At 46.1% G+C, this 57,671-nt stretch carries 43 protein-coding genes, 2 tRNA genes and 1 pseudogene (1 of these 46 running past the window's edge); 16 read left to right on the plus strand and 30 right to left on the minus strand.

Annotated features, from left to right (window positions below; all coding sequences use genetic code 11):
• Positions 1 to 189: 189 nt before the first annotated feature.
• Positions 190 to 1,662 carry a leucyl aminopeptidase gene (locus RLO19_RS15385; protein WP_446357717.1) on the plus strand — a complete coding sequence of 491 codons (1,473 nt, stop codon included), beginning with the start codon at positions 190 to 192 and terminating at the stop codon, positions 1,660 to 1,662.
• Between the two features lie 385 nt (positions 1,663 to 2,047).
• Here RLO19_RS15385 and RLO19_RS15390 read toward each other — a convergent pair whose 3' ends face one another.
• From RLO19_RS15390 to RLO19_RS15405, 4 genes are all read right to left on the minus strand, one after another.
• Positions 2,048 to 2,269 (minus strand): DUF6464 family protein, encoded by a 222-nt coding sequence (locus tag RLO19_RS15390; protein WP_446357719.1) that lies wholly within the window; start codon positions 2,267 to 2,269, stop codon positions 2,048 to 2,050.
• Between the two features lie 418 nt (positions 2,270 to 2,687).
• Positions 2,688 to 5,894 (minus strand): glycoside hydrolase family 9 protein, encoded by a 3,207-nt coding sequence (locus RLO19_RS15395; RefSeq protein ID WP_446357720.1) that lies wholly within the window; start codon positions 5,892 to 5,894, stop codon positions 2,688 to 2,690.
• Positions 5,895 to 6,332: 438 nt separating this feature from the next.
• On the minus strand, positions 6,333 to 7,397 hold the full coding sequence (locus RLO19_RS15400; protein WP_446357722.1) for an LOG family protein: 1,065 nt from the start codon (positions 7,395 to 7,397) through the stop codon (positions 6,333 to 6,335).
• Positions 7,398 to 7,468: 71 nt separating this feature from the next.
• On the minus strand, positions 7,469 to 8,716 hold the full coding sequence (locus RLO19_RS15405; RefSeq protein WP_446357724.1) for an MFS transporter: 1,248 nt from the start codon (positions 8,714 to 8,716) through the stop codon (positions 7,469 to 7,471).
• Positions 8,717 to 9,305: 589 nt separating this feature from the next.
• Between RLO19_RS15405 and RLO19_RS15410 the strand changes: the two genes are divergently transcribed.
• On the plus strand, positions 9,306 to 10,307 hold the full coding sequence (locus tag RLO19_RS15410) for a hypothetical protein (protein WP_446357726.1): 1,002 nt from the start codon (positions 9,306 to 9,308) through the stop codon (positions 10,305 to 10,307).
• Between the two features lie 157 nt (positions 10,308 to 10,464).
• Positions 10,465 to 11,547 (plus strand): hypothetical protein, encoded by a 1,083-nt coding sequence (locus RLO19_RS15415; RefSeq protein WP_446357874.1) that lies wholly within the window; start codon positions 10,465 to 10,467, stop codon positions 11,545 to 11,547.
• 237 nt (positions 11,548 to 11,784) lie between these two features.
• On the opposite strand, the gene RLO19_RS15420 is transcribed toward RLO19_RS15415, so the two are convergent.
• The 5 genes and pseudogenes from RLO19_RS15420 to psaD form a co-directional block, all read right to left on the minus strand.
• Entirely contained in the window at positions 11,785 to 12,657 is an 873-nt protein-coding gene (locus RLO19_RS15420) for a fructosamine kinase family protein (RefSeq protein ID WP_446357876.1), read from the minus strand.
• 249 nt (positions 12,658 to 12,906) lie between these two features.
• Positions 12,907 to 13,293, minus strand: coding sequence for a hypothetical protein (locus RLO19_RS15425; RefSeq protein ID WP_446338227.1), 387 nt, complete (start codon positions 13,291 to 13,293; stop codon positions 12,907 to 12,909).
• A 595-nt stretch (positions 13,294 to 13,888) separates the two neighbouring features.
• On the minus strand, positions 13,889 to 15,436 hold the full coding sequence (trpE, locus tag RLO19_RS15430; protein ID WP_446357727.1) for an anthranilate synthase component I: 1,548 nt from the start codon (positions 15,434 to 15,436) through the stop codon (positions 13,889 to 13,891).
• Between the two features lie 126 nt (positions 15,437 to 15,562).
• Positions 15,563 to 16,899, minus strand: a pseudogene (locus RLO19_RS15435) (RNA-guided endonuclease InsQ/TnpB family protein).
• 334 nt (positions 16,900 to 17,233) lie between these two features.
• Positions 17,234 to 17,692, minus strand: a complete 459-nt coding sequence (psaD, locus tag RLO19_RS15440; RefSeq protein ID WP_446338225.1) for a photosystem I reaction center subunit II — start codon at positions 17,690 to 17,692, stop codon at positions 17,234 to 17,236.
• 139 nt (positions 17,693 to 17,831) lie between these two features.
• Between psaD and cobO the strand changes: the two genes are divergently transcribed.
• From cobO to RLO19_RS15455, 3 genes are all read left to right on the plus strand, one after another.
• Positions 17,832 to 18,512: a cob(I)yrinic acid a,c-diamide adenosyltransferase gene (gene cobO, locus RLO19_RS15445; protein ID WP_446357729.1), complete on the plus strand. Its 681-nt coding sequence runs from the start codon at positions 17,832 to 17,834 to the stop codon at positions 18,510 to 18,512.
• Between the two features lie 1,087 nt (positions 18,513 to 19,599).
• Complete coding sequence (locus RLO19_RS15450; RefSeq protein WP_446335096.1) at positions 19,600 to 19,860, plus strand: hypothetical protein; 261 nt, start codon at positions 19,600 to 19,602, stop codon at positions 19,858 to 19,860.
• Positions 19,861 to 20,001: 141 nt separating this feature from the next.
• Entirely contained in the window at positions 20,002 to 20,187 is a 186-nt protein-coding gene (locus tag RLO19_RS15455) for a hypothetical protein (RefSeq protein ID WP_446357731.1), read from the plus strand.
• A 205-nt stretch (positions 20,188 to 20,392) separates the two neighbouring features.
• Here the strand turns inward: RLO19_RS15455 and RLO19_RS15460 are convergent, their stop codons facing one another.
• The 4 genes from RLO19_RS15460 to ndhC are packed head-to-tail and all read right to left on the minus strand — an operon-like array spanning position 20,393 to position 22,205.
• Complete coding sequence (locus RLO19_RS15460; protein WP_446357733.1) at positions 20,393 to 20,542, minus strand: hypothetical protein; 150 nt, start codon at positions 20,540 to 20,542, stop codon at positions 20,393 to 20,395.
• A gap of 34 nt (positions 20,543 to 20,576) precedes the next feature.
• Entirely contained in the window at positions 20,577 to 21,110 is a 534-nt protein-coding gene (locus RLO19_RS15465; protein WP_446357735.1) for an NAD(P)H-quinone oxidoreductase subunit J, read from the minus strand.
• A complete protein-coding gene (locus RLO19_RS15470; RefSeq protein WP_446357878.1) occupies positions 21,103 to 21,846 on the minus strand; it encodes an NADH dehydrogenase subunit K in 744 nt (247 codons plus the stop codon). Before RLO19_RS15470 ends, RLO19_RS15465 begins: the two co-directional genes overlap by 8 nt.
• Positions 21,843 to 22,205 (minus strand): photosynthetic/respiratory NAD(P)H-quinone oxidoreductase subunit C, encoded by a 363-nt coding sequence (gene ndhC, locus RLO19_RS15475; RefSeq protein ID WP_446357737.1) that lies wholly within the window; start codon positions 22,203 to 22,205, stop codon positions 21,843 to 21,845. The genes RLO19_RS15470 and ndhC overlap by 4 nt, the downstream gene beginning before the upstream one ends.
• 332 nt (positions 22,206 to 22,537) lie before the next feature.
• Here ndhC and RLO19_RS15480 point away from each other — a divergent pair, with 332 nt between their 5' ends.
• Entirely contained in the window at positions 22,538 to 26,365 is a 3,828-nt protein-coding gene (locus RLO19_RS15480) for an N-6 DNA methylase (protein WP_446357739.1), read from the plus strand.
• Positions 26,366 to 26,458: 93 nt separating this feature from the next.
• Here the strand turns inward: RLO19_RS15480 and RLO19_RS15485 are convergent, their stop codons facing one another.
• Positions 26,459 to 30,514: an amino acid adenylation domain-containing protein gene (locus RLO19_RS15485; protein ID WP_446357741.1), complete on the minus strand. Its 4,056-nt coding sequence runs from the start codon at positions 30,512 to 30,514 to the stop codon at positions 26,459 to 26,461.
• Positions 30,515 to 31,458: 944 nt separating this feature from the next.
• Entirely contained in the window at positions 31,459 to 32,907 is a 1,449-nt protein-coding gene (locus RLO19_RS15490) for an amino acid permease (protein WP_446357743.1), read from the minus strand.
• Positions 32,908 to 34,227: 1,320 nt separating this feature from the next.
• Here RLO19_RS15490 and RLO19_RS15495 point away from each other — a divergent pair.
• Positions 34,228 to 34,698: a GNAT family N-acetyltransferase gene (locus tag RLO19_RS15495; protein WP_446357745.1), complete on the plus strand. Its 471-nt coding sequence runs from the start codon at positions 34,228 to 34,230 to the stop codon at positions 34,696 to 34,698.
• Here RLO19_RS15495 and RLO19_RS15500 read toward each other — a convergent pair.
• The 6 genes from RLO19_RS15500 to RLO19_RS15525 form a co-directional block, all read right to left on the minus strand.
• Entirely contained in the window at positions 34,643 to 35,647 is a 1,005-nt protein-coding gene (locus RLO19_RS15500; RefSeq protein ID WP_446357747.1) for a sensor histidine kinase, read from the minus strand. The two genes, RLO19_RS15495 and RLO19_RS15500, sit on opposite strands and share 56 nt — an antisense overlap.
• Before the next feature lie 146 nt (positions 35,648 to 35,793).
• The gene (locus RLO19_RS15505; RefSeq protein WP_446357749.1) at positions 35,794 to 36,411 is read right to left on the minus strand and encodes an L-threonylcarbamoyladenylate synthase; all 618 of its coding nucleotides are present in this window, start codon (positions 36,409 to 36,411) and stop codon (positions 35,794 to 35,796) included.
• Positions 36,412 to 36,542: 131 nt separating this feature from the next.
• On the minus strand, positions 36,543 to 37,472 hold the full coding sequence (prmC, locus tag RLO19_RS15510; RefSeq protein WP_446357751.1) for a peptide chain release factor N(5)-glutamine methyltransferase: 930 nt from the start codon (positions 37,470 to 37,472) through the stop codon (positions 36,543 to 36,545).
• Between the two features lie 37 nt (positions 37,473 to 37,509).
• Complete coding sequence (locus tag RLO19_RS15515; RefSeq protein WP_446357753.1) at positions 37,510 to 38,244, minus strand: Tic22 family protein; 735 nt, start codon at positions 38,242 to 38,244, stop codon at positions 37,510 to 37,512.
• 578 nt (positions 38,245 to 38,822) lie between these two features.
• Positions 38,823 to 38,896, minus strand: a tRNA-Pro gene (locus tag RLO19_RS15520).
• Between the two features lie 59 nt (positions 38,897 to 38,955).
• Positions 38,956 to 39,492 carry a GNAT family N-acetyltransferase gene (locus RLO19_RS15525; protein ID WP_446357755.1) on the minus strand — a complete coding sequence of 179 codons (537 nt, stop codon included), beginning with the start codon at positions 39,490 to 39,492 and terminating at the stop codon, positions 38,956 to 38,958.
• Positions 39,493 to 40,224: 732 nt separating this feature from the next.
• On the opposite strand from RLO19_RS15525, the gene RLO19_RS15530 reads away from it, so the two are divergent.
• The gene (locus RLO19_RS15530) at positions 40,225 to 40,950 is read left to right on the plus strand and encodes a hypothetical protein (protein WP_446335109.1); all 726 of its coding nucleotides are present in this window, start codon (positions 40,225 to 40,227) and stop codon (positions 40,948 to 40,950) included.
• Positions 40,951 to 41,044: 94 nt separating this feature from the next.
• On the plus strand, positions 41,045 to 42,007 hold the full coding sequence (locus RLO19_RS15535; RefSeq protein ID WP_446357757.1) for an alpha/beta fold hydrolase: 963 nt from the start codon (positions 41,045 to 41,047) through the stop codon (positions 42,005 to 42,007).
• Between the two features lie 182 nt (positions 42,008 to 42,189).
• On the opposite strand, the gene RLO19_RS15540 is transcribed toward RLO19_RS15535, so the two are convergent.
• A tRNA-Arg gene (locus tag RLO19_RS15540) sits at positions 42,190 to 42,262 on the minus strand.
• A gap of 670 nt (positions 42,263 to 42,932) precedes the next feature.
• Here RLO19_RS15540 and RLO19_RS15545 point away from each other — a divergent pair.
• A complete protein-coding gene (locus RLO19_RS15545; RefSeq protein WP_446357758.1) occupies positions 42,933 to 44,444 on the plus strand; it encodes a hydroxysqualene dehydroxylase in 1,512 nt (503 codons plus the stop codon).
• 154 nt (positions 44,445 to 44,598) lie between these two features.
• Here the strand turns inward: RLO19_RS15545 and RLO19_RS15550 are convergent, their stop codons facing one another.
• The 3 genes from RLO19_RS15550 to RLO19_RS15560 all read right to left on the minus strand — a co-directional run bounded on the left by RLO19_RS15550 (position 44,599) and on the right by RLO19_RS15560 (position 46,821).
• A complete protein-coding gene (locus tag RLO19_RS15550; RefSeq protein WP_446357760.1) occupies positions 44,599 to 45,630 on the minus strand; it encodes an N-acetylmuramoyl-L-alanine amidase in 1,032 nt (343 codons plus the stop codon).
• A 373-nt stretch (positions 45,631 to 46,003) separates the two neighbouring features.
• Positions 46,004 to 46,366 carry a hypothetical protein gene (locus tag RLO19_RS15555; protein WP_446357762.1) on the minus strand — a complete coding sequence of 121 codons (363 nt, stop codon included), beginning with the start codon at positions 46,364 to 46,366 and terminating at the stop codon, positions 46,004 to 46,006.
• The gene (locus tag RLO19_RS15560; RefSeq protein WP_446357764.1) at positions 46,363 to 46,821 is read right to left on the minus strand and encodes a hypothetical protein; all 459 of its coding nucleotides are present in this window, start codon (positions 46,819 to 46,821) and stop codon (positions 46,363 to 46,365) included. The genes RLO19_RS15555 and RLO19_RS15560 overlap by 4 nt, the downstream gene beginning before the upstream one ends.
• Before the next feature lie 114 nt (positions 46,822 to 46,935).
• Here RLO19_RS15560 and RLO19_RS15565 point away from each other — a divergent pair, with 114 nt between their 5' ends.
• The 3 genes from RLO19_RS15565 to RLO19_RS15575 all read left to right on the plus strand — a co-directional run bounded on the left by RLO19_RS15565 (position 46,936) and on the right by RLO19_RS15575 (position 47,737).
• Positions 46,936 to 47,187: a helix-turn-helix transcriptional regulator gene (locus RLO19_RS15565; RefSeq protein WP_446357766.1), complete on the plus strand. Its 252-nt coding sequence runs from the start codon at positions 46,936 to 46,938 to the stop codon at positions 47,185 to 47,187.
• 64 nt (positions 47,188 to 47,251) lie between these two features.
• A complete protein-coding gene (locus tag RLO19_RS15570; protein WP_446357768.1) occupies positions 47,252 to 47,509 on the plus strand; it encodes a helix-turn-helix transcriptional regulator in 258 nt (85 codons plus the stop codon).
• A gap of 90 nt (positions 47,510 to 47,599) precedes the next feature.
• On the plus strand, positions 47,600 to 47,737 hold the full coding sequence (locus RLO19_RS15575; protein ID WP_446357770.1) for a hypothetical protein: 138 nt from the start codon (positions 47,600 to 47,602) through the stop codon (positions 47,735 to 47,737).
• Here RLO19_RS15575 and RLO19_RS15580 read toward each other — a convergent pair.
• Positions 47,721 to 49,094 (minus strand): sensor histidine kinase, encoded by a 1,374-nt coding sequence (locus RLO19_RS15580; RefSeq protein ID WP_446357772.1) that lies wholly within the window; start codon positions 49,092 to 49,094, stop codon positions 47,721 to 47,723. The genes RLO19_RS15575 and RLO19_RS15580 overlap by 17 nt on opposite strands.
• 247 nt (positions 49,095 to 49,341) lie before the next feature.
• Here RLO19_RS15580 and RLO19_RS15585 point away from each other — a divergent pair, with 247 nt between their 5' ends.
• On the plus strand, positions 49,342 to 50,910 hold the full coding sequence (locus RLO19_RS15585) for an Ig-like domain-containing protein (protein ID WP_446357774.1): 1,569 nt from the start codon (positions 49,342 to 49,344) through the stop codon (positions 50,908 to 50,910).
• A 181-nt stretch (positions 50,911 to 51,091) separates the two neighbouring features.
• Here the strand turns inward: RLO19_RS15585 and RLO19_RS15590 are convergent, their stop codons facing one another.
• Together RLO19_RS15590 and RLO19_RS15595 are read right to left on the minus strand one after the other, a co-directional pair.
• A complete protein-coding gene (locus RLO19_RS15590; RefSeq protein WP_446357776.1) occupies positions 51,092 to 51,820 on the minus strand; it encodes a GUN4 N-terminal ARM-like repeat domain-containing protein in 729 nt (242 codons plus the stop codon).
• 208 nt (positions 51,821 to 52,028) lie between these two features.
• Entirely contained in the window at positions 52,029 to 52,742 is a 714-nt protein-coding gene (locus RLO19_RS15595) for a response regulator transcription factor (RefSeq protein ID WP_446357778.1), read from the minus strand.
• A gap of 885 nt (positions 52,743 to 53,627) precedes the next feature.
• Here RLO19_RS15595 and RLO19_RS15600 point away from each other — a divergent pair.
• Positions 53,628 to 55,049: an NADP-dependent isocitrate dehydrogenase gene (locus RLO19_RS15600; protein ID WP_446357780.1), complete on the plus strand. Its 1,422-nt coding sequence runs from the start codon at positions 53,628 to 53,630 to the stop codon at positions 55,047 to 55,049.
• A gap of 566 nt (positions 55,050 to 55,615) precedes the next feature.
• Here the strand turns inward: RLO19_RS15600 and RLO19_RS15605 are convergent.
• Positions 55,616 to 56,689 carry a hypothetical protein gene (locus RLO19_RS15605; RefSeq protein WP_446357782.1) on the minus strand — a complete coding sequence of 358 codons (1,074 nt, stop codon included), beginning with the start codon at positions 56,687 to 56,689 and terminating at the stop codon, positions 55,616 to 55,618.
• 237 nt (positions 56,690 to 56,926) lie between these two features.
• Positions 56,927 to 57,671, minus strand: the 3' portion of a protein-coding gene (locus RLO19_RS15610) for an LptF/LptG family permease (RefSeq protein ID WP_446357785.1). 422 nt of this gene lie beyond the right edge of the window; the window shows 745 of its 1,167 coding nt (coding positions 423–1,167); its start codon lies beyond the right edge, outside the window — the gene reads right to left on this strand; its stop codon occupies positions 56,927 to 56,929.

Here is a 57,671-nt window from a genome sequence, read left to right on the forward strand (position 1 = left end):
CCCTCTGGGGTTATCTAAGTTAGGCTCAATACTTGGTAGTTTTCTACGGGTATTTGGTTTAAGTATTGCCGCAAGGATAGATAGCTGTAAGGTGTGTCGCGGAACTAAGAATCCCCGTACTTATAGGACGGGGAGTGTCAAAAATGCAATACTGAAGATGAGGTAAAAGATAAGAGATAGAACGCAGGAATGGAAATTCGAGCAACGGATACACCACGGGTAGATTGGACTGGTGATGCCCTAGCACTGGGATTCTTTGAAGATGCTGTGGAGTTAACGGGCGACTTAGCCCAGCTTGATCAGAAACTCTCAGGTACGCTTAAGGAACTGATTGAGGAAAGCGAATTTAAGGGAAGCGTTGGCAATAGTGCTGTAACTCGTGTGGGTGCCGGTAGCTCAGTTCGCAAAGTTATTTTAGTTGGGCTGGGAAAATCTGATGCCCTAACGGTAGATAGTTTACGCCGAAGTTCGGCTGCGATCGCGCGGATGGCAAAGCAGCAAAAGAGCAAAACCCTGGGTATTAGTCTACCTGCGGCGAATAATGATGCCGCCCTCAGCGCTCAAGCAATAACGGAAGGGATTACTCTAGCACTGCATGTCGATAATCGCTTTAAGTCGGAACCTGAAGATAAGGGTGCGAAATTAGAACAGGTTGAATTACTCGGACTCGGTGATGTCCAAGATGCAATTAACCAAGCCAATGCGATTGGTGAAGGCGTAATCTTAGCACGAGAGTTAGTCGCCGCCCCTCCGAATTCTGTAACACCAATGACGTTGGCACAGACGGCACAGGATATTGCCTCCGCTTATGGCATGACGCTAGAAGTATTAGAGCGAGAAGAATGCGAAAAGTTGGGCATGGGCGCGTTTTTGGGCGTGGCGCAAGCCTCAGAAATGCCACCCAAGTTTATTCATCTCACCTACAAACCAGAAGGGACACCGCGTCGAAAAGTGGCGATTGTGGGCAAAGGATTAACCTTTGATTCTGGTGGCTTGAATCTGAAAGTCTCAGGTAGCGGTATTGAAACCATGAAAATGGATATGGGAGGGGCGGGTGCTACCTTTGGTGCAGCCAAAGCCATTGGTGAATTAAAGCCGGATGTCGAGGTTCACTTTATTAGTGCAGCGACGGAGAATATGATTAGTGGTCATGCGTTGCATCCTGGTGATATCCTTACGGCGTCCAATGGTAAAACCATTGAAGTGAATAATACCGATGCCGAAGGGCGGCTGACGCTGGCTGATGCTCTGGTGTTTGCCGAAAAGCTAGAGGTGGACGCGATCGTGGATTTAGCCACCCTCACCGGGGCTTGTGTTGTGGCTCTCGGCAATGATATTGGTGGACTTTGGACAACCGATGACACCCTCGCCACTCAACTCAAAACAGCATCGGAAAAAGCGGGCGAAAAATTCTGGCAGATGCCGATGGAAGAGAAATATTTTGAGGGAATGAAGTCACCGATTGCTGACATGAAAAACACCGGTCCTCGTGCTGGTGGTTCAATCACGGCGGCTCTATTTTTAAAGCAGTTTGTTAAACAGACCTCTTGGGCGCATTTAGATATTGCAGGTCCGGTGTGGGCAGATAAAGAAGACGGTTGCAATAATGCCGGGGCTACGGGTTTTCCAGTTCGCACACTGGTCAACTGGGTTTTGGCATAAGCTAAATTCGTAGTTTCACGAAGCGTGCTATAAACGATCGCCTCGCTGACTACAAACGTTTAACTGAGTTTGATGGATTCGTAGGGGCGCAATGCTTGCGCCCTGACTAAGGTGTGTGAGGAAATTTTTCAATCTTGTAGTGGCGTGGCACACCTAATTTGATAGATTAGATTTGGCTTGTAGTAAGGGCATTGGTCCCTATCTTTTGTTGGGTTTCGTTCCTCAACCCAACCTACAACCTATTCCACAATTGAATAAAGGGCGCACGTCTGTGCGCCCCTACAGGGCGAATGCATTAAATTATCGAAGCCAGAACGAATTTTATGTCTTGCTATTCGAGAAGGAATATGCTAAAGAGGGTAATAAATTTTTATCGGATGAGTCTCTAATCAAAAGTCACATCCGGTTCATAATCTCGACAGCGTTCGCAGGAACCAAGAGGGTTCACAGCACAAAGCAAAAACGCTGACTTAGCATAATATCGACAGGTATATTTTTTATCGACCGTTTTTGATAATTGCCTCATTCGTTGCTCGTGAAAATCAATCAAGCGTTTAATCTGAGCATGAGAGTTCAGACGCATGCGTTTAAATCCAATTGTTGTCATCGCTAACTTAACCCAATACAGTTTTGGGATTTATTTCCTTAATTTTCTGTAGACAATGGTATAATAACGCCTAATTGTGCCATAAAATATCTGCCCGATTGCACAGATACAAAGGGAAACCTTATGCATTCATTATATTTTGCACCTTGCCCTAGGGAATAGTTCAGTCCATTTTCAACAAGCTTTTGAGCAAACAATCGGAGAATGAACAAGGACAAAACCGTAGACACATCGATTAGGACTTTCCGAACAGTAGTAGAGACGTTGCCTGCAACGTCTCTACCATAAGATGTGTCCTAACCGCTATGGCGGTTGCTATACTTGAAACATCCTTTGTAGTAAAATACCCCCACTAATTGCTTCTCATCAAACCAAATTGGCAGCAGGATAATTTCTCAGCTATCCGGCTTTCCCTTCTCTAGGAAGCGACTACATCCGCAACGGTCAACGCATTCAACTTATCGAGGTTGAGTCCCGAAATAGTATCGAGCGTTTGTCCGCCTAATTCCCCATACATTCTAGCCAATGCCCCCGTTAAGCCAGCATTGTAGTCCATCGCCACTTCATTCCGAATGAAGTCCGTGCGCTCATCAACATAATCAAAATCATTGGCTGAAGCTGGACCCCCCACAAGCGCCCCGTAGAGAATGTGCTGATTATCGCGAGAATCGCTAATATTAGTCACTCCAGAAGCGGCACGGTGGTGAGGGTTGAGCGCATAGTCCTCACCAAAACCAACCATGTAACTAAAGTTTCTAGGATTATCGCCCAGAATGTAGTCAATTTGCCCCTCAGCAAAATCAGAGTATTTCCCGTTGGGGTCATTCACCGTATCCGCGTAGACGCCAGCCAAGAATGAGGTATTGGCGCTGTAGCGCAGGGAACCCCACTGACTCAGCCATGCGAGTCCACCGGAAGTATAGGTTGGGGTGCTACCGCCAGGAAGCCAGGAGTTTAACCAGCCTTCCACATCACCCTTATACTTAGTGTTTCCAGTTTCTTGAGCCAACAAGATAGCCGCACCATAAGATTTGTCATCCCAGGATTGCGTCCACCCCGGACCAATTCCCTGGTATAAACTTTCGGCTTTGTTGAGATAGGTTGTATCCGTACTACCCGCCGCTTCAGTTGCTTTGTGCAGCCAAGTAGCGCCCCAAACTAACTCGTCTTGGAAACCACTGAAGGAATTGTAAAATTGACCCGCATCGGGAATCGCGTCAGTATACGTGCCGCGATATTGGTCGGCAAAATCGTAGAGTTGTTTCGCGTTCTGGAGCAGTTTATCCGCGTAGGCTTTGTCTACATCTCGGAAGACAATCGAAGCCGCAGCCAGAGACGCCGCCGCTTCCCCGGCTAAATCAGACCCAGGATTGGAGCGGTCGATTTTATAGGCGGGTCGTTCCATGGTCATGTTTTCCGGAGCGCCCCAGAAAGCGTGGTCGATGTTACCGTCTCCCACTTGTCCGAAAAACTCTTTAGTGCCTTGGCTATCGGTGACGTGGGCTTTGAGGATGTAATCAGTACCCCACTTAATCGAGTCTAGAATTTCTTCAAATTGTCCACTTTGCTGATACGCCTCCTGGTATTCAATCGCGCCCCAACCCAGCATTGTTATTGAAGCGGCTCCTGGTAAGCCGAACTTAACATGGTCGCCCGCGTCGTAGTAACCGCCTGTGAGGTTACGCCCCACATCTGAGCCATCGTTTAAGGCAGAATCGCCGCGCCAAGGGATAGGATTGGTATCGGGTAGGTCGCCAGAGCGTTGAGCATAGTAGAAAAGGATGGACTTCTGAAGCGCCTCTCCATAGTTAAAAGCCCCTTGCTGAGGAGGGGGTTGGGATACATCATCGTTGGTAATAGTGCCTACCCCTTGAGCGTCCCCAATCGTGGCGTTAGTGGCTTGGGAGAGATTCACTTTAAAGGTTTCATTGCCCTCTACCGTTGTATCACCCAAGATGGGTACGGTAAACGTCTTACTGGTTTGTCCAGGAGTGAAACTCAATGTACCGGATTTAGCCGTATAGTCAGACCCAGCAATGGCTGTGTCATTCGCCGTGGCGTAATTCACACTGACGGTTTGAGTGCTAGCGGCGGAGAGTTTGACGGTAAAGGTGGCGTTTTGCGTGCCACTATCGCCTTCAGTGATGCTGACATCATTGATAGATAACTGTGACAGTACTGGGGCAGAATCATCATTATCGACAATTGTGCCGACACCTTGAGAATCCGCAATCGTCGCGTTGGTGGCTTGGGACAGGTTTACTTTAAACCTTTCATTCACCTCATCCAGGGTGTCTCCGATAATCGGTACAGTAAACGTCTTACTGGTTTGCCCAGGAGTGAAACTCAATGTACCGGATTTAGCCGTATAGTCAGACCCAGCAATGGCTGTGTCATTCGCCGTGGCGTAATTCACACTGACGGTTTGAGTGCTAGCGGCGGAGAGGTTGACGGTAAAGGTGGCATTTTTAGTGCCAGTATTGCCTTCGGTGATGCTGACATCATTAATCGAAAGAGTTGGCTGCGTGGGTGAACTGGTTCTGGGAACTAATTCAATGTAGTTAACATTGAACGAGTCGGAGAGCATATCCAGGCGCAATTGTTGGCTACCTGCGGAGAGGTTCACACCTTGAGCCGTCACATTCTGCCAAGATTGCCAGCCACCTGTTCCGCCAAAGCTTAGGGTTTTGCTTTGACCTTCAACCGAAACCTTTAAGCTGCGCGTACCTGACGACGCTGAGGCAACACGAGCAACAATATCGTAGGTTCCGGCTGTGGGAACGTTGACATCGTAGGTTAGCCATTCCCCTTGCTGAATCCAGCCCACATTGTAGCCGCCACCCACATCTTTGGTGGCTTGGATATCAACATTATCGGAACGATAGGCTCCCCCTGTATTACCAGCGCTTTTATCAAAGAAATTGATATAGTCTTCCGCTTGAATCCGGATGGAGGTATTAGCTGGGGGAGTGCTGGAGTCATCATTGCGAATCGTACCCACCCCTTGAGCATCAGCAATCGTCGCGTTGCTGGCATTGGAGAGGTTAAATCTGAAGGTTTCATTGCTCTCTACCCTCGTGTCCCCAGTTACAGGCACATTGATAATCTTAGAGGTTTCTCCAGCCGCAAACGTGATTATGCCAGATTTGGCGGTGTAGTCAGAACCCGCCGTCGCTGTGCCATTAGCGGTACTGTATTCAACCGTTACAGGTTTGTCACTCGCTTCGGACAGGTTCACCACAAACTCAGCCGAAACGGTACCGGTGTCACCTTCAGTAACGGTTACATCATTAACAGAGAGAGTCGGTATTGAAGGAGACGTGCCAATGGGTTTTTCATTCAGAATGTAGCCCGTTGGTTCAGCACTGTTACCATCAGCGTTGAAACCGATAGAAAGACTACCGTCAGCCGCCAGAGTGCCGTTATAGCTAAGGTTGCCGATTGTATAACGGTTGCCTTCTTTGCTAACAATTTCCGCATTCCAGATATTGGTAATTTCAAAGGGAGCTTCAAACTCCAAAGTCCAGCTATTTACTTGGCTGGAGCTATTGTTAGCAATTGAAAGATTCGCGGTAAAGCCACTTCCCCAGTTATTGGTAACATCAAAATCAACAGCAAAAGTCATTCTTTAACTCCTATTATTGAGCGCATTGATCGAAAACAAGACGGTTTCTTGTTCCTAGATCATTAATTTGCGGCTACAATCAGTATCGCTTTTGTATTCTTGTAGCGTTATCGGTAGGTACCACTAATGACTATTGTGGCAAGCTAAATATGAATTGTCATCAGGCTTTAATGAAGTTAATTTAAAGATTAATAGAGGAAAAATGAAATAAATATATTATGTTAAATAATAATAAATACAATTATTTATATAATGAAAAATATAATTTTCTTTGGGTGAATTTTTCTCCCTCCCCTTTTTCAAGAAGAAGGGGTGCAGGGGGTGCAGGGGGTGCAGGGGGTGCAGAGGGAGCGGGGGGAGATGTTAGCTGTTCAGTTATTTCTGCCTTCTCGCACTAATAAGTGCGTTGGAGCAAAACTCCCAACTTCTCCAATCCCTTTATTTACGCTCAGGATGAGTTGTTTCTGGGGATGCAGCCGCCATTTGACTAATCCTAGCTATTAGTTGATAGAGACGCCCAGAATCTTTGCGGTTAAAGTAAAAAATTAAGCGGGGCAGATTCGCCGTTTCATCGGGGAGTTCTGCGGGTAAAGCCTTGCTTTTTTCAATTTGACCATTGACTACAATGTCACTAAACTCAGCATTAAGCCGTTCAACATCAGCATCGGACAACTCCGATTTAAGACGCATCACGAACCGATTGCCGACATAACGACTAGAGTGATACACACTGTAAAACAGATGAATCGCCTCGTAAGCCACCTCCAGATTATCGGTAACTGTATAAAGGCTAGTATCTTCCGGGCTGATCAACTCTCGTTGAATTAAATGCTTGCGAATATAGGCATCCCAATCCTGCCAGTACGTACCGCCGGGACGATCAATCAAGACCAAGGGTACTGGTTCCAATCGCCCTGTCTGACATAGGGTTAAACATTCAAAGGCTTCATCCTGCGTACCAAAGCCACCGGGAAAAAGTGCGATCGCGTCACTTTCTTTAAGGAAAAATAGTTTGCGGGTAAAGAAATATTTAAACCGAATGAGTTTAGGATCTCCCTTAATAAAAGGATTCGTTTCCTCAAAGGGAAGCTGAATATTTAACCCAAAGGAATTTTTCGCGCCAGCGCCTAAATGCCCTGCCTCCATAATCCCACCCCCAGCGCCTGTCATGACCATAAAACCGTGCTTGGTTAAATAGCGGGCGAACTCGGATGCGAGTTTATATTCAGGTGTCTGGGGGTCAATCCGTGCTGAACCAAAAATTGTGACCTTGCGGACGTGACGATAGGGATAGAAAACTTGAAAAGCAGATTCCATATCCTCTAACGTCGCCGCGAGGATTTTCCAGTCCAGGCGCTCAATTTCCTCCTCAGTCAGTCGAATGACTACACCTAAGGCACGTTGAATCCATTTTTCATAAGTCGAATTTGGCAGTCGATCAATGAGTGCCGCTAAATCGCTCTTAAGTAACTGCGGATCATAGTCTGAACGAGATGGAGTCATTGCTACATTTGCGAATGGCTTTCTATTTTATCGACATTTAACTTATCTTTGTCAGTGAATGCAACTAGGACTTAGGACTCAACCTCCCGATAAACATAAATATCTCGCTCCCGCCCTAGAGCAAATCGGAGAGAATGAGAGAAGGTTTTGCTCGATTGAGTGGTAAAAATAATCAGGGCTAAGACAATCAAACCCGCCGCGCACAGAAAAATGCCGGGATAGCCCAGAGGTTGAGCTATGGTACCGCCAACTGGTCCTGCGATCGCAATCCCTAAATCAAACCCCGCAATACAAGCCGAGAACACGCGCCCACGTTCATGGGCACCGGAGCGATCGGAAATTAAGGCGATCATCAACGGTAATAACACACCAGCCCCTGACCCTTGAATCAGACCAATCAACAAAAAGGCTTGTGGCGTTTGCGCTTGAGAAAATAGGCTTAAGGCAACTCCATAACAAATCAGACTTCCCGTAATAAACACACCTCGCCCGTAATAATCAGACGCCCGACCCGCGATTAAACGCATCCCGAAACTCCCTATCGCCGTCGCCGTGAAAAACCAGCCCGCATTTAAATCGACATTCGTTGCTCGGATATACAACGCCGAAAAGGTACTTACCCCACCAAACGCCAACCCAGCCAACAGCAACACCAGGGCGGGAATCCGCAGACGGGGACTCGCTAATAACTGCCAAAATCCTTTGAAGGTCAGTTTAGCCGTTTTCTGTTGTGCTCCCTGGACTCGCTGAGGTTCCCTCACCTGAGTGGCGCAAACAAATCCGCATAAACCCAGCCCCCCGGAAAATAGAAAAAAAGCATTGTAACCGGCTTGAGCCTCAAGCAATCCCCCCAAGGCTGGACCTAATGCCATACCCAAGGGTGTTACCAGACTCATATAGCCAATTAACTCTCCCCGTTGACCCACGGGTGACAAATCAGTCACCAAAGCGATATAGCCCGTCGTAAACGCCGCTAAACTAACCCCATGAAAGACCCGGATGGCGATTAACCAAGCCATAGAATCCGCGAACAGATAACCTAAGGGTGCGATCGCCACCACAATCGTACCAATCAGCAACACCAGTTTACGGCTATGGTGATCAGCCAAATGTCCCAAACTTTGTCGAAACACCAATAACCCGATGGCAAAGCTGCCCATCACTATCCCGACTTGCTGTGTCGTTCCTCCCATATCTTCAATGTAAGGGGGCAATGCGGGTAGCATCGAAGCTAAGCTTGACCAAAACAGGAGACCCGCAGCAAATAGAGTGAGTAGATTCCGGCGTTGTTGCGCTTCCATGGTTATGAAGATTTTCATGCCTTCCTTGAGTATCCTGATTGAAACGTCGTTAAGAACCTCCCACGAACGCAACCGCATCCGTTCTAGATGGAAGAAACACATCTGGCGTTTGTCGGGGTGTTAGCGAAGCGGAGCTATCTTTTGACAAAAGACCCACAAGCCTCTGCTCATAAGCTTCACCCAATCCCCTTGAGCAAACGTCTTTCTTCGGAGTCATCTCTTTCTATTTAACATTCTTAACATTTGACGAAACCACCTTCCTCGCCCGATGGATTGGTTTGTCTGAATGGGTAACGGTAGAATCCCGCTTTCAGCTTGTCTGCTGTAACCCCTCAAAGAATTGATAGAGCAAAATTAACGCTTATCTGTTAAATTTCGGCAAATTCTCGATATACCTCTCATCTACGCTGTCTTAGCGCTGCTTGCTGGACTTGACAGTCGTAGAAGAATATGAGTATAGTATTTATAGTACAAATGTACTAAATTAGTCAACGCGAGTGAACAGCCATAGACGCGCCGATCACATCCACACCCAGTCCCTGGAGACTAAACTGGGGAACATGCGATCGCCGATTGATTTAAGTTATTCAGGATAAGGAGAACAATTGTGGTTGCAACCAAAGACAGTAAAGATCAAATTTTTAAAGCCTTTGAGCAAATCCTGAGCCAACGAAAAACCATTGACTCCAAAATTGCCACCAAAGAAGAAGAAGCCGAAAAACAGAAAAACCAACAGGTTCTAGAAGTCGCCTCAACTTACACCGTCGATAGTATTGTCAAAGGACTAGCGGATTTACAATTAGATTTTGGCACAATTATTAACGAACTCTCAGAAAAATTAACTACCGAATCCGCCAAACGTGACGAACTTAAGTTAGCCATTGAGGTAGAAACTCAGCAATTACAATACTTGCAGCAAATTCGCGTTGTCGCTGACGCCTTGCATATCCTGACTCAAGAACACCAGGAAAACCTGAAGCGACTAGAACAAACGACGACAGAACAGCGTCAGGCGATCGAGAAAGATAAAGCTGACAAACACAAATCATGGCAAAAAGAACAGGCAGAATTTGAGCAGAAGGTTCAGGAAGCAAATGAATCCTTAGCCAAAGAGCGACAACAGCAAGAATCTGACTATACCTACCAACTAGAACGTCAGCGCAAAATTGAAGCCGATGAGTATGAAACCTTAAAACGAAATCAAGAACGAGAACTGCGCGAAGCCAATCAAGAAAAGGAAAAACAATGGTCAGAACGGGAAAAGATTCTGCAAGAGCGTCAGCCTCTATTTAAAGAGTATCAACAAAAAGTAGATGGCTTCCCGAAAGACTTAGACGAGTCTGTAAAAACAGCCAGGGAAGAGGCGATTAAAGACGTTCACCAAGACGCCAAAGTCAAAGCGGAGTTACTGGAGAAAGAGTGGGAATCTACCAAGCAGAGTTATGAATTCAAGCTTCAATCTCTAGAAGAAACCATTCAAAAACAGACTGAAGAAATTAATCAACTCTATGCTCAGCTACAAGATAGCCTCAAGCAATCTCAGGCGTTAGCGATGAGAGCGTTTGATAGTTCAGCTAATGCTAATAATGCCGAAAAGATTAAAGGCTAATTAGGTTGGCATCATTCAACTTAATGGTGTGAATCGTCATTAATTATAGGTCATTTGTTAGGTTATGAAAGCGCAAATCATCTAACTTTTGACTTCTGCACGCACTGTAATTCCACCCAGCGACACTCGAACACGAATCAGAATATCCCAGGTAAAAATTATGGCAAGCAAACCCAATAGCAAAAATACCAAAGCTGAAATTCTCGAATCTTATGAAGAATTATGGAAAGAGCGGAAAGAATTAGAAAGCAAACTGAAACAGCTTCAGAAGGAGGTTAAAGATAACAGTGCGTCCTCAAATGATCAGCCCTCTGGAATCATTAGCAAAAAGCTATCCGCCGCTTCTGATAAAATGACGGCGACAATAAATAGCTTGGTTGAACTGCAATTGGGATTTGGGAGTGCTGTTAGTAAGTTATCCGAAAAACTCACCTCGGAAGCCGCGAATTTACAAGAACTACGACAAGCGGTTGCTGAAGAAAGTCAACAGCTTGAAGCCTTATATGATTTAGACGAAATTGAAGAAGATACCCTGGATGATTTAATTGAAACTTACGAGGAAAACTCCAAAGCATTTGAAGCAGAATTCAGTCAACAACGAGAAGCTTTAGAGCAAGAAATTCAAGATTTGCGGCAAGCTTGGCAAAAAGAGCAGGATGAGCATCAACAGGCAATTAAAGAACGGAATGAAGATCATGAAAGAAGTCGTCAACGGGAGGCTCAAGAGTACAAGTATGATTTAGAATTACGCCGCAATTTAGATCAAGACGCTTACGAACAGCAACAGAAAGTCCTGTATAAGGAACTGGAAGAAACCCATCAAGCGCAACAGCAGCAGTGGGAGGAGCGAGAAAGGGCGATCGCACAACAGGAGCAGAAGTTTGACGAGTTAAAATCTAAGGTAGATGCCTTTGACCAAGAAAAAGAAGCGGCGGTGAAGAAAGCCAGAGAACAAGGAAAGGCGATCGCGAATAATCAAGTAAAAGTTAAGGCAGATTTACAACAGTTAGAAATCGATGGACAAAAGCGCTTCTATGATCTACGGATTCAATCACTACAACAAACCATTGAAAGTCAGCAAGCCCGCATTCAAAACCTCTCCAAGCAACTAGATGGGGCTCTGAAACAGGTGCAAGATTTAGCGGTTAAGGCAATTGAAGGAACCTCAAATTCCAATTCTTATCAAGCGCTCAAAGAAATTGCCTTAGAACAAGCCAAAGGGCAAACGAAGACGAAATAAGACGTGCAGCGGCACTTATGGGAACAGTAGAGACGTTGCAGGTAACGTCTCTACTCGCGTTTATCAATGGATAATTAATAATTGATAATTGATAATTGATTAATTGGGTCTAAGACCTCTTCGTTTACGAATAAATTAAAAAATATTTTCCTTAAATTCAATCCTCTTCTTTTAAGGAGAGGTCATTATCCATTGTTCATTATCCATTGTCAATTTGTGAACTACCTTACCCAAATCTTAGCCGATAATTTGCTCAATCATCCGATTGGCTTGCGATCCATACCCACCGCCAAAGAGATTAAAGTGATTGAGAATATGGTACAAGTTATACAAGGTTTTGCGCTGCTTATACCCCGAATCTAACTGCCACACTTGGTTATACCCCCGATAGAACGCCGCAGGAAAGCCACCAAACAATTCTGTCATGGCAATATCCGCTTCGCGATCGCCTACATAAGTTGCCGGATCTAACACTAGAGGTTCCCCTGACTTGGTAACAGCGGCATTCCCCCCCCATAAATCCCCGTGAATCAGAGAAGGTTTTGGCTGATGATCCAACAATTGGGGAACTTTCGTCAATAATTTATCTTGCCCCGGGAAATGTCCCCCGCGACGCTGTGCTAGTTTGAATTGATATCCTAATCGATGTTCGGCAAAAAACTCTGCCCAATCGTCCATCCAATCGTTAATTTGTGGTGTTGAACCAATGGTGTTGTTTTGGTTCCAACCAAACCGCCCTTGTTTCCCTTGGGGAGGAGTCGCCTGATGCATCGCCGCTAGCTGGCGTCCCATTTCCACCCAGGATTCGTTATTCCCACTGCCAAATTCCAGCCACTCGAGGACAATGTATGCTGAATCTGCCGCGACACCCCACGCGATCGGTTGCGGAACTCTAATGGTATGGGTTTGAAGCATTTGCTTTAACCCCAACGCCTCTGCTTCAAACATACTCACTTGAGAGGCTTGATTAATCTTGACAAAATATGTAGCATTTTCACCGATTAGCGCACAACCCTGATTAATGCAGCCGCCACTCACCGGACGGCGGTTGACTACTTCAAAGGGTTTGCCTGTGACGTTGCTAATCTGGGCAGCTATCTCTGTCCACATCGTTGACATTGGTATGTTCCGGGCAGACTTCCAAGGTCAGTTTATCAGAAAGGAGGATCGGCGTTGAGCCTGTTTTTCCTGGAGCCTTCTGCTTTCTCAAACATCAGTCGGTACAATCGAAAGCAATACTAGAATTTACAAAAAACTGTAACAGAAGCTACAAAAAAATTTTTTTTATGACTGATTACTTCATTTTAGTCGCTAACTGGGGTTAAACCAACCGACGATCTAAGTGATTCCGACAGAAAATTATTCGCTATCTTTTGGGCAATAGTCAGAACAATCTGTAGCTTCTGCTGTTAATACTGCACAGGGATTTACAGCACATTTCAGATACGGATCATTTTTAAAATATTTGCAATTTAAGCAGGGAACTTGATGTAAACCTTTGATGGGCGTTAATCGATTCCTGAATGATTTTAATAAATTTGATCGTAATAAAATTAAGACAACCCAAGCCATTACCATCAAGCTCAGGGGCATAAATAATAAACCTCCGTTTTCCTCAAAGGCTGAAGAGTTGCCTTCTCCGGGGTTTGTCCGAAATGGATATTGTGATGGTTGTTCTGTATTGATCTGTTGCAGGGATATTGAAGACTGGCTTAAATAAAAATTATCAGCTTGCTTATTCTGCATGTCATTCACCTCAAAGTATTTTTTCACCTAGAATAGTACAGCTATTTATTACACATTTATTTATTACAGATGATTTGGGAATCAACCGGATATAAGACTTTTTAATGCTCATAACTGAGCAGGCAATGTTTTTAATCCAATTGGCAAGACCCCTAATTTAACTTCCCGCTTAAGTTTAGTGCCCCTACATTGGAAGTCACAAGTCACACACATCTTTTCACTGGCTAGTTTACAGTTTTTTTGAATGGGTGTTCAATTGACGCTGTACTGTACTACTATAGTTATAACTCAAAAATAAATCTGAAATTTCTCTCTCAAGTTGTATTACAGGTTCTCTCTCAAGTTATACTATCTAGACCGTATCAACGAGACTTTCCCACCAGTATAAGCCGATTTTGCCTCCTTTGTAACCTCATCCTAGTGCAGGGGGCACAGAAAATTTTAACCCACTCTTAGGGGACAAGGGAGACAAGTTTTCAGCAGGTTGTTATTTCTACCGCCTTATCCTAGTCTTTGACAATCGGTGATTTTGATAAATTATCAGTGACAAGCCTGTGTGAGTGGCAAAAGGAAGTCCTACCCTAAGACTGATGACTTATGACTGTTGACGTTCGTCGGTTGTTTGTAAGCAACGAATGGCTTCTAATAATCCTCTGGCTTTATTTAAAGTTTCTTCGTATTCTTTTTCCGGGTTAGAATCGGCGACTAAACCAGCACCGGCTTGCACAGATACTGTATGTGTGCTAGATGTATGAGGACGAACCACCATAGTGCGAATCGCGATCGCGCTATTGAGCTGCCCTTCAAAGTCATACCAGCCATAGACTCCAGAATAAGCACTCCGCCGTTCCGGTTCTAATTCGTGAATAATTTCCATCGCCCGAATTTTCGGTGCGCCACTGACGGTTCCGGCGGGAAAGCAGGCTTTGAATAAATCCCAAGCCGTTTTATTTTCGGCAAGTTCTCCCACCACATTACTGACAATGTGCATAACATGGGAATAGCGTTCGATAACCATTATTTCATCAACTTTCACCGTCCCACTCGTACAAACGCGCCCTAAATCATTGCGACCGAGATCCACTAGCATAACGTGTTCGGCAATTTCTTTGGGATCTTGCAGTAACTCTTGCGCCAACGCTTCATCTTCCTGGATTGTTTGACCTCGGCGACGGGTACCAGCGATGGGACGCAGGGTGGCTTGTAGTTTTTTTGTGGGTAATCGGCTAGCTTTAACCATGACTTCCGGACTTGACCCAATTAATTGCCAATCGCCAAAATTAAAATACGCCATATAAGGCGAGGGATTAATCAGACGCAGGGAACGGTATAAGGCAAAGGGATCACCTTGATAGTTTGCCGAAAGCCGTTGGGAGAGGACAACTTGGAAGATATCACCGGCGCGGATATAGTCTTTGGCTTTGTCCACATTGGCACAAAACTGTTCCTTTTGGGTATTGCTGGTATAGCTTAACGGCTGCTTGGTGGTTCCTGGCGGCGTCCATTCCAAAACCGTATCCTGACTCGATAAAGGGAGTTGCAGCTTATCCACCAATGTCTGGACGCGATCGCAGGCTTGCTGATAGGCGGATTCCAAATCCCCTTGAGCATCCCGTAAATCCGCGTAGGCGATCGCCCATATTTTGCGTTTCACCTGATCAAAAACTATCAAGTTATCCACCTGCATCCACAATCCATCCGGCAAATCTTGATCAGATGGAGAATAAACTGGAACTCTAGGTTCAATCCAGCGAATCAACTCATACCCCCAGAACCCGAACAACCCACCAATTCCCGGTGGTAATTGGGGCAATTTAACCGGATGATAGGGGCTAAGGCAATCCGTTAAAGCCTTAAAGGGATTACCTTCAAACTCCGTCACCGCGCCATTCCTGTGCATCTGCGTCGTGCGATCGCCCCGTGCGACCAACACCCATAACGGATCACACCCTAACAAACTATAGCGTCCCACATTTTCTCCCCCTTCCACCGATTCCAAGAGAAAACTATAGGGTTGACCCGTACAGACTTTATACCAAGCCGACACCGGAGTCTCTAAATCTGCCACCCACTCTTGGTAAACGGGGACAAAATTACCCTGTTGAGACAGGGCGCAAAATTGAGAAAACTCTGGTAATATCATAGGCTTCAACTGGATGAATTATGAATGGTAGGGAAGATGAAGGAGATAAGGAAGATGAGATGTTCCAGACGTAGCAGGCTACGTCTGGAACATTCCCCAATTACAAAATTCAACGACTCCACCCTGCTACACTTCACCTGACGGCTCCGTTTCACCGAGGGTGGAGATTGCATCTATCGTCCAGCGCAGCTCCGAATACCTCGAAAGGCGTTCGGCTTTGCCTTCATCCGACGACGCATTAGGGACGGCTGAAAAACGCCCCGTACTCTCCCAGTCTTGCCGAGAGAGCAACACTCTAAGTGCAACATTCCTAGCGCCAACTCTCATCAGCATGGAGAGTATAACCGCATTGCTGACACACAAAAGTTAGACCCTTGTTGGGTCTATTTTCTTTGGATATGTGACCGCAGCATGGACAAGCCACAGAAGTGTAGTGAGCGTCTACTTTGAAAGCCAAACTTCCAGACAGCACAGCCTTGTAGTCAATGAAGCCGTGTAATTCGGCAAATGACCAACGAGCCTTGTTGCTGTTAGCTCGACGTTGTTTCTTAGATGCTTTTTTACCCTTCCTCTTAGGATTTGTCCGCTCTCGAATGTGGGTTAGATTCTCCAGTCCAATTAAAGTACCATCCGTTACAACTTGGTTGGCTTTTGCAGTGATTTGTATCAGCGATAAACCGTCTCTCCCGTCCAGATATTGCAACCAATCTACGGGTTGCTGAACGGGTGCCTTTACGCTGCAAAGACTTTCTCGCCTTGACATAACGAGAAGCTTTGTGTCTCACCTGTTTACCGCTGAAAAACTGAGTCTTGTTACGGGTATCGGCGGCAACGGCAATATACCGCTCTCCAACATCTACCCCCATAACTCGATTGATATCGGTTGCTGTTAAGTCTGGTACTTCTACCTCCATGCTCACCAATAAGTAGTAAGCTTTGGTAGGTTTCGAGTACCAGAGCTTTGCTGCTCCGATTTTGGCTACTCCAGAATTAATCATCTCAAGGTGCTTGGAGTAGCCATGATAATTCACCTTGATTCGACCATCTAAAGTGATGACACTTACTTTCTGGTTTTTAACAAACGAGTAGTCACGCTGATAATTTAATGTGCAGGTACGAGAAACATATTTGGGTGGTTTATCCAGTCCTTTGTATCGCTTCTTGGTACGTCCAGCTTTTATCGCCTCCTCATTTTGTTTCAGTTTTGTCCGCAATGACTTGTATGTTGCCCCTACTTGGCGGGGAACGTTACAAGCCATCTGCGACGGGAGTCTAAACTTCTCCCGCAACCTGTAATAAACCTCCTTCTGTATCTTGGTGCCGTTGTAGGTTTTACCCATCTCAAAGGCAACGCCAGACGCGAAGTTCAGGGCATCTCTATACGCCAAAGAAGCCACTCGAAGCATTTGTTTTTGCTCCGGAGTGACTTCTAGTTTTAGTTTGGCGGTTAGGGTTTGCCACATGACTGAGGCTTACGACTTTCATCTATATTATCATAGTCGTAAGATTTTTGTATGGTATTGGACGGCTTCATACTTCCGCCGTCCCGCCATTCCTCTCCCACCTGCGCTTTGTGAGCTGTTGGCGAAGCCTTCGGGAAGGGTACGCTCACTCGCTTTTCAGAGGGGGAATCCTGGCGAATTTTGTTGAAGGTTGAACAGTTCACCCAGATGAACCACCAACCTTCAAACAAATTAACAGACCTGCAACCGATTAACCAGTGCAGCACCCGTCAGTAACCCCCTAACAAGCTGTGCTGAATGGGTATTCTACTCGCCTGATAACGGATTACTGAAACTAGACCTCGTAAGTCGCCTTTCCGCTGAACTTGAGGGTAACAGGTTCTGGGTTGTTACCGATCTTGCGGTCAATCTTACCGACGTAAGGACGCCCTTCGTTGACTTTTTCGGGGAAGACTCCATCTGCGGGGTGCAGATACTGAATTTCACCATTGGGATAAAGTCGGTAAATCTTATAGTCTTCAATTTTGGGCTTAAATTGCGTCCGCAATTGGGCACCCAAAGCCAGACATTGCTCTTTACGAGATAGATAAAGCAGGTTTTCCCCTTGATTCATGATCGCCGCACCGCCCGTGGGCATTTCAAAGACTTGCTTTTTGGGGCTAGTCCAAGTGATCGCATATTTTTCTTCCACTTGGGCTTTAGTCAGCAAGCCACCGGTGCTACCGCCGAAGATGGGCGGTTTGCCAGATAGAGTAGGCTGTCCTGTTTCTTGCATGTTTTCTGCTTCTGCCATAACTGTCTCTCTCAATCGTGTATAAGAAAATAGGGCATTTAGGGAATGCTATCATTCTGTTCCGGTTTATTTTGTCACTTTGTCAAGAACTGTTACAGTTAGTAATGAATTCTTAGTCTTATGTCTTGAGTGATTGGTGATGAAAACCAGTTCCTACGGGGAATCTAGCGAATTTGAGGAATCTGAGAAAGCCTCTGGTTTAACCTCAGAGCAGTACCGCGAAAAAATGCAGCGACGCAAACAGGTTCAGGAACAACGTCTGGCTCAAGCGTCAACCGAGAAAGGGTTAATTATTGTAAACACGGGGAATGGCAAGGGGAAGACGACAGCCGCACTAGGAATGGTTTTGCGATCGCTCGGTCATGGCTATCGGGTAGCAATTATCCAGTTTATCAAGGGAGCCTGGGAACCGGCGGAGAAGGCGGCGTTTGAGCATTGGACAAAAGCCGCCAATGGGGAGACGCCTCAGTTGGAGTTTCACGCCATGGGTGAGGGGTTTACTTGGGAAACTCAAGATCGGGAACGGGATATCACTAAAGCTCAAGCCGCATGGGAAAAAGCGCTGGAGTTTATCCACAACCCAGAGTTTCGCTTAGTGCTGTTGGATGAAGTGAATGTGGCGTTGAAACTAGGATATTTAAACGTTGAGCAGGTATTGGCAGGGTTAGGGGAAAAGCCCGCAATGTCTCACGTTATTTTAACCGGAAGAGGCGCACCGAAAGCATTAATTGAACAGGCAGATTTAGTCACAGAAATGACGCTAGTGAAGCATCCATTTCGGGAACAAGGAGTTAAGGCGCAACCGGGAATTGAATTTTAATGGATTAGCCTTACATCTGAAAAAAACGTAGGGGCGCACAGACGTGCATTGGTGTCAACTTAAGCGCCAAAAGCAGGGGGAGCAGGGGCAGCAGGGGCAGCAGGGGGAGCCCTATAGAGGTGTTCCGAGGGAACTATGAATTTTATAGGGAGCAGGGACACCCTCGCTGAAAATTAGGATTGGCAAGGGTTGTGGCTTAAGTTGACACGCATGACAGACGTGCGCCCCATTTAACGGTAAAATTTCGTCCACAATTTTAGTCAAATTGTAGGGTGCGTTACAGGACGGTGACGACTTTGCCACTTTTGCTATTGATACTTTTGGGCGGATTCGATTTATCTGTGGCTCACTCCCGATGCCAATTGACAAAATTTACAGGATAGAACAATGACAGAGCAGCAACCCCCATTAAGTCGGACAATTTTTTCTCAGGATTTCGAGGGCGGATTATTTGTGGACAAGTCCTATGAGCCTGTAACTGTAGATGTTACAGCGAAGACCGCTACTCCCATACATTACCTGTGGGGATTCGTTATACTAGGCAAATTCGCTCTCAATACTGCAAAGTATAGACTGATCACCCATAGTTCCGCTTTTTGATCCCCCTCTATCCCCCTTCCGTCCCCCTTTTAGATCCCCCTCCCGTCCCCCTTTTAGATCCCCCTTCCGTCCCCCTTTTAGATCCCCCTCCCGTCCCCCTTTTTAAGGGGGAAGCCATAGGATGCTTCGCTTTTTTTGCACGGGGGAGACCAGGGGATGCTGCGCGTTTTTTGCACGGGGGAAGCCAGGGGATGCTTCGCCTTTGTTGCACGGGGGAGACCCAAGGAGGCTTCGCTTTTTTTGCACGGGGGAAGCCAGAGGATGCTTCGCTTTTATTCCATGGGGGAGACCCAAGGATGCGCTTTTATTGCAAGGGGTTTGGGGGGAGAGTCCGCTCTTGAAGATATTAACTGAGCGGTATTGAATTCGCGATCTTGTAGCGCGATTTCTCGCTGTGTCGGCAGAAGTCTAGTATTCTATGTAGCATAGTAGGTAAACAGTTTTTATACGACCAGTTTGATTGAATCGGTTGTTATCTTTTTTTAAAATGATTCAAGAAAAAAAGCAACAAGCATCCTCAAAAAAACACCGTTTTCTCGATCAGCTTGATTCGTTAAAGCGCGAGGATGAAACCCTTAATAACATTCTAGCTGTTGATGTTTGGGCGTTAGCAAAAACCATGGATGAATTTTATCCCGGCTTTTGGTCAGCGTTTATGAAAAATCGCGAAAAGGCATTAAAGCGATTTATTGCCGAAGTGATAAAAAATAAACCGCCTAAATCCAAACGCCCCCCTTTCCTCAGCTAGCACACCAGTCTAGTACCGCTACCTTGGAAGTAAAAAGCTTGCCCTTTAGCGAAGCGAAGAGGAAAAAGCAAGTGAACAGCGAGAAAATGTCTGTTACGATATCATTCAGGTAGACATCAAAGGAAACAAAGGATACTAATTATGGATTCACAAGCTATGCGAGAACGCATAACCGTAATTGAGAGTAAGCGACAGTTTCTCGTCCAACTTTTGGAGGAACCTAATTTAGGAATTCTCAGAATCGATGTAAATCAAGCCCTAGAAGAACTTGACGAACTGATTGATGAATTTAAGCGAACATTTCCTGAATCTATCGGTAATCCTTAACCAATACTATCAAGTTCGGTAGCATCGGTTGTGTATAGTGGGGAAGGGATAGAAGGGTAAAAGGGTAAGGTTTTTGTCCCAGTCGAAAAACGCGAGCAAGATGCTCGCACTACTTTCTTTTGCCCAAATGAATGAAATAAGTGGGTGACACTCTCCGCCCTAGAAGAACGGGGAGCCTAATCCCACTAATTCCGGTCAACAGGGTTTACATCCCCCAAGCCCACACTATACCCGTAGAGTTAATGTGGGCAGTTGAGTGACGTACTCCCGACGCCGACTGCTTAGGCTGTACGGCGCGGGCTTCTCCTCCCAGAACGGGATTCGCGTTTTCTAGTGAGGCGAACGCAAGAGCCACACTTTCTTGATGGGCACCCTAGAGTTTACCTAAATTAATAAGCATCCTGCAATTCATAGAAGTCGGGCGAGATATAATCCTTCCGCAGGGGCCAACCCACCCAATCTTCCGGCATCAAAATCCGCTTCAGGTTGGGGTGTCCTTCATAGACAATGCCAAACATATCGTAGGTTTCCCGCTCTTGCCAGTCAGCACTCTTCCAAATCCAATAGACTGATGACACCGTGGGATTTTCTCGCGGTAAAAATACCTTCACCCTGACTTCTTCAGGTTGCTCAGCATCATCGCTAACCTTAGTCAAATGGTAGAAACTGACCAACTCTTCCCCAGGACCGACATCATAGCCACCTTGACATTGCAGGTAGTTAAACCCATAAGCATACAAAGCCGTGGCAACGGGAATCAATACCGACCGATGTACCTTAATCACCTCAATTCCCAGGTGATCCGGTTCCATTAACTCGGTTTCAAAACCGTTTTCCTGGAGCCAGCCGTGGACTTTTCCCGTCTCTACCAGTGGGGATTCTTCAGTATTCTCTTGTGTCTGTTCTTTTGATTCTTCAGCCACGATTCACCTCCTGCTGTTGAGCAGACTTCAGAGCGGGTGGCACAGGCATTCCCATCGCTTCGGTTAACTCCCGGGGCGGAGTTTGACGAGTTTCAGACAGCAAATACTTACCCGTAAGCACTTCGGGTACAACTTTCATGCTATGAGTGGTGCTGTAATAACGGTGAGTTTGACTCAGGCTTGCCCGTTCCTGCATGGACTCATTCGCCACCTTCTTGCGAAGTTTAATAATCGCATCCATGATTGCTTCTGGACGGGGTGGACAGCCGGGAATATAAACATCCACGGGAATCAACTTATCGACACCACGCACAGTTGTTGGCGAATCGACGCTGAACATCCCCCCGGTAATCGTACAAGCCCCCATCGCAATCACATATTTAGGTTCTGGCATTTGCTCATACAGACGCACCATCGCTGGTGCCATTTTCATCGTGATTGTGCCAGCGGTAATAATCAAATCCGATTGTCGGGGACTAGAACGGGGCACTAATCCAAATCGGTCAAAGTCAAACCGAGAGCCAATCATCGCGGCAAATTCAATGAAACAGCAGGCTGTGCCATACATCATGGGCCACAGGCTGGAAAGCCTAGCCCAGTTGTACAGGTCGTCTACTGTCGTCAAAATGACGTTTTCTGAGAGGTCTTGCGTGACCTGAGGACGACTGATGGGATTGAGGATTTTCTCTTTTTGTTGCTGCTGTTGGGAAGCAGCGTTTGTTGTATCTGTATTCATGACCATTCTAAAGCTCCTTTGCGCCAAGCGTAAACGAGAGCAACGACAAGAATTGCAATAAAGATGAGTGCTTCGATAAACGCCAGTAGTCCTAGCTGATTGAAGGCGACTGCCCAGGGATAGAGAAATACTGTCTCCACATCGAAAATCACGAAGACCAAGGCAAACATGTAGTACCGGATATTGAACTGAATCCAAGCACCCCCAATCGGTTCCATGCCAGACTCGTAGGTCGTCCGGCGTTCGGGGTCACGGATGTTGGGTCGCAGCAGCTTAGAGGCTGCCAGCGCTAGGAAGGGGACTAAACTGCTTGCCAGTAAGAACCCTAAGAAATATTCGTAGCCGCTAAGAACAAACACAATGGGTAAGTGTCCCTAAATCTTGTCGTTATTACTTCTTTACATTCTCTTATCCATTATAAGGGTCGTTGGTTTTCTGCAAATTGAAGTGGGTCAAGTTTTTCCGAGACGATGAGATTTCCGCGATCGCGTTTATGGTATGTATAGATTAACCCTCTTGTGTCACTTAGGAAAAAAGAGGGTTACTCAGGGGCTGTATGTGGGCAAGTTCGACAATTGGGAGACTGTACCCGATCTTGAGAACCAAAGGATTACAGCGTGATCGCCTGTTTGGTTGGCACTTCGGCAAGCACTTCGACAGTGTAAGCTTACCTGGTTATAATTGACAAGCTATGACTGATCTACCGATGTTTGACGAGTTCCTACACGCCTTTTTTGGGATATTCCAAAAGAGCTTCAAAAGAGAAGCTGATTTCTTGAGCTACATAAATCGCCCAGATGCTCAACGCCGAGGAGATGAAGCCTCTATTGTTGACAACGCTATTATCAGTCCTTTGCTTGAGTTACTGGGTTTTGCACCAGGGGAGCAAGCTTATAACCAGCAGAAACAAAGTAGTCGTCCTGATTTTGCTCCAAGCGATCCGGTGTACGGCACTTGTTTTATTGTGGAGGACAAAAATACATCGCTGACGCTGACCCTGGATCTGAATGATCCGAACAGTAATCTATCGCAGTTACGGGGTTATATACGTGGGTTGCGGTTCGGATTGCTGACAAATGCTAGACAGTTTATGGTTTGGGAATTTTCCAATCCAAATCAGCCTAGATGCATTGTTGATTTGGATCTTCCCACTGCAATTCAGGAATGGAGCCAGGGAGGAGTCGCAAACCTTTCTGATAATACGACAAGAGCATTACGGGATGTATTTGATTTGTTCCGTAAGGCAGCATTTACCAGTCTGAAGCGGTTAAAGGATGAACTGGCTATCGATCTGGAGGAATGGCAGCAACGGGCGTTACCGCTTGGCAATGGTGGTGGAAATGAGCCGATTTTGGTGGAGTCGTTGCAGTCGTTGGTGGAGGAGCTTAAGGGGGATGCGCGGCGATCGCTGAATCATCACCTAACCTTACATGATGAATACCTGAATAAAGCCAATCGACTGACGGATGATGCTATTGAATCAGCGACACAACAGATTCAACAGTTGCGGGAACGGGTGTTATCTGGTCTAACGAGTATTCAAAGCTTGGTAGGTTTGAGTACAGAGGAACAGGCAACCATTCAAGAAATGCTGATTCGGCTCGAACAGGATGCCAGGGCATTTATTAGCCCCAAGGAGTTGTTCAATCAGGTGCTTGGGGTGCTAAATCAGGCATTTAAGCGTAAACACGCGGATAAAGCCAAACCGCCAAAAACTCCATCTTCTTTAGAAAAGGATTATACACCACTCCATGATGTGCTAGTTTCCTATGCCAATATGGTCTTTGGTTGGCATCAGCGACAGGCAACCCTGCGCCAAACCTATCAAGCAAATATTCGTGTATTTGATGATTACACGGTTTGGACGGCTTTGGTGCAAGAAACCATGCTTGGTGGATTGAGTGAAGACCAACGACGAGATGAGTTTGCATTGCAGGCGGCGTATGTGGTGTTTATCAGGCTGCTGTTAATTCGAGTTTGCGAGGACAAGGAGATTTTTCAGGGCGAGGATCGGGTTGCCCATCGGTTTGTGTCAGATGGGGGGATGAAGCAATGGCAGGAAACGATTAAACGCTATTGGATCTTTGCGACGGGCAATCCTTACAGTCCGTTGCTGGATATGGCGTATAACAACGCCCAAAATATTTATGCTCACTTTTTTACTGGACGGGAACTGTTTAACTGGTATCAACTGAATGAGCCGCAGTTGATCATGACGCTGCACCAACTCAGCCGCTTTAACTTTGCTGGGGTAGATTCTGACATTGTCGGGACGGTATATAACACCTATGTCAGCCGCAAAGAGAAGAAGGAAAAAGGGCAGTATTACACACCTCCCGAAATTGTGAATTACATTTTGGATGAAGTGGGATATATATCGGGTGCGGGAATTATTGGCAAGAACAAACGCTTGATAGATCCGGCGTGTGGGAGTGGTTCGTTTTTGGTGGCGGCAGCCAAACGGTTAGTATCGGCTTACAAGAATAATGCGGATCAGATTGATGATCCAGTTACTGTTTTGGAACGGGTACAAGCCAATTTGTTTGGTTTTGATCTGAATCCTTTTGCTTGTTATCTAGCAGAGGTCAACTTGTTGATTCAAGTGTTGGATCTGGTAAAACTGGCACATGAAAAGCAGCAGCATCAACCAATCAAACGTTTTCATATTTACAATGTAGATGCCTTGGCTCGTCCTGCTGGAACTTATCGCTTTGCGTTGTTTAATACGCTGATTGCAGAGGAAAGCGACCAAGTAGACCAGATTAAAAGCCGTTCTCCTAATACACCTTATGCCAATGGATTTGCGTTTGTAGTTGCCAATCCACCCTATGGGGCAAAGCTGGGTGATGCCTACAAAGATATTCTTCGGGCTGATTATGCTGATATTTTCTTTGGCAAACCTGATTCTTACACCTTTTTCCTAAAGCTTGGAATTGAACTACTGGCAAAAAATGGTAGGCTTGGTTTCATCACTCCAAATACTTATTTGACAGGTAAAAATACTACAGCTTTACGTAGGGAGCTACTCCAGGGGGGACGAATTGAGCAAATAGTAGATTTACCTCAAGGAATTTGGTCTGATGCTACTGTAGATTGTTTGCTTCTATTTTTGAGCCAAGAAGATAACGAAGCACATCGAAAAGCTCAAAAAGTACAAGTTAATTTATTAGATTTTAAAGATACTCTAGATAAACTTACAGAAAGAAGGTGGAATGAAACGCTTACACATCTACAAGAAAGCTGGTTAGATGATTCTAGATTTGAGATAAAAATCCGTTATAACGCTCTTATGCAGCAAGTTGAAGAAGCTTGCCGAATTCCCATAAATGGAAATACGACTTTAACGAAAATCTTACGGCTCGAAGATATCACGGAGAGTAATCAAGGAATTATCGTATATAAAACGAAAGCCAATAGTCAGGCTAACTTGTATGTAAAACCTCGGAGAGATTTACCACAAAATGAACCTGATTGGAAGCCCCTGCTTGACGGCAGCGGATGTGTTGGACGCTATGGATTACGCTGGGGAAAAACACAGCCTTACTTAAAATATGGTGAGTGGCTTTGGCGTGCGCGGGAGGAAAAATATTTTGATTCTCCTAAAATTATCCTTGTGCGTTTAAGGAATAAATCACTAAGAAGGAGGCTAGTAGCAACATTTGATGATACAGGTTTTTACAATCGAGATAACTATAATAACGTTATTGACGCTGAAGATTCACGCTACGATCTGAAGTTTATCTTGGCGCTTTTCAACTCTTCATTATTGAATTATTGGTATTCCAGAACATACTTTAATGTTAATATCAACCCTGATACTATTCGCCAGCTACCCATCTATCCGGCAGATACTGACACACAAGCAGAATTTATTGAACTGGTCGATCTCATCCTCGTCAAAAACGCCCAACTAAACCAACTGCGAGAACAGGGTTATGTCATTAAGCGCCAACGGGACGGTAACACCCTGATCGAAATTCCCTATGATCGCCTCTTGAGCGAAATTCAACAGCAAAACCCCAACTTTTCAACGCTGAATTTCTTTGATGCCAGAGCCGCACAGTTGTTTAGCATTCCCGAAAAGTGCAACCGGCAAGAAACCATCAGCAGTAATGTTTTTATTCCACCCCAATATCCAACCAGTCTAGTATTGCGTAACAATAAACTTTGGTTTGAAGTCCCAGATGACAACATCCGGCGCTATCTGTTGGTCTACCTTAAAGCTCCTCAATGGCAGGGGAAAACCTGGGATGAGATCAAAAACCAAGCACAGATTCCAGAAGAAGAAAGTGACCTCAACGCTTTCTTTGCTTTGGAAGACCAAAAACGGCAAACCATTCAAACCCTACTGGATGAAGTTGACCAAATTGACGCAGAAATTGACGAAAAAGTTCTGAATCTCTACGGCATCACCGATCCAGCAGACCGACAGCGCATCTTGGAGAGTGGAGCAAAAACTGATGAGGAAGCTGAGGCAACGGATACAACTGAAAAGGAGTCTGAACCAGAGGAAGAATAACAAAGTAGGAGGGCGATCTCCCTCCTACGATTCCATCAACGACTGCACCCATTGAAAAGGAAGTTGGGTATCTGGTTATCACCCAACAATGGTTCACACCAACTGGTTATAAGCAAGATAAGCCCGAATTACCTGGCTATTGACGGGCGGGCAGACAATATTCGTTCCAGCTAAACCCGCTAACGTATTCTGGGAGTCAAACGCCTGAGATACTAAAGCCGCTGTTTCCAGATAGGGGCGTTGGTTTTCACCCACCCATTGGGTAAACAGGAACACCAACGGACTCAAAGCATTGTCTGGCTCTTCACTGGCAACCTGAATCAGCTTGTCTTGCCAGGTGGAATAGTCCATCCACTTTAGAGGATGACCGATCGCGCGGATTTCGTCCACCAGTTGCTCTAAGGACACCATCTCCGGACTGACCAAGTGAAACGCTTGACCCCATAAATCTGGCTGCTGGGACAGATGGACGATGGATTGGGACACATAGTCTACAGGAGTCAAGCTGAGATTTAACTCTAACTCCGGCGCACTCCCCAATTGAATCAACCCTTTAATTAATCGGTCAATCAAGTCCCCCGGTTGAGACGCCCCAGTTTGGCTATGTCCCGTAATCATACCCGGTCGGTAAATCGAAGCTGGAATTCCCCGTGCGTGGGCTTGTTTGACCAACTTCTCACCCACCCATTTACTCTGGGCATAACCGTCAGATAATTCCTCCCCTGACTCCAAGCTATCCTGTTCTAAAATTACCGACATTTGAGCATAGCGCGGAGATTGAAACACATCCAGCGTCGAGACGAAGTGAACGGGTTTAACCTTGGTTTTGCTGGCTAATTTGAGAATCTCTTGGGTTCCCAGAACATTGGCGGCTCGCAAAGCGCTGTAGGGATAAATTAAATTGACAAACGCCCCATTGTGATAGATGGTGTCAATCTCGCTGGTTAACGCTTCGTACTGCGACTCCGACAGTCCCAACCGAGGTTGAGCTAAATCACCCAACACAGGGACAACCCGCGACTCCAGCTTATCGGATGAGAGTAAATAGCGGTTGAAGTTCGCCGCAATCTTTTGCTGAGCAGCCTCTAAGGTTTTGGCACGCACTAAGCAATAGACTGTAGCCTTCGTGTGCTGGAGTAATTCCTGCAATAAAAATGCGCCCAGAAAACCTGACGCACCTGTAATCAAAATCTTTTCCGGTGCAGTGTACGGCTGACGATAAGGCTTTTCTGGATAAATTGTCCCATCCAAAACTGCGTCGTTGGCTAAATCCGTGACCGCAATTTTACCTGTAACTGTCGTCCCATCCCCTTGCTCAGGTTGAGACGGATCATCGTGAGTCTTTGCGGTAATGGTTTGAGCCAGTTCCGCCACTGTAGGCGCTTCAAATAGAGCAAACAACGGTAACTCCACCTGAAACAGTTCTCGCACCTGAGACAACAGTTGCGCCGTCAGCAGCGAATGTCCCCCCAGTTCAAAGAAGTTGTCATAAACACCCACGCGCTCAACATCCAATACTTTTGCCCAGATTTGTGCTAACTCCTGTTCAACGGGTGTGCGCGGTGCGACGAAGGTATCCTGGGAAACCTGTTGCGCCTGGTTAGGGTCAGGTAACGCCTTGCGATCAACTTTTCGGTTGGGTGTTAGGGGCAGACTATCCAGTAGCACAAAGGTAGAGGGAACCATATAAGCCGGTAGCTTATCACTCAAGAATGATCGCAACTGCGCCAGAGATAATCCTTGAGTTTTAATAATATGCTCAATGCTCTGATGGATTTGCTCCTGCTGGGTGGGCGTAGTTTCAAAAATCACCCCGGCGTTTTCCTCAACATGCCAAGCGACAGTGCCATGCAGCCACAAGGGATTTTGCACCCCTGGCAGTTGCACCCGTAATAGTATGGGTTGGTTGTTTTGCCAAAACGTTGGGGTCAGTGCCTTTAAGCTAATCCCGTTCCGGCTGAAGTTTTGCGTCGTCACTCCCACTTGTTGACCGGACTCAAATTCAGCAAGGCAATTAATCTGGAGTGGAATGCGCGGTTCTGTCCGCAGATTTCCCAGACTGCGATGGAGTTTCGCCTTCTGGCTAGTCGTGGTGTCAAACTTAACGCCAACATAGTCTTCAAAATGCCAAACAATGATTCCTTGTAGCCATAGCGGGGTTTCGACTCCGGGCAATTGTAATCGTAGCAATAGGCGTTGATCCGTTTGCCAGAGTTCAGAAGTTGATACCTTTAAGCAAATCCCCTCTTGGCTAATATTTTGCGTCATCACCCGGACTTTTTCCCCGGACTCCAATTCCGCCAGACAATTAATATTTAGGGGAATTCGAGGTTCTTTGCGGCGTAAGTCATGAACCACCAATCCCTGGGTTTGGGCAATGTGTTTGATACTCTGACGTAAAAGTGCCTGTTGAGTCGGTGTGGTGTTGAGTCTTACTTCTATCCGTTCCTGGGATTTTGTGACGATGGTTCCGGTTAGTTTAAGTTCATCGGGGACGCCGGGAAATTGACAACGCAGCGTCAAGGATTGACCGTTTTGCCAAGGGGCGGTTCCATTGATTAAGGTGATGCGATCGCAAGAGAAATCGCTGGTGGTTAATTCAATTTCTGGATTCCCTTGGTACGCTACCCAGCACGTCGTTTGCAGGGGGATATTTTCGACATTCAAGTCACTGACGAGATAGGCAACCAACCGTTTTTCGCCAGAACTGTCATCACGGGCGACAACCACCGCGTCTCGGATACCCCCATGTTGATAGAGGGCAGATTCAATATCGCCGAGTTCAATCCGGAAGCCGCGAATTTTTACCTGATGATCCAGGCGACCTAAACATTCGAGACTCCCATCGGGTAAGTACCGGGCTAGGTCTCCCGTGCGATAGAGACGGGCATCCGGTTCTAAACTAAAGGGATCGGGAATAAATCGTTCATCGGTTAGATCAGGTCGGTTGAGATACCCTCGTGCTAAACCCACCCCACCAATCAGTAATTCTCCTGGTTCTTCCAGAGGTACAAATTTAATCGGGTCAGATGAGTTTTGCTCAGGATGAGCCAGATAAATTTGGGTATTGGCAATGGGGCGACCAATGGGTATTGATTTTTCCGCCGATTCCACCTTATGCACGGCTGACCAGATTGTGGTTTCCGTCGGTCCGTACATATTCCACAGGGAACCACTCCGTTCTAGGAGTTGACGCGCCAACTCGCGGGACATGGGTTCTCCACCACAGAGAACTTTAAGCTGGGGATTTCCCTGCCAACCTGCGGCTAACAACATCCGCCAAGTGGCAGGGGTGGCTTGCATGACGGTAGCACCGGATTCTCGCAAAACTGGGATTAACTGAGCAGCATCTGCGGCTACATCTCGTGTCACTAACACAATATCAGCGCCAACGATTAAGGGTAAATACAGTTCCAATGCAGCAATATCGAAGCAGATGGTGGTTACAGCCAGCAGGGTGTCATCTGGGGTGAGTCCGGGTGCGATACTCATTGAGGTGAGGAAATTTACCACCCCACGATGCAGGACTTGTACGCCTTTGGGTTTACCGGTTGAGCCGGAGGTGTAGATTGTGTAGGCTAGATTGTCAGGTGTGACGCCACTGTCTAAATTCTCCTGACTATGTTTAGTAATTGCCTGTTGATCTCTATCCAGGCACACTACTCTTGCTTGGGTGTCAGGTAACCGGGTCAGTTGTTCTTGTTCGGTGACGAGAACGGTGACTTGGGAATCTTCAATCATCAACGCTAAGCGTTCTTGGGGATAGGCGGGATCAAGGGGGACATAAGCGCCCCCAGCTTTGAGAATCCCCAATAGACCAATCACCATATCCAGCGATCGCTCCATACATATCCCTACCAGTACCTCTGGTTTCACCTGTAGCGTTTGTAAGTAGTGAGCAACCTGATTAGCTCGGTGGTTCAGTTCCCGGTAGGTTAGGGTTTGACCCTCAAACCGAATCGCGATTTTGTCAGGCGTGCGACGCTCTCCTTTTTCAATGAGCTGATGAATACATTGAGCGGCGGGATATTGGGTTTGGGTTTGATTTAACTGTTCAAGTCGCTGCTTTAATTCACGTTTTCTGTTTGTATCCGGAATACCGTCAAGTTGATCAATTTCTAATGATGATTGATAGAAACGATTCATCATGATTTCCCCTTGGAACAGGTTTACCGTGGTCGTTGTTTTTGGTTGAATGCGGTGATGTCCAATTCACAAGCTAGCAATTCGCTATTCTTCTCTGATACAGAGAGCATTTTTTTCTGTCACCTACTTTCTACAATTGTCTCAATTCAATTCAGTATTTGGCTTGAGCAATAGTTTTTAAAATTATTGCTCAAGCCAAATACTGAATTTTAATTTCTGGTCTTTGCTTCTCAAGGGGGTGGATAAAACTCTAGTCAGAAACCCAACAAGTTTGTAGCCGTAATGCATGATGTTAGCTGGTTTTTGTCCGCAACTCTAAAATTCAATAGAACTTCAATAGAATTAGAAAACTATTCAAAAACTTAACTTGACCAATCATTTCTGGCTCAAGGAATACAACGGGAAGGATGTGTTTTTGACAATTTTAGATGCACCCCCCATAACACTCATCCATCACTAGGGCATGAAATAAACGATTTAATGTTCCTCGATTACAGTTTCAGAAAATCATCAATTTATTCTGCCATAGCGATACAAGAGGGATAGAGTATCTGTCACGATTGAGTTTGTCGGCTTTTGTCGCCTGTAATACAAGCGTATGACTTGTATTTTCTCTTTTCGTATAGTATTCCAATTCCCCGATCTGAGCAACAAGATGATGGGAACTTTACGGAGTCTTTAAAAATGCACAAAAACTCTTGATAAAATCTTTAACTTTTGGGGTATAATGAGCCGTTTGGGTCAAAAATGTATTTTAACTTAATAAAAATAGAAGTAATGAAATAAACGATAATATTTCTCAAACGAATTGAGACGCCTGAGCTTGGCGTCTTTACATCACAAAGAGATACAGGGAATTTTGAGTTTTGTGTAGGGGCGGGTTTCACTACCATCCTTTCTGACTTCACCCAGATTCGACTAAACCCGCCCAGACTCCCCTATCTCCCCTACTCCTGATACCAAGTTAACCCTAGCGCCGCCGTTTCTTCTGGCGCTTGAGCCACCAGTCGATTACTCCGGAACACTAAAAAATAGACACTTGCTACAATCAGCACTACGCCAATCCCCCAAACACCGCCTCGGTAATCAGGTATGGAAACACAAGCAACTAGGGCAAATGTGGCTAAAGCCAAACCCACAAATGCTCCCGCTGTTCCCAATGGACTTTCGTAAGGTTTGGGTAAATTAGGATTCCCTTTGAGCTTCATGTAACTAACCATGACCAAAATATAGGAAATTAATGCCCCAAACACAGCCATATTCAAAATCACGGCATCTACGGCTTCAATACCGATACTCACCAGTAGCACACAGAGAAATCCAATCGCCGCCCCCGCAATTAATGCCCGATGGGGGGTATTTGTTTTACTCGTAACCGATAGCCAACGGGGTAAGTAACCAGCACGGGATAGGGAGAAAATAATCCGTCCGTAGGCAAACATATTACCGTGGAGACTGGCAATTAAACCACAAATCAGCGCCAATGCTGTGACAATGGTACTGGTTGCGCCGACGCCAAAGTAAGCCTCTAACCCATCTCGTAGGGGAGCATCGGATTGAGCAATCGCCGCCGCGCCCCCGCCAACACCGGAGTTAATCACCACGGTGAAAATTGACAGAATAATCAGAGTAAACACGCCAAAAATCATTCCCGTTGGCATATCCCGAGGCACATCATCAGTTTCCTCAGCCGTCATGGGTAGTTGTTCAATCGCCAGATATAACCATATCGCAAAGGGAATCGCGCCAAACACCCCAAACCAGCCTTTCGGTAACCAGGTTTGTGACTGTTCCGGTTCAGCCGGAATATTAAACAGCAGGTTAAAATTAAATTCACCCGATACCAGCATACTTACATAGAAGATGGCTAATACTGTCATCGCGATGATGGTTAGCCAAAGACAGACTGTCACACTCAGTTCCAAACCTCGGATGTTAATCGCCAAGAAAATAGCGTAGGCAAACACCCAGATAAAAAAGCTGGGCAGATTGGGTAATAAGGGCTTGAGGTAGTTGCTTAAACTGAAAACCAGCGCCGCATTGGCGAGGACATATTCAATAGTGACTGTAATCCCACAAATAAAGCCCCAAAAAGGACCGAGGGCATAGCGTGTGAACGAGTAGAATCCGCCAGCATAGGGGAGGGCGGCTGAGAGTTCGGCGCTGCTATAGACTAAACATAGATACATGATTGCCATTAAGAAAGCGGCAATACTAAACCCCCAGAATCCTCCGGAGGCTAAACCATAGTTCCAACCATAGAAATCACCTGAGATAACAGCGCCAACTCCTAAACCCCATAAGAGTAAACCCCCGGCATTTCCTTTCAATTGTCGGCGTCTGAGATAGCCATTATTTACTGTTTCGTAAACAGCAATACCTTGAGAGTGTTGCATAGATAAACCTTATATTCAACTGTTTACCTTGCACCCCAATAATCCTTCATTCAGCTCAAACCTTGGGCTGTTTAAGTTCACAAGATTGGACGGCGTTCCCTGCTATCTTTTTCCCAGAATGAGAGGAAAAACGAACGCCGCCCATTCCTGGTTAATTGTTGATTGCTAAGAACCATGTAGCTTGCTGGGAGAGAAGTGAGTAGCATCTAGTTCTTTGACAGCATCATTCCATCATTCAGTAGATCGTAATACAGATCCGGATTGACCGCCGAGTTAGTTTAATTGCTGATATAGCGCTATTCCACTCGCCAAACAGCTCAACCTGTATTACACTAATCCCGCACTTGGCTCGTCATTTGTATGACAAAAAGATTCTCGGTTATCCTAATTATTAGGGCTAGCTGTTTCCTACCAAATCCGGGTTGACCACCCCCTCTATAATCCTTACTTTTGGTCGGGATCTGGAAAACCTCTCTCCAAACCTCTCTCCATCCCCCCTAGCCCCCATCCCCCCTTGCCCCCCTTTGAAAGGGGGGTATAAGGGGGGTTAGAGAGAGAAGGCTTTGAATTCTCCCCCTTCCGTGCAATAAAAGCGAAGCATCCTTGGGTCTCCCCCGTGCAAAAAACGCGCAGCATCCTCTGGCTTCCCCCTTTTTAAGGGGGACGGGAGGGGGATCTAAAGGGGAACGGGAGGGGGATCTAAAGGGGGACGGAAGGGGGATCTAAAAAGGGGGACGGGAGGGGGATCTAAAAAGGGGGACGGGAGGGGGATCTAAAGGGGGACGGAAGGGGGGTGGGAAGGGGGCTGGGGGGTTAGGTTTGATATCGATTTTTCTAGATGGCGTGAAAAGTCAGCTCTATAGTCCAGTCCGCCCAGGCGGACTTTGTTTGTTTGTGTAGCAGCGATTTTAATCGCTATGGTTCTTCGCTAACGCACCCTACAAATTGACAACAATTTGACAGTCGATAACAACTATGGTGTGTTACTCCAAATGTTATAATTTCCTAACAAAAAAACTATTTCCTCTCTTGCATTTATTGTTAGAAACGCTACAATTTTTGGTGACAGAAAGAAAGTCGTCAACTCACAATACGACAGAAAATCAATTACCCCACCTGAGTTTAGAGGCAATTAACCCTAATCCTGAAACCGATTAATATTCAGGTGAGTAGTCTACAAACCAACTAAAATCTGAAGATTTTCCCCCAAGTTAACCAAAGCTAGATGGGGTAAATCTTTAACTGAAAACATTGAGACATTTGCAACAAGCGTGAGATAACCTTTAACAACCTTAACCAAACCAAGGAGTTTAGGGAAAAATGGATTGCCGTACTATTCAATTTTGCGATCGCGCCGCTCAAATCGATTATGTCCAACTCCAGGCTCTGTTTCGCCTCAGTGCTTTCTGGGCCAAGGATCGCAGCATTGAGGACTGGAAAATCGCGCTCGCCAATAGTGAACCTGTAATTACCTTATGGGATGACATGCGCCTGATTGGATTTGCTCGCGCCACCTCCGATGGGATTTACCGCGCCACGATTTGGGATGTCGTCATTCACCCCGACTATCGCGGCGTTGGTTTGGGACGCAAGCTCGTCGAAACTGTTCTCACTCACCCTAAAATGTGTCGGGTTGAGCGAGTTTATTTAATGACCACTCATCAACAACGCTTCTACGAACGCATTGGTTTTGAATGTAACTCGACAACCACAATGGTGCTACACAATCAACCGCTCATGACTGCTCTGCCAACACCCGTTCGATCATCTCCGGAGTTGCTAGAGGCATAGAACATTGTAACCGGATACAAGTGTCTGTGGCTGAATCGTCGGTTGGTTCTTTACCAGGAATGGGTAGCAGTTCCAAGCGTCCCTGCATCACGTTCACCAAGGTTTGCACCATCAACCAAGTCATTCCAGGTGACGTTGTTGATGAGGTTGTGTCACTCTCACTTGTTTGAGTCTCCGATTCAGATTCACAAGAGAGTAAATCAATGGCTTCACTCAAAATCGCGTGGGGACAGTCCACATCAACACAGATATTAACCATCTGGGAGTGGTCAGAATTTGCCACACAAACCTGAATACTCCCTTCTTCCATTTGGGCAATGATGCTGTCCACCATTCCCATTAATACCTGACGAAAACTCCGGGGATCAGCTAATATTTCTATCTCTGGGTCAGGGGAAATCACTTTCAACCGCAGATTCCGATTCCCAGCTTGCATGTGGGTGAGGACTTCGAGTTCTTCAAAGCATTGGCTCAATTGCAGGGGGCGAGTCTCTAGACGATTAGTACCGTGTTCCGTTTTTGCCACGGCAATCACCTCATCTAAAAGTTTTACCATCTTCTGTGCCGAGATATGGGCTTGAGCCACGAATTCCTTAACTTCTTCCGGTGAGTCACATAAATCGGACAAAATGAGCTGATGCATCCCCATTAAACTACTCAGGGGAGATCGCAGTTCGTGGGATGTCCGCGCTAAGAACCCAGCTTTATACTGGCTTATTTCATGCGCCATTTGGTAAGCCAATTGGGTTTGCTGGAGTTCCTGCTTCAGGGGTTTAAGTTCATCCTCCTTCACGGGTTCCGCCTTGGTTGGCTGGGATTCCTCCGGTTTTGACATTGGCGATTCTGATACCGTTGAACCGTCTGGCTGTTTGCTGGAACGAGTAGCGCGGCTGACAACGAGTCCCATGACAATACCCACTACCAGATAGATCAGCTCCATGTTGCCCATATTTTTTCCAACTCTTCAACGTAATCTTGGCAGGAGTCCCCATCCACAATCTGTAATTTGGGTGGGGTAGTGGACTAACGAATTTTATTTTTGATTCTTGCCATACCCGCCTACAGCTCAAGCATAGCCCGTTTTCCTCATCGTCATCATCTCTTAGACACTGAACAGTTGAATGAGACAGCACCTTGGCGCAAAATTTGCCAACTGTCTCCTGTCCATTTCACCACCGTGGAAGGTACGCCTTGGGTATTGGAGTGAGGCTCTTCTAGTTCTGTGGATTCCGTGGGATGAAGGGTCAGCACCTCCGGAAACTCTGCCTCAATTTCTGACATTGTAGGTAAGGGAGGTTTCCCGGAAATGTTGGCGCTTGTCGTGGCTAAAGGAGCCGTCTGCGACAAAATCGCGATCGCCACTCTAGAGTTGGGAACCCGTAAGCCAATCGTGGTCGGATCTGTGGGGTTCATCGCCCCTGGAACTTTATCCGAAGCGGGCAGGACTAATGTTAACGCTCCGGGCCAATATTTCTGCGCCACTTGCTGCCAAATCTCTAATTCGGCGTCTGTCCCCTTGACATAAGACCAAAGTGATGCAGGAAATGCTCCCATTAAAATTAAGGGTTTGTTATTGCTTCGCTGCTTGAGCGTAAATATCAATTCTGCATAATCTGGTCGTACAGCCAGAGCGGGTATCGTGTCGGTGGGAAAGCTTACGATCTGACCAGAATTAGCGCCAGCCACTAGGGCAGACATGAACACATGAGTCATGTTGAGGTTAGATAATACTCTGATAGCTTCAGGGAAATATTTAATATTTTGCTAGAAATTAAGGCAAAAGTCAAAATAAGTCATAAGTCATAAGTCATAAGTCATTCGTCTTACTTATAACTTATGACTTATTATTGCCGATACGCCAAAGCAAAACGGTCAATTCCAGCTAAATCTGGAATTATCTGAATCTGACCATAACTGCCCTGTTGATGCAATAACTGGACAACCGTATTACTTTGTCCTGCCATCATTTCTATCATCCAAACGCCCCCAGGACGCAGGTAATCGGGAGAAGTATTAATCAGGTGTCGAATGCAGTCTAGACCATCAATTCCCCCGTCAAGTGCCGCCAACGGTTCGTGATCCCGTACTTCTGGCTGTAACTGTTGTAGTTCATCTGTGGGAATATAGGGAGGATTGGATACTATACCACTCAATTGACCTTTGAGTGCTGCCAAGGGGGAAAACCACGACCCTTGATAAAATTGAATTCTTGACTCAAATCCTAACTGTTGAGCATTCAGTTGGGCAATAGCGAGGGCATCGGTACTGTAATCAACGGCGTGAATCGTCGCACTCCGAAACGCCTCAGCTAATCCTAACGCGATCGCGCCGCTGCCTGTGCCTAAATCTGCCCACTGTCCCGAGTCAAGTTGGGGTGTGGGACTCTTCCCCGTCGCGCTTACCGCCAAATCGATTAAATATTCCGTTTCCGGTCGAGGAATTAAAACAGCAGGGGACACATTCAGCGAAAAACGCCGCCAAGGAGTGAACCCCACTAAATACTGTACAGGCAAGCGGTCATAAAGACGCCGCTGCCAGAGTTGAGCCAGGACTGACAGCGGATAGCGTAATTCGATGTGCGATCGCGCCTTAAAAGACTCTAGGCGCAGCGACAGGGCGTCAAGTCCTGCTACCTCTTGAAGTAACCAATCTACTTCCGCGACAGGGATACCCGCCTCTACAGCAGAGATCTGGGCATCTTGTCGCCACAGCCAGAGATCTTGACCGGATACCACAGTAAATGTCCTAGAGGATGGCTCTGGCGTTGTAGCCATGGGTAGTTGACCTGGCTCACTTTAGACTAGTTTAGAGCTATTGAGAAGAAGATTGACGCAAAAATTGTAGAGATTCTTGCGACGGAATAAGGAGGATTTGCTCAAGTTGAGGATTATCCTGAGTTTGTAACGTACTAATAATACCCTCTAGCGGTACAACCTGAATCTCAACACTAGAAGCCAGGTTAGGCTGTTGTTCCTTAAAACGGTTAACCAAGTTCTGCAACTGCTCTTTGTCAAAGAAAAAAGGAATGACTTGCTGATTCTCTTGTTGAATCGTTAGATATCCTCTATCACTACCCCCTCTTGCCACAAACAGGGGGACACCCTGAAATTCTTGCCCTTGACCCAGAAGTTGCTGAGCTGACTGTACTTGCTGCTGCACTGGGATATAGGCAAAATCTAAACCATTGGGTTGATTTTGACTCTGTTGATCCAGCTGGTAGACTTCTGCTAACGATACAGGTACGACCCGGACTTGGTTTCCCAATTCAGGCTTTTCCCGCTTTAATCGTTCGACAAAGGCTTGTGCATCCCTCTGGCTAATAAAGACGCCTGCAACCGCCGCATTCTGATTGCTCTGAGTCGGAATAGATGCAACTAAGGGTGAACCTTCTCCATCAGTAACCGTAAAGACAGGGACAGATTGTAACTTTTCCATCACCTGCTGTTCGGTCAAAGCCAGCGTCCGCAGACTTCCACCCCACAAGGAGCCTAGGAGGGTCGTCCCCACTAAACCTAATGTTGCACTCCAGCGAACTAATGATTTCATAAAACAATTGCCTCTTGAGTTCGGTGTATAGCTACCTCATCAAAACTAGGATACCGCTCTCACTTGATAATGACATCTCTCTCGTTAGTTGAATAAATCTGTTAAAAATGTAAGGTAGAGTCTATCCATGCTAATCTAGGCTGTTTTCCTGGCACTATCGACAGTTACGATAGTTACAATTGACATCCAGCTTTCATGAGTGACGAGAGTTGAGTCAGGTAAACCTAGGTTTTCCCAGTTTTGTCTGAGTTAAGAAAACTGACTGGTTTCAATCCCATGGAGTTCCACTTGTTCAGGTTTTAGGTTAATGTTATCATGTCAAGCCAACCGAAAGGGCGGGTCTGAACTCATCGTCCCAAAAGTATCAATATGGGTAAAACAAAAAATTTTAAAAGCTCATCCCACGCTTAAAAGACGTGGCATTTCACTCAGTTCTTCAACCCCAAACCAGCTAAATCGTTCACGGCGAGAGGTTTATGCACCATGAACCATTAACCATCATCTGTGAACAGAGGGCGTTTCTTTCTACCCTGACTGAAGTCCATAGACTTCCACGCCACCCTGTTGATGTTAAAAAATCGGGATGACAGGATTTGAACCTGCGACATCCTGCTCCCAAAGCAGGCGCGCTACCAAGCTGCGCTACATCCCGATGCCTATCTTGATAGTATACCCTAGCGTCCAATTTGCCTAGTCTCCACCGCACAAAAATTAGTCTGGATACCAGAACATCCCTTTGATCCCTTCGGGATCGGCCATAAATCCCATTTGCCGATAAAAATTGACCACCTGGGGATCAGCAAAGAGAGTGATATTACTGATATCTTCACTGCGAAGTTTCTTGATGGTGTACTTCATTAACGCCTTACCCAGTCCCTTACCTTGGAATTCGGGGTGAACCACCACATCCCAGATTGTGGCATTAAAGGCATGGTCGGACGTAGCCCGGGCAAAGCCAATCAGACGCCTGGTGTTTCCTCGCTGCTGCCACATAGACACCACCAGGAAACTGTGTTGAATCGCTTTGCGAACTTTCCGCATGGGTCGTCGTGACCAACCCACGGCGTCGCAAAGCTCCTCTAACTCATACAGATCCAGTTCTCGCTCCGTACTGAAAAGGATACGCCCATTATCCGTGCCCTCGCCAGAGCCTGGAGACTCGCTTAGATTTGAAACGGCATCCCCTTCCAATTTTGTCGATGTAGAAGCAGTGTCAGCACTGCCAAAAAAGCTCTTCCAAAAACCCATGCCGGTGTGGCTATAGCATTTTATACTGGTATTCGTTACATAAGACTTATTCTCAGCTACTTGCAACTAGACATATCTAGCTGGGTAACTTTATGGTTATTCAAAAGTTTGACGTTTTGAACTTTAAGGACTTACGGGTACCATAGAATCCCGCCACACGACAAAAACTGCTCAACCAGTATGCTTTGTCGTTTCGTCTATTCCATCTACAAGAAGCTACATGGGTTGAGTCGTAACAACAACTTGTAGAGGTTTTGACCAATGGAATAGCCACCCCATACAACAAGTGGAAACGTTCCACTTGTTAAACTTTATCACATAAAGTGTCGGAGAAGTTAGTTGTCATGCATAAGTTTTTCCTGAATTTTGGTAGGACAACTTTCAACTGACATGCTTATCGTACCACAATTGGATTGAGATTCTCCTATCACCGTTATGACCTTATGACCGATGGCGCTTAGGGTCACAGTACCCCAAGGCTTCTAACTAGAGCTGAGCCTAACCCCCAGTTCCCAGCATATTTGGCTAGTGCCGTCCTTCAACGATGCCACTCTATTTCTACGGCTCAGTGGCAAATTGTGACTCAGGGCAAGACCTTCTTTAGCTAGACTGAGGCTATTGTGCCGAATTTGTGAGAGATTAACCAGATACGGCAGGTTTTTGCCTTGAGGCTGAGCTTGCTGGTCTATCCCAAAAGCTTTTTACCAAAGCGAACGCCTTTTCCCCCTACTTATGGCTGCGGGTCTGAAATCATCAACACTAGAACTGCTAAAGCGCTTCAACCGGGCGTTTCCGGAATTTTATGAGCAGTTTGTCAGTAGTGAGATCCAATTGCAAAACCTTCGGCTAGCTTATAAACTCTACAAAACTCGGCGCGTCGTTATTGAGATCAAACCCGAAGGCTCGAAAAGCGCCCTACATTTTGCCTACCGCAACCAGTCCTTTCTCCTCAGTGATATTTTTGGGGTTTTAGCTGCCTATGGATTGACAATTCACAGCCTGAGTCTTCATGGTCAAATCAGTCCCCCCATGCTGGTGTTCATCAAGCTAGTGGTATCCCGTGGTAGCAAAGCCCTGACCCCCAAAACAGCCGATAACGTCTGCCGTGCCATTCGGGAGGCGCTGGCAGGACGTTTTGAAGTTGAAGAAATGCTAGCAGTGGAATTTAATCTGGATGCTGGCTTAGAACAAGTAGAAACTGAGTTCTATGTAGACCCAGTATTTCATCTACCCGCCCTGTTAATTGAAGCCGATAACCAACCGGGATTGTTTTATAAGGTAATGTATGCTGTTTGGCAAGAAGACCTACTCGTCGTCAACGCTAACTTACTTGTCTGGCGTGGACGTACCCGCCTCATTCTCTACTTGCTCGGTCCCAATGAAAACTTGATTCCCGAATATTTGGGTCAAAAAATTGCCGAAAGTGTCCGACAGCGATTATTAGGGCGTCGGTTTTGAGTTTTGAGTGGGATAGACTCTTTCCCCTACACCCTACACCGTACACCCCTACACCCTTGACCACCTGCGCCAATTCTCGGATAGGATGGATTGTATGGCAACGATTGAGATTCTCGGGGCTACCCACGCCTACGAATTAACGCCTCCCAAGGCATCCTCATCCCCAGTTTTGGTTTTTATCCACGGCTGGCTGTTAAGTCGTAACTATTGGCAACCACTAATTGACCGATTAGATGCTGATTATCAATGTTTAGTCTATGATTTGCGGGGATTTGGTGATTCTCAATCCCCAACTGATAAAACACCACAAACCGAATCGGCTTTTGGGGCTACTACCTCTGGCGGGGCGGGTGAGAACGATAATGCCACATTAACATCGGCAGACGTTAGCGCCACTGGTTTATCGACCAGTAACTATACCCTTGCTGCTTATGCCAGGGATTTGGGTATTCTATTGGAAAAGCTGGCAATCGATAACGCTTGGCTTATTGGTCACTCTCTGGGTGGCAGTATCGCCTTGTGGGGAGCCTCAGTGGCATCACAACGGGTCAAAGGGGTGATTTGTCTGAATGCGGGGGGCGGCATTTATTTAAAAGAAGAGTTTGAACGATTTCGGAATGTGGGTAAGCAGTTGGTCAAACGCCGCCCTCAGTGGTTGTGTTATCTGCCCTTGATTGATGTACTGTTTACACGGGCACAGGTGGCGCGTCCTCTGGCACGGCGTTGGGGACGGCAACGGGTAATTGATTTCGTTGTGGCTCACCCAGAAGCGGCACTGAGGAGTCTGTTGGATTCGACAACCGAGGCTGAGGTTCACCGTTTGCCTCAGGTGGTATCACAGCTTCAGCAGCCTGTTTATTTTTTGGCGGGTGCGAATGATACGATAATGGCACCAAAATATGTGCGCCATCTGGCTAGCTTCCATAAGCTTTTTCAAAATGGGGGTGCCAATGTGATTGAAATTTCTAATTGTGGTCATCTGGCAATGGTGGAACAACCTGATGTTGTGGATACTCAAATTCGGAAAATTTTGGCTGAGTCTTTGAGTTTCTCGTAATCAAAGCTCGTTCTGCCGACGGAATATCTCTACCACTTACCCTACTGCACATTATTGTCTTTCTGTCAATGCGTAAGTCCTGACGTACCCACTGTGACATCCTCCCCCCGTGAATCGAAGATTACACAGGGGGTTTTATCGCTCCCCTAAGCCCCCACTTTTTGATAAACGAACAATATAAACGAGCACGGAGGGATTTGAACCCCCGACACCCAGAACCGGAATCTGGTGCTCTATCCACTGAGCTACGCGCCCTTTTGTGCAGCGGCGTTCAGAAAGAAACACACTGGCACAAATCAGATTATAACTTCGATTTGGCAAAAACGGCAATCTGGGTAATTGACGCTCCCTTCAGTGACTTTCCCGAACACTCTCCCTTTAGATAGATGCACATTCCCCTCTTCTTTGTGAAAAAGAACTTGTGTGTATGCTTTGTAATCCCTAGGGCAACCTGATACAGGTTCAGTGCTAACTTGCCTATTATCAGGACTCGTTTGGTAAACTGCTGAAGTCAAAAAGCTAATTTGTTCCATCATCACCTGGAATAGTAAGTAAATTTCTCTACTCAATATCATTATGATGCTAGGACTTCTCGCTATTTACTTGTTAATCGCTGGATTATTTTGCCTAAACTGGTTAAATGCATTCCAGAAAGAGACTGACTTATCGTCGGAGCAAAAATTTCGGTGTAGGATGGTTTTTGTCATTGCTACTGTTTTGTGGCCCCTTACCTTTCCAATTTCATATCTGGAAAACTGTTCGAGAGTTTAGTCACTAGGAAGAGAGAAAGCTTCAACAAGCTCTTTCCAAGCTGAATTAGGGTGGGCATCTTGCTCGCTTCATTGTTGGGGCAGAGTGGGGCTGACTTTGCTCGAGTGCTCATGGCATCCTAAAACAAAGAGACAGTTAAGTTATGAGGTCAAGGATGTCAGAAGCGTCAGCACAAAAGCGGATAGTCGTCGTTGGTGCAGGATGGGCAGGTTTAGGTGCGACTCATCATCTTGCCCAACAAGGCTACGATGTTACTCTTCTAGAAGCCGCACCCTATGCCGGTGGATTAGTGGCTGGATGGAAAACCTCTGGCGGACGTTCAGTCGAAGGGGGTATTCATGGGTTCTGGTATCCCTATCGCAATATCTTTCGTCTGGTTAACGAATTAGGGCTTAAACCCTTCACTCCCTTTACCTATTCCTCCCAATATTCTCCGGCTGGATTAGAAGTCGAATCGCCCCTGTTTCAAAATGAATTCCCGCTTCCTACCCCATTGGGTACTTTTGTGTATCCCAAGTTTAGACGCTTACCTCTAATTGACAGGCTTTCGGCTTTGCCTCTTCTCTATGCTCTGATTGATTTTGATAATTCTGATCAAGCGTGGCGACGTTACGATAAGGTAACTGCCCGCGAACTATTTAAACAGTTTGGTATTTCTGCCCGACTGTATCAAGATTCCTTTGAACCGATGCTATTGGTGGGGTTATTTGCTCCTGGCGAACAATGTTCAGCCGCCGCAGCCCTGGGAATGCTTTATTACTTTATTTTGGCTCACCAACCCAATTTTGATGTCGTCTGGTGTCGGGGAACAGTGGCAGAAATGATTTTTAAACCCTGGGTGGAGCGGATTGAGAAAGCTGGGGGACGAGTGCTGACGAATAAGCGGGTGAATGATATTCTCTTGGACGATAGGGGTAAGGCGAAAGCGGTTGTCTGTGGAGAGGAAGTCTTTGAAGCCGATGCGGTGATTGTTGCCGTTAGTGTTAATGGCATGAAAAAAATTGTTAGTGTGAGTACGAACTTACAACCTTATCCTGAATTCCGTAATTTGAGAAATTTAGGGGCAATTGATGTCTTGGCAACCCGGTTGTGGTTTGACCGAAAAGTTATTCTGCGGAATCCTTCTAATGCTTGTTTTGGTTTTGATCCGACGACGGGGTGGACGTTTTTTGATTTAAATGCGCTGCATGATGAATATGCCTATGAACCGGGAAGTGTAATTGAAGCAGATTTTTATCATGCTAATCAATTATTACCCATGAGTGATGAGCAAATTGTGGCAAAAGTTCATCGAGATTTAGCCACTTGTGTGCCAGAGTTTCAAGATGCCAAGGTTATGGATAGCAGCGTGATTCGTGTACCGCAAGGGGTAACGCATTTTGCACCGGGAAGTTATCAGTATTTACTGCCAGCCACAACTCCGATTGATAATGTTTTGATGAGTGGGGATTGGATTGTTACCAAGCACGGTTCTTGGTCACAGGAGAAGGCGTATGTGACGGGTTTAGAGGCGGCAAATTTAGTAATTGACCGTTTTGGGTATGGAAATAAGGCAACGATTATTCCGGTTGAACCCGATGAACCTCATATTCAAGTGGGGCGGATGATTAATAAAATGGTGCGGGATTGGGGGAAGACAGTATTACCTGATTTTTGGTTGCCTTAGTTTTTGAGCTGGAGACGGTAGATAGCAAAATTAAACGGTTAAACCCACCTTTACAATTGACGAAGGGCGGGTTTTGTTGAAAGTTTATCGGTAAATACCAAAGTTAAGTGGCTAAAGGAGTCCTGACAATTTACAGACGTGCCATGGCAAGTCTTTACATAAATGAATTCTGCCGAATATATTGTAAGATACCCTGTGCGATCGCGCTTGCCATTTGGCTGTGGTATTCTGGTGTCGCTAGTCGTGGGTTATCCTCTCGTCCAGTAACGAAACCGACTTCCACGAGAACCGCCGGCATTGGATTATTACGCAAGACGTAAAATCGGGCTTGTTTCACGCCGCGATCGCGAATCGGAATTGTCTGTAAAATACTACTATGAATGGTTTGAGCCAAACGCTGACCATTAGAGTAATAATAGGTTTCTAATCCATTCACATCAGGACGACGACCAATAGCATTAGCATGAATACTCACAAATAAGTCCGCTTGGGCTTGTTTTGCCATCTCGACGCGGGGTGCTAAGTCTACAAAATAATCGCTGGTTCGGGTGAGAATGACTTGAATACCTTGTTGCTGTAAAATAGCAGCAACTTGTTGAGAAATGGGCAAAATCACATCCTTTTCCCGCAACCCATTTAACCCAATCGCACCAGGATCATTTCCTCCATGTCCGGGATCAATCATAACCACAATGCGGCGGTTCGGAACTTGGGAACTATTAAATGGAGGATTGCTAGTTATAGGCGGTATGACAGGATTTTGCGGCGGTAGAGGGGTTTGTGTCGTTAATTCGACAACTCGTTGCGGTGGCGGTAACTGCACTGTCCACATCCGAGGGGAGAATCCTTTGAATAGAACCTGTTGAGGGTTAATCGTATAACCCGGATTAAATTCAATCACCAAGCGCGTGGTTTGGGAGTTCAATTGACCAACACGCACCGCTCGAACTGCGCCACCGACTACTTGTTCTAATTTGGAGTTCTCCAGCAGGATACCGGGTAAATCAATCACCAGGCGGTTGGGATTGGCAAAAAATTGTCCAGTGGGTTGCACCCCTTCATCCGTCGTAAAGACGAGTTGATTTTGATTCACATCAAAGCGCCAGGAGAGCAATCTCGCTGCTTGCGCTGGAAAGGAGAGCAAAAAAAAGCCGAGAAAACTGGGAAGTAGCCAGTGCAGTTTCACTGTTAAAGTTCCTCAAGACAGGGGACGGGGATCAATACTGCAAGGGATAGAGGAGCAGAGGGAGCAGGGGGAGCAATGTAGAGACGCGCTTTTGAAGCGTCTGGGAGCCGGCGAAGCAGAAATTACATTTAGAGCTTATCCGAGTATTATTGGGACGGGGATCATGTTCCAGACGCGCCATAGCAGGTTTTAGATATAATATCTAGCATTCTTTTGTTGAATGGGAGTAAACGTGGCTTACTCGATTTTAGACGGGGGATATTGGATTGTCTCGCATCTGATGGAGTTGAACGTATCGCGGTTCTTGATGTTAATTATTTACAATTGAGAGACTTTTCTATCAGGATAATTCCCCCTGATGTCTAACGAACTGCTATCTGACGTGTGCCAAGCTTCGCAAATCGTCTCGCTGTTTTGCCCAGAAAGAACGTAGATATTCGAGAACGGTTTGAGTATAATTAAACTTTTTGCATTCTTGTCGAATCCACAATCCTAGCTGCCATAATTCGTCTAAGGTTGTGGTTTTTTTTATTAAGGCAATTATTGACTCAATCCAGAGTTTTAGTTTTCGATAACTGATAAATTGCCCACCTTTGTCGCGGCGATGAACAAAAATAATATAAGCCCAAGGTTCTGCTCGCAGAATCATCGATTTGGGAATACCCAGAAATTGAGCAATAAGATCGATAGTGATTGGAAATGATTGGGGTTTGATGCGGCGAAATAGAATAGTCATAGTTGTTTTGGAGAAACATCAAATAGGAGTTCAAATTCTGCGGTGGGAACGAAGCGATGGAGGAATCGCATGTAGTCTTGAGCATCTTGGCGATTGTGAAATCGGGCGATGGTATGGCGTTGAGCGTTGGGGAGAAGGCGGACAATTGCCCAAGGACGAGTCAAGTCGGCGGATGAGGGAATGGCTTGATTCGTCGGTTCGTTAACTCGGATAATATTAAGAATGCTGTGAATTAGCTGCCAGAGGGTTCGACGTGCTGCGGTGGTATCGTTGGGGAGTAAACCCCAGTCACCTACGGGTGCGGGTAACCAAGTCAGAAGGTAGGTTTTGCCGTCTTTATTAATTTTCCAGGACAAGCGGTGGGGTTGTTTGAAGCATTGATAGTGGTGTTGTCTGAGAAGGGCGCACAGTTTTTCACCTTCGGTTTGAAGGCGTAGCCAGTCAGTATGTTTCATGGAATTTTATAGTGAAAAGAACGAACGGATGGAAGGGCAGTTAAAATATTCTCTGCCCTCTATGGTTTTTTGGATTATGACCAGTAAAGCATAACTAGCCATGCTTTACAAGTCATGACTTACAATATGCCCCAAGAAAGTGGAAAGCGTCTCACACCAGCGGATTTGCGTCAGCGTACAGGTTTGACTCAGGTTAATTTTGCGATATCGATTGGAAAAAGTCCTTCAACCATTGCCAAATGGGAAGCTCGAACGTCTTTACCACGAGGCACACCGTCTGAAATTAAACGTTTGTGTCAGGCTTATCAATGTACTCTTGATGAACTGATTGAGGCATTTGAGGGAATCGATGTCGAGTCAGGGTAACATCTGGTCCGGCTGTGAACTGGAGTAGGTTATCGGCTTCGGATTTGCCAGATAGTCATTTGCTATGCCCAATAAAAACAGATTAGATGTAGAGAGTGGCGAATCGCCGTTAAAGCAGTTACGAGAAGCGGTTGGTTTAACTCAAGAGGAGTTGGCTCGGCGAATTGGCGTATCCACGAAAACCATTAGTAACTGGGAAAGAGGAGCCTACCCAGCAACGTTCAATGTTCCCCAGATTAAAGCTTTGTGTCGAGAGTTGCAGTGTAGCTTGGAGGATCTACCGGATAACTTTGGTCCTGCGCGATCGCCCAATCAAGCCTAAGTCGAATGGCATGCTCAGATGAGGCTGGTGGGCAATGCCCACCCTACGGAATATAACGGGTTTTGACGATCCAAAAATGCACACTTTTCAGTGCCATTGAACCTAAGTCAGTTGGGCATCAGCACGAAAGCTGACGAGAGAGCGGGTTCAGACATCTGCCACGCCAAAGAGCGATCGCGCTCAGTTATGGCTACACTTAAGACGAATGGTACTAACATTCACCATTGAAGGGAATTTCCACTACAAACTCCGTACCGCATCCGGGCGCGGAGAAGCAATGTAATTGTCCGCCATGTTTTTCTACGACAATTTGATAGCTAATCGACAATCCTAAACCCGTCCCTTTTCCTACAGGTTTTGTGGTAAAAAATGGATCAAAAATTCGTTCCTTGACTTCTTCATGAATGCCATAACCATTGTCGGCAATGTGAATCAGTACAGAGTTGCGCTCCGATAATTCAGTCCAAATCCATATTGTCGGCGTGGAAACATCATCAGGAAAAGAGAACTCCCCTGATGCCGAATCTTTTGTATTCTCCGGTTGTTTATCCCCTGAATTGAGAGCATCAATCGCATTATTTAAAAGATTCATAAAGACTTGATTGAGTTGTCCTGGATAACATTCCACAGGGGGAAGCTTGCCATACTCTTTGACAACTTGGATGTTAGAGGATTCCGACTTTAAGCGGTGCTGCAAAATCAGCAGCGTATTCTCCATCCCTTGTTCAACATCCATACATTTGCGTTCAGCTTCATCTAGGCGCGAAAAATTCTTTAAACTACCAACTAACGCTTGCAGGCGGGTTACACCGACTTTCATCGAGCTGAGAAGTTTGGGGAAATCTTTTTGGAGGAAGTTAATATCAATTTCTTCAATTAAGGTTTCAATTTCCGATACAGGTTTAGGATAGTGTTTACCATAGAGTTTGATTAATTTCAATAAATCCTGAGCATATTGATTGGCATAGGCAATATTTCCGGATATAAACGTGATTGGATTATTTATTTCATGAGCAACCCCTGCCACTAACTGTCCCAAACTTGACATTTTTTCACTTTGAACCAGTTGGAGTTGAGTCTGTTTGAGTTCGCGTAGGGTTTGTTCAAGCTGAGTGGCTTTCTCTTTTAAGTTTGTTTCCGACTCTCGCAAAGCAGATTCAGCCGCTTTACGTTCCTTGAGTTCATCCGCGACTTGCTCAAACAATGCCGCTTGCTGAATAGCTACACTTAACTGGATACTCAGTTTTCTCACACATTCGATTTCCGGCTGCTGCCATTGCCTTACTCCCGAACATTGCTGAACCACAAGCAATCCCCAGAGCTTTTTCCCTTGTAAAATAGGCGCTACCACGTTAGCACGAACCTGAAGCGTTTCGAGTAATTCAATGTGGCAGGGGGTTAAATTGGCGTTGTAGATATCGTCAATTACTCGAATATCTGGTTTGCTAGCATCGCTGAGGATAATGCCACAGCTTGCCGCACCCAAGATACGCTCATCCAAATAAAGTGTCTCCAGAGCCACTTTATCGGAGGTATTGGCATCGAAAAGACGACCCGTTGAGGACTGATGTAGGTGGGAAATCATGGCAGTAAGTCAGCAATATGTAATACCTAGGGAGGTCGAGGCGTATTCTTTTCAATTTAAAAACACCTCAAAAGAGATTTAAATACACCCAAAGGATGAATTTATATAACTTTATGGAAGAATCAATATACATGTTTTTAAAATAAAGATTCAAAAAAACATCCTGTTTTCTGCGGACGAGAGTCAGTCGAGAAAGCCTGCACCCTGTAGAGTTACTGCCTGGAGGCGGATCTAGACTAGAATCTAAATGCCAACTTTGATCGTTGAAATGTCAGCTCCAACCGTACCCTCTAAAAAATTTCTTCAACCTATTGACCGTCTGGCTTTGGTAATCATGGTAGTGCTAAGTCTGCTAATTGGCATCGTCCTATTGACAGGCGATACCACTCGACCTAGAGTTAGGGCTTTTAGCTGGCAGGACAAATACGTCAGTGCTGAGGATACAGCGTTTATTCTAACCTTTAGCCGTCCGATGAACCACGCCAGCGTGGAAGCGAATCTAAAAATCACACCAGTTTTGCCTTCAGGGGAGGTTAGTCCCTCAGAGGTGCCGCCAATCGAGGGAAAAATTAGCTGGGCGGGGCGTAAAATGGCGTATACGTTGCTCTCGCCGATTCCTTATGGTAATGACTATCAAGTTCAGCTTCAGGGAGCAAAGGAGAAAATACCGGGAGTTGAAGAAGAAGGTACAGTCATGGAACCGTTTCAGGCGACATTTCACAGTCGCGATCGCGCCTTTGCTTACATTGGCGTTGAAGGCGAGGAGCAGGGGCGGTTAATCCTCTATAATCTCACACGACAACAAAAAACACTGCTGACGCCGACTGATCTAGTCGTACTGGACTTTAAGCCCTATCCTGGGAGCGATCGCATTTTATTTTCGGCGAATGACCGCCAAAATCAGGCAAGGGGTTTACTCACGGCACAACTTTACACCGTAACCACAGGATTATCGTTTCCATCTCCAAATAAACGTTCCCCATCTCAGTCAACCGTTGGCAAGCTTGATTTAGTGTTAGATAGTCTTGACTATCAAAATCTGCAATTCGACTTATCCGGAGACGGACAAATCATTGTGGTACAGCGAGTGAATCGAGAAGATCCCGCTGATTTTGGATTATGGATTATCCCTGGGGAGGGCGAACCCCAACCCTTAGAAAATCAGCCCGGTGGCGAATTTTTAATTGCCCCAGATAATGCTTCATTAGCCGTGGCGCAAGGGCAAGGGGTAGCGATTTTGCCGTTAAACTCCAATGCCGAACCGCTAGACTTTCTGCCCAAATTTGGTCGAGTCCTCAGCTTTGCCAGAGATGGTTCAGCGGCGACAATGGTGAAATTTAATACCGACTATACGCGATCGCTGTTTTTAGTGAATAATCAGGGAGCAGAACAAGAAATCTTACGTACAACGGGTTCGATTGTCAACTGCGAGTTCGCCCCCAATGAAGAAACCCTCTATTGCCTGCTCACCCAACTAATTCAAGGGGAAGAGTATCGCGAGGAACCGTTTATCGCCGCCGTTAATCTCAAGGCTGAACCTGAGAGTGAACAGAGTCCGGTCAAACCCTTGGTGGTTCTGCCGGAACAGCGTGATATTCAACTGAGTTTATCCCCAGATGGTTTAGCCTTATTATTCGATCAGGTAGCAACCCGACCCGCCTCACCGATTGATAGTTTAAGAAATGATGAAGGGCAGGCGATCGCCACCGGACGTCTTTGGTTATTGCCCTTAGATGAGTCTATACCCTCAGAAACACCCCTGCAACTACAACCTGAGCCATTATTACCAGGATTCCAACCTCACTGGCTACCGTAGCAGGAGCAGGGGGAGCATGTAGAGACGCTTCAAAAGCGCGTCTCTTAGCAGGGGGAGATAGAAAGTCTGTTGTAGGGGCGGGTTTTACCCTTAACGTTTCGTTTTCACCCGAATGTAACTAAACCCGCCCCGACCAATTGCGAAAATTATCTGACAAATGACCAATGACTAATGACCAACTTTAGCTATCACTTAACCACGCCGGATGAGAAAGCAAAGTCGCAATAACCCGGACACCACGTAACTGATTGGAAAGCGGGAGATGACCTTTCGGGGCGCTGAGATCCCAAGTAAACTCATTGGGGTATCGAGTCCAGCTATTTCCGCTCTTCCAGCCAATTTTGGGCCACAGTTTTTCCCAGTTTTTACCCACAGAAAGCCAAAGTTCCCGCTGCACAGAGAATCCAAATTTACCTTGAGAGTGAATCATCCAAAGGGTATTAATCGTTTGTAAATCGGGAATCGGGAACTTCTCCACTTCAGAAAAGTACAGCCATTTTCGCTGTACGGCAGTAGAGCCAGCCAATGCACAAAGTTTCTCTAATGTCAACCTATCCGCTGCCTGAAATTCTTGCTGGGCAAGTAACTGTTGTAGGGGAGTGTAGTCAATATCCCGTTCAGACAACAGGGGAACAATCCCTGTCGGAAAATGGCTTTGTAGGAACTCCTCAGTTTTGGCAGTCTTTGCCTGATAAAGGGCAAGGTATGCCAAACCGACACTGAGACTGGGAGGGGTTGAGGATTGCGCTTGCAGAAAGTCCATCAAAACATCTAAACCAGCATCCCCCTGATTCACCAGTTCTGGAATGAGCTGGAGTTGTTTTTTCTCAGAACTCGACTCAAGTTGGCTAGTCAACTCGGCAAGCTGGTTAGAGGTTTCGGGTACAGAGGCAGTCGTTTGGTCTATCATGAAGCGACGTGTTTGAAGTTGCGGCAACTGATCCTATTGTCGAGGCAAAGTGGCTCCCTTGAACGCCTGAGACTCGAAAATTGACAAGATTACTTTAGAGCATCGGTCTAATAACCTCAGTTAGCAGTAAAAAGAAGTCACCCGCTTCCAGATGTGCCATGGCACGTCTGGAACATTGCGCCCCAGCTCCCCCAGCTCCCCCGCCTTCCTAACCATTGCTCGGAGGTTGATAACCATTTTCATAGGCAAAACGAATAAGCTGAGCGCGGTTTCCCAACTTTAACTTATTGAGAATACTACTCAGGTGTGTTTGAACAGTACGTGGACTAATAAACAAGCGATTGCTGATTTGTTTATTCGTCAATCCTTGAATCACTTCCCAAAAAACTCGTTCTTCTGCAGGTGTCAACGGTAAAGGTGTAGGGGTGAAAGTTTCTTCTTCCTGGGGTGGTGAAACCTCGGTCGCTTGAGCGGTTTTGGCTTGGTTGGCTAACTCCGTGACGGCGGAACTGGCATTAAGCTGCATTAACTGAACAATCAGAGCATGAATGCGACGGGTTCTCTCAAGCTGAGCCTCGATTTTAGCCGCTAATTCTCTGGGATTAACAGGCTTAATCAGATAATCATCCGCTCCGATGGAGTGCCCGTGAATGCGGTCTTCTAGTTCTCCTTTACCTGATAGAAAAATAAAAGGCATCAGTTGACCGGATGGAGTCGCCCTCAGACGGCGGCAAAATTCTATTCCATCCATCTGTGGCATCATCACATCAGAAACCACCAAGTCCGGTGGACTTTTGACACAAGCCTCCAAAGCTTCTGCCCCAGAACTCACCTGTTCAACCTGATATCCCATATTTTCCAGGGCGCGTGTCAAAGTAATGCGTAATGTTCTATCATCATCAACCACTAAAATTTTTTTCATCGTTGGTCGTCAGTCATGGGTCAAAAGGTTGAAGGTTAGGTTGGTGAGACGCTTTCCCTCAGAACATCCTTCCTTGGATAAGAAGCGTCTGGGCAATAGCAGGAATCAGGAGCAAAAAACTCTGTGTTGGTATTAGCCTAGCGACTTCAGTAGTGTATTGCCACAAACCTTCCCTGTAGAGAAGCCAGCCGGAGGACAGATTAGCCAACTCTCTCTGTGTAATCGGCTACTCCATCACACAGTCGGGTTGATGCCGAGCTACGCTCTATCGAGTAACAGAGTGAACAACAATAGCCAACACAGATGCTTTATTCCAGCATAATGGTTGAGTTCAGCGAGTGTCTAAACGCTAGACTATTGCGTCCAACCTTGTACTTGTATCGATAAACAGCAGCGACGCCATGGACAGGTAGCATCTCACATCTTGCACCAATCTCAATTAGCCACTTTTGTCTAGGGTGGGCAAGAGTTATCACGAAAGGAAATGCTTATATTATCGTCCGTTGCTCTTGCCCACCTCAAGGTCACTTGGAGTTTATTAGCAGTTCTGCAAGATCTCAATAGCATGGTACATTTGGGAGCAAAAGAGAAATTTTAGCCTATGTTTGGTAGTATTGGATACTTTTTGTTCGTGAATTCCTCCTTCCTCCATAAGTTTGTAAGTTGGTGAGCGACAGAAGTTATGGTCTTTGTAACGGGTAAGAGGTAATGGGTAACTCACTAAAAGTCCGTTATATTTGTTACCAATTTGTTGCCTTTTTATTCCTCATTTGGCAGTGATCTGCAAAAAAACTTAATAAAGTTCCCAGCAGCAGGGAGATCTGGTAACTTTTTCGGAGCATCAATTAATCGTGATGTTGATCTCAACCTTAGCCAAGGAGTTTTATGTACGAAAAAATCGCACCTCCAGATACGGGTTCTCGCATTACCTTCGACAATGGCAAACCCATCGTTCCTGATGATCCGATTATTCCCTTCATTCGGGGAGACGGCACAGGTGTCGATATCTGGCCCGCTACCCAAAAGGTCATTGACGCAGCCGTAGAAACCGCTTATGGTGGAAAGCGGAAAATTACCTGGTTTAAAATTTATGCGGGTGATGAAGCCTGCGACAAGTACGGCACGTATCAGTATTTACCGGAAGACACCCTAACCGCGATTAAAGAATACGGCGTTGCCATCAAAGGACCATTAACCACACCAATTGGGGGGGGTATTCGTTCTCTCAACGTCGCTTTACGCCAAATTAATGACCTCTATGCCTGCGTGCGTCCCTGCAAATATTATCCAGGGACACCATCGCCCCACAAACAACCCGATAAACTGGATTTGATTATCTACCGGGAGAACACAGAAGATATCTACCTGGGAATTGAGTGGCGCCAGGGCAGCGAAATTGCCGACAAACTGATATCTATTCTCAATAATGATCTGATTCCAGCCACGCCAGAACATGGTACAAAGCAGATTCGCCTTGACTCAGGCATTGGCATTAAACCCATCAGTAAAACCGGTTCTCAACGTCTGATTCGTCGCGCCATTGAACGCGCCTTAACCTTACCCAAAGCCAAGCAAATGGTTACCTTGGTGCATAAGGGTAATATTATGAAATACACCGAAGGTGCGTTTCGCGACTGGGGGTATGAACTGGCTACCACAGAATTTCGGGCGCAATGCGTTACCGAACGAGAATCTTGGATTCTGAGCAATAAAGAACATAACCCGGATATCAGCCTCGAAGAAAATGCCCGTAAGATTGAACCCGGTTATGATGCCTTGACACCAGAAAAACGGGCTGAAGCGATGGCAGAAGTCGAAGGTGTTCTCAATGCCATCTGGGACACCCACGGGAATGGTCAGTGGAAAGAAAAAGTCATGGTCAATGACCGGATTGCGGACAGTATTTTCCAACAAATCCAGACTCGCCCAGATGAATACTCGATTCTGGCGACGATGAACCTGAATGGGGATTATCTATCCGACGCAGCGGCTGCCCTGGTGGGGGGTTTAGGCATGGGACCTGGTGCCAATATTGGTGACACCTGTGCAGTTTTTGAAGCCACCCACGGCACAGCACCCAAGCATGCAGGTTTAGACCGAATTAACCCCGGTTCACTCATTTTATCTGCTGTGATGATGTTGGAATATATGGGGTGGCAAGAAGCGGCTGATTTAATTACACGAGGAATTGGCGGTGCTATTTCTAACCGGGAAGTGACCTATGATTTAGCCCGAATGATGACGCCACGGGTGGAGTCACCGTTGAAGTGTTCTGAATTTGCGGACGCAATTATTAAACACTTCTAGCTCGAGAAGGCAGGGCACGATACTATCGTGCCCCTACCCAATCAATTAGGGTCTGCTGAATAAGTCTGGTGGAGGGAGCAGGGGGAGCAATGTAGAGACGCGCTTTTGAAGCGTCTCTTAGCAGGGGGAGCCATAGTACATTTTCCCTGATAGCGGTGCAAGGGTATAAAAGGGTTTAACCCGGATTTCTTGAACTTGAGCAAATATCAATGCCAATCAAAGCCTTGATAGCTAAGGGTTTGGGAGTTGTGCAGCAAGCCCCAATTATCTAATTGTGGTAGGGGCACGGCAATGCCGTGCCCTATTATCACCATCGTAGTCTTGAGATTGGAGGCAGGGCGGGTTTCGTTGTCCAATTTCAGATCGGTCTCCTAATTTAATTCCTAAACCCGCCCCTACATGTTTGGGATGTACATTTAGAAGGTGAGATCGCGCTGGAAAACAGGGTAGGTTTTATTATCTGGTTTCCGGTTAATCTATCCATCCATCTAATATCGCGGCAAACAATCTAACGTAGGGGCGGGTAATGGAACAAAATTAACGGATAAACCAATAACCTTCTCTCCCTAACGGGGAGCATTTAATTGTGAGCGGTTGAGCTGACTCGGCTGCAACCCCGGTGTAATGGGTGTCGGATTATTTCCGACACTGGGAACAGTATTGGGTTGAGTCGGATATTGTCCAACATTAGCGGAGTTGGCAGGTGCTGTTGGCATCACAGGATAGTTGGTGACACCCGTTGCTGGGACTGGGGGGGCAGGAACTGAGGGATACATGGGCTGTCCAGCACCGTTATAAACTGTTCCATTCGGTGTCATCCCTGTGGGATAGGTGGGCTGTCCGGCACCATTGTAGCCAGAGATAGTCGGTACAGAAGCAGGAGGATAGCTAGGCTGTATTATCCCTCTGTTGGTTGTCGTCCTTGGCACAGTGGGTAATGGAGTCCTGTTTTGTCCACTTGTTCCAGAGGTTGGCACGGTTTGACTGGGACTCGTATCAGAACGTTGAGTTAGTTGATTAGAATTTTTATTGCTCGTTTGAGACGCCTCATTTGCTGGCACCTCAGTCAATTCTTGGAAAGCATTCGCAGAAGTCGTGTCTGAGTTTGAGGAGGAAGACTCAGAACTCAACATATTCGGGTTGGGAAAGAGTCCCTTACCCGACAAAATATCCCCCATGAGGAACTCTTGTGAGGCTTTGGCAAAGGGATTGCTGGAGCTGGGTTTTGGCTCAGCAACGCTGTTTAGGATTGAGGGAGCCGAGGTTGATGGCTTTTCTGGTGTCGATGCAATCAAAGAATTTTTTTTGTCACCCGACTTCGGGTTCGGTAGACTAGCTACAGCCAGAGCGCTCTGTTGGTCAAATTCCTCGATGAGGACTGCCGAACTGTCGATATCTGCCATGTTGGCGGCAAGTTCTTCAGCCGAAAGCGTGGTCTCATCTGTTGAATTCTCAAATTGCTCGCGGATTGGGTCTTCTTCTAAGAAACTCAACCAATTGGGATTTTTCCAATATTCCCAGACAAACAGCACGATTAAACCAAAACCCATGACTGATAGCCAAAATTTGGGTTGCCTTAAGGGTTGGAGTCGGGCTTTTAAATAGCGCAGATACGCAGGCACTTGATTGGGAGATGACATAGCGAAAGCCTGAAGTAGGATTTGACAAAAATTGAACTAACCGAGTCAGAATAAAGGAGATAATGTAACTTTTGTTACAGAAATATTTTAAAGGATTGATTTTTTATGCGCGTCAACGGTTGACTCTGTAGTGCAACCCACTAATTATATCTAATGTGATAGACTTTTCGATTCATCTGTTAGGATACGTTATACCACAATGCTGTTCGGTTGAGGGGTTTGGTGACCAAACCCCTACTATCGGGCGGCTCGAATTAACAAAAATCCCCCAACAGCAAACCCCATCAGATTAGGCAACCACGCAGAGATTAAGGGGGGGAGGTAGTTACTCAATCCCAGAGCATCTCCGATCGCCATCAGCATATAATAGGCGAAAATCACTAACACGCTGATACCAAAGCCTGTGGCTTTACTGGTACGCTGGGGTCGATTGCCTAATGATCCTCCAACTAAGCCAAAAACAACGCAAGCAAATGGTAAGGCAAATTTTTGATTGATGCGGATTTTGAGCTTGCGAATGTCATCCTCATCCCCACTCTGGCGCTCTAACTCTAGACGTTCTCTGGCTTGAGTGATGTTCATTTCATCGTAATCGCGGTCTTTTCTTGCCAAATCCAAGGGAATGCGAGGCAATTGTAGTTGTTGGTGTTCAAACCGCACGATGTTACGGTAAGAGGCATCCGGTGCTACTAAATAAATAGTACCGTTATAGAAATCCCAAGTGCTTTGAGCTATATTCCAAATAGCTGAATCAGCAGTAACAATTTGGTTAAGACCTTGCTGAGACCAATCAAGAATCGTTAAACCCTTCATCCGCTCACCATCAAACTTTTGAGCGTAGAATAAGCGCTTAAGTAGATTGTCCTTGCTACCATCAGCCTGTTCAACCTCTCCATATTCTCGATAGAAGATGTTGCGCTCCTTGAAGGCGGGTTTTTCTTCCCCTAATGCCCGTTCTAAGGTGAGGGTAGCTTGATAGTTA

The sequence above is a fragment of the Coleofasciculus sp. G2-EDA-02 genome (assembly GCF_040226375.1).
GTDB lineage: Bacteria > Cyanobacteriota > Cyanobacteriia > Cyanobacteriales > Coleofasciculaceae > Coleofasciculus.

Coding starts and splice junctions, on each gene's coding strand:
- RLO19_RS15385 (WP_446357717.1), top strand. CDS start 190: ATGGAAATTCGAGCAACGGATACACCACGGGTAGATTGGACTGGTGAT.
- RLO19_RS15390 (WP_446357719.1), bottom strand. CDS start 2,269: ATGACAACAATTGGATTTAAACGCATGCGTCTGAACTCTCATGCTCAG.
- RLO19_RS15395 (WP_446357720.1), bottom strand. CDS start 5,894: ATGACTTTTGCTGTTGATTTTGATGTTACCAATAACTGGGGAAGTGGC.
- RLO19_RS15400 (WP_446357722.1), bottom strand. CDS start 7,397: ATGACTCCATCTCGTTCAGACTATGATCCGCAGTTACTTAAGAGCGAT.
- RLO19_RS15405 (WP_446357724.1), bottom strand. CDS start 8,716: ATGAAAATCTTCATAACCATGGAAGCGCAACAACGCCGGAATCTACTC.
- RLO19_RS15420 (WP_446357876.1), bottom strand. CDS start 12,657: ATGTGGACAGAGATAGCTGCCCAGATTAGCAACGTCACAGGCAAACCC.
- RLO19_RS15425 (WP_446338227.1), bottom strand. CDS start 13,293: ATGCAGAATAAGCAAGCTGATAATTTTTATTTAAGCCAGTCTTCAATA.
- trpE (WP_446357727.1), bottom strand. CDS start 15,436: ATGATATTACCAGAGTTTTCTCAATTTTGCGCCCTGTCTCAACAGGGT.
- psaD (WP_446338225.1), bottom strand. CDS start 17,692: ATGGCAGAAGCAGAAAACATGCAAGAAACAGGACAGCCTACTCTATCT.
- cobO (WP_446357729.1), top strand. CDS start 17,832: ATGAAAACCAGTTCCTACGGGGAATCTAGCGAATTTGAGGAATCTGAG.
- RLO19_RS15450 (WP_446335096.1), top strand. CDS start 19,600: ATGATTCAAGAAAAAAAGCAACAAGCATCCTCAAAAAAACACCGTTTT.
- RLO19_RS15455 (WP_446357731.1), top strand. CDS start 20,002: ATGGATTCACAAGCTATGCGAGAACGCATAACCGTAATTGAGAGTAAG.
- RLO19_RS15470 (WP_446357878.1), bottom strand. CDS start 21,846: ATGAATACAGATACAACAAACGCTGCTTCCCAACAGCAGCAACAAAAA.
- RLO19_RS15480 (WP_446357739.1), top strand. CDS start 22,538: ATGACTGATCTACCGATGTTTGACGAGTTCCTACACGCCTTTTTTGGG.
- RLO19_RS15485 (WP_446357741.1), bottom strand. CDS start 30,514: ATGATGAATCGTTTCTATCAATCATCATTAGAAATTGATCAACTTGAC.
- RLO19_RS15490 (WP_446357743.1), bottom strand. CDS start 32,907: ATGCAACACTCTCAAGGTATTGCTGTTTACGAAACAGTAAATAATGGC.
- RLO19_RS15495 (WP_446357745.1), top strand. CDS start 34,228: ATGGATTGCCGTACTATTCAATTTTGCGATCGCGCCGCTCAAATCGAT.
- RLO19_RS15500 (WP_446357747.1), bottom strand. CDS start 35,647: ATGGGCAACATGGAGCTGATCTATCTGGTAGTGGGTATTGTCATGGGA.
- RLO19_RS15505 (WP_446357749.1), bottom strand. CDS start 36,411: ATGACTCATGTGTTCATGTCTGCCCTAGTGGCTGGCGCTAATTCTGGT.
- prmC (WP_446357751.1), bottom strand. CDS start 37,472: ATGGCTACAACGCCAGAGCCATCCTCTAGGACATTTACTGTGGTATCC.
- RLO19_RS15515 (WP_446357753.1), bottom strand. CDS start 38,244: ATGAAATCATTAGTTCGCTGGAGTGCAACATTAGGTTTAGTGGGGACG.
- RLO19_RS15525 (WP_446357755.1), bottom strand. CDS start 39,492: ATGGGTTTTTGGAAGAGCTTTTTTGGCAGTGCTGACACTGCTTCTACA.
- RLO19_RS15530 (WP_446335109.1), top strand. CDS start 40,225: ATGGCTGCGGGTCTGAAATCATCAACACTAGAACTGCTAAAGCGCTTC.
- RLO19_RS15535 (WP_446357757.1), top strand. CDS start 41,045: ATGGCAACGATTGAGATTCTCGGGGCTACCCACGCCTACGAATTAACG.
- RLO19_RS15545 (WP_446357758.1), top strand. CDS start 42,933: ATGTCAGAAGCGTCAGCACAAAAGCGGATAGTCGTCGTTGGTGCAGGA.
- RLO19_RS15555 (WP_446357762.1), bottom strand. CDS start 46,366: ATGACTATTCTATTTCGCCGCATCAAACCCCAATCATTTCCAATCACT.
- RLO19_RS15560 (WP_446357764.1), bottom strand. CDS start 46,821: ATGAAACATACTGACTGGCTACGCCTTCAAACCGAAGGTGAAAAACTG.
- RLO19_RS15565 (WP_446357766.1), top strand. CDS start 46,936: ATGACTTACAATATGCCCCAAGAAAGTGGAAAGCGTCTCACACCAGCG.
- RLO19_RS15570 (WP_446357768.1), top strand. CDS start 47,252: ATGCCCAATAAAAACAGATTAGATGTAGAGAGTGGCGAATCGCCGTTA.
- RLO19_RS15580 (WP_446357772.1), bottom strand. CDS start 49,094: ATGATTTCCCACCTACATCAGTCCTCAACGGGTCGTCTTTTCGATGCC.
- RLO19_RS15585 (WP_446357774.1), top strand. CDS start 49,342: ATGCCAACTTTGATCGTTGAAATGTCAGCTCCAACCGTACCCTCTAAA.
- RLO19_RS15590 (WP_446357776.1), bottom strand. CDS start 51,820: ATGATAGACCAAACGACTGCCTCTGTACCCGAAACCTCTAACCAGCTT.
- RLO19_RS15595 (WP_446357778.1), bottom strand. CDS start 52,742: ATGAAAAAAATTTTAGTGGTTGATGATGATAGAACATTACGCATTACT.
- RLO19_RS15600 (WP_446357780.1), top strand. CDS start 53,628: ATGTACGAAAAAATCGCACCTCCAGATACGGGTTCTCGCATTACCTTC.
- RLO19_RS15605 (WP_446357782.1), bottom strand. CDS start 56,689: ATGTCATCTCCCAATCAAGTGCCTGCGTATCTGCGCTATTTAAAAGCC.